This window comes from Bacteroides propionicifaciens DSM 19291 = JCM 14649, assembly GCF_000375405.1.
Classification (GTDB): Bacteria; Bacteroidota; Bacteroidia; order Bacteroidales; family Bacteroidaceae; genus Bacteroides_E; species Bacteroides_E propionicifaciens.
In genome coordinates, this window is record NZ_AQWS01000010.1 from 1 (window position 1) to 57,671 (window position 57,671).

Here is a 57,671-nt window from a genome sequence, read left to right on the forward strand (position 1 = left end):
CAATGCCTATCAGGGACTGGGGCATAATTTTAAATCAGTTCCTAATTATTTACAAAGAAAGGGTCAGGCTATAACAATAACCCAACCCAAGCTTAATTTACTTACACACTTCCTGAGACAGTGTCCATTTTTCGTTACTTCCCTTCCAAAAAAAACAGCTCCAACTCTGCATTAATCCAATTAATAACACAGAGTCGAAGCTGTTTCGTGGGTTATAGTTATTACATCTTTCTCTAATTCATTATTAATGATATTGTCGGGAGCCTATCCAAACAATTTCTCACTATCATTAAATTTAGCGGAAAGCCCCCTCATATCCTTGCTGATTTTCTCATTGGTGATACGAGCATATATCTGAGTTGTTTGAATATTGGTGTGTCCTAACATTTTACTAACTGTTTCAATTGGTATACCCTTTGATAATGTAACTGTAGTTGCAAAAGTATGTCTTGCAAGATGAAAAGTAAGATTCTTGGTAATACCGCATACATCACCAATTTCTTTCAGATAAGCATTCATTTTTTGATTGCTTAGAACTGGCAAAATTTTATCATCAGGAAGTTCACCTTCATATTTTTGCAATATTTTCTTAGGAATATCCATTAGAGGGACATTTACATTAACTTTGGTTTTGTGTCGTTTAGTCATAATCCAGATATTTCCATCGAAAGAGATTCTGATATGATTTTTAGTTAGTTCTTTCACATCAATGTATGCTAGTCCAGTAAAACATGAAAAAATAAATATATCTCTTACCTGTTCTAATCGTTTAGTCGGAAATTTTTTTTGGATGATTTTATTCATTTCCTGTTCTGTAAGGTATCCCCTGTCCACTTTCTTCAGTTGAATTTTATAATTAGCAAATGGATCATGAACAATTAAACCATTGTTACGAGCTAAAATAATTATTCGTTTAAAGAATTGCATGAACTTCGCCATTGTATTATGGCTCACTCTTTCCTGAGTCAAAAGATAGACTTCAAAATCACGTAAAAACATATCATTAATTGACTTCACAGCCATGTCAGATACTCGGTACTTCTTTTTGATGAAGTTTGCCACATGTTTTCTTGTTACATTATATTTCTGTAATGTAGCTGCTGATTTCGAAATTCCAACCATTGATGCCACATCCTCGTTATGTTTATCGAACAACTTTAGAATTGTCTCTCCACTTTCATCAAGGCCCAAAAACTCACCTTTGATTTTCTCTGGAGTTACAATATCAAACCGTTGTAAATCATGATAAATTCTATGCAATGATGCTTTAATATCATCCAACCTTGCATTCAGATTTCGGCTTTCAGGATTAATACCTGAAACTTTGTTTGCATTCACATCCCATTTAGATAATTGAACATGAAGTTTCGTATTAAAACGAGTATCGATACCGTCAATGGTTATTCGACACATTACCGGACATGTTCCGTCCCTCTTTTTCCTGTCTCTTCTGAGATAAAAAATCACACTAAATGTACTTTTCATAAACTCAATTTTTAAATTATAAATGTATTATATCTTTTTAAATTGAGCTAAATGCAGACTAGCCAAAACTGGACAACAAACTTCCAATGTTGGACAATTCGTCTACCAAATTGTCCAATTAAGCTATGGTAGACGAATTGGGAAATGCAAAGGGGCTTTATTTGTCTATTCCTTGTCATTCTCCCCAGCCACAAACACACAAAAAAACCGTCCAAATCTCTCAATTTGAACGGTTTGTCTATACTTTGTCGCCCTTTGTCTTGGGCTCTCAGCGGAGAGAGAGGGATTCGAACCCCCGGAGCCTCGCAGCTCAACGGTTTTCAAGACCGCCGCAATCGACCACTCTGCCATCTCTCCTGGTCAGCACTTCACTTAGCGCCTTACTTCCTTTCGAAAGCGTTGCAAAGGTACTAATCTTTTTTTTATCTCCAAACTTATGATTAGAAATTATTCAATTAATTGTAATTTTGTACCAGAAAACAGAAAGACTAGAAATGATATATCCACACAACTTCGAACAGAAAATAGGTTTTGACCAAATCAGAGAGATTCTTAAGTCAAAGTGTCTAAGCACTTTGGGAAAAGACCGCATCGATGAGATGGACTTTATGACCGATTTTGATGAGATTTCGGAACAACTTTTTCAGACCGAAGAATTTCTTCGAATTATTCGCGAGAAAGCTAATTTCCCCGATCAATACTTCTTTGACGTACGCCAATCACTCAAACGTGTACGCATTGAGGGGATGTATCTCGATGAATCGGAGATATTCGATCTTCGCCGATCACTCGATACCATTAACCAAATTGTAAACTTCCTTAAAGCCATTCCTGAAGATTGTCAGGAAGAAAAACCTGCCTATCCTCACCTCAACAAGCTTGCTGGGGATGTGTTTGTTTTTCCATCACTCGTTAAAGCCATTGATGTAATTATAGACAAGTATGGCAAAATGAAAGATAATGCTTCTCCCGAACTTATGCGCATCCGTAAAGAGTTGCTCAGCACAACCTCAGGAATATCTCGCTCCCTGAATCGAATTCTACGAGCAGCACAGTCGGAAGGAGTTGTCGATAAAGATGCTGCCCCTACTCTTCGAGACGGTAGATTGGTAATCCCCGTTGCTCCCTCTTTGAAGCGCCGAATTAAAGGGATTGTTCACGACGAGTCTGCAAGTGGTAAAACTGTATTTATTGAACCAGCCGAAGTGGTAGAAGCCAATAACCGAATCCGTGAACTTGAGGGCGAAGAACGAAAAGAGATTATTCGTATCCTAACGGAGTTTTCGACCAAACTAAGACCGTATATTGAGGAGATACTTAGCTCGTACGTGTTCCTTGCCGAAATAGATTATATACGTTCGAAAGCGCATTTAGCCAACGATATGGATGCCATTAAGCCGAGTTTAATCAACGAACCTATTATCAGCTGGGGAGCTGCAATCCACCCACTCTTAGCCAAAGCCCTTCAGAAACAAGGAAAAAAAGCTGTCCCACTCGACATCGAACTCAATGCAAAACAACGAATATTGCTAATCTCAGGACCAAATGCTGGAGGTAAATCGGTTTGTCTTAAAACAGTCGGACTGCTACAGTATATGCTACAATCGGGTATGCTTATCGCTCTACATGAAAGCAGTAAAACTGGTATATTCAAGAGTATCCTTATGGACATTGGCGATGAACAATCACTCGAAGACGATCTGAGTACCTACTCTTCTCACCTAACCAACATGAAAGCGATGGTCAAGAATGGTGATAAAGAGAGTCTACTGCTTATTGATGAGTTTGGTAGTGGAACAGAGCCCCAAATCGGAGGTGCAATAGCCGAAGCTTTACTCAAGCAATTTAACCTACTGGGTACCTATGGTGTGATTACAACCCACTACCAGAATCTGAAACACTTTGCCGAAGACCACGAAGGGATTGTCAATGGAGCGATGCTCTACGACCGTCACCACATGCAAGCCCTGTTCCGACTCGAAATCGGTAACCCCGGTAGCTCATTTGCGGTAGAGATTGCCCGTAAGATTGGTCTACCCGAAAACATCATAGCCGATGCTTCGGACCTTGTAGGAGCTGAATATATCAATGCGGATAAATACCTTCTAGATATTGTGCGAGACAAACAATATTGGGAACGCAAACGTCGAAATATTCGTCAGCAGGAGAAACAGATGGAAGATGCTCTCGAAAAGTATACTGCGGACATTGCCAAGCTTCAAAAAGAGAAAAAAGAGATTATCCGTCAATCAAAACAAGAGGCTGAAAGCCTACTAAGCGAAACCAATGCGCGAATTGAGAACACCATTCGTACAATAAAAGAGGCCCAAGCCGAAAAAGGTAAAACAAAAATAGTTCGCCAAGAGCTAGATGAATTTAGAGCACGTATTGCCCAGATGGAGGCCGACGAGAAGCAAGATAAGATTTCTCGAAAGATGCAGCAGCTCATCGAAAAACAAGAGCGAAAGAAAAATAAACCCGATAAAGCAACTACCAATCAACCCGTGGTAATTGCTAAAAAGGAAGAACCTATTAAGGTAGGAAGCAGAGTACGCATGAAAGGACAACGCACAACTGGCGAGGTACTAGAGATTAATAACAAGAACGCAACCGTGCTCTTTGGCTCAATAAAAACAACCACTAAGCTCAATAGGCTCGAAAACAGTGATTCCATTGAAACACCACAAGCCTCGACCACCTATATTAGTAGCGATACCAACGAGAACATCAGAGAGAAGAAGCTAAACTTTAAGCAAGATATCGATTTGCGTGGAATGCGTGGAGACGAAGCTTTGCAAGCCGTAACTTATTTCATTGATGACGCTATTTTGGTTGGTGTCAACCGCGTTAGCATTCTGCACGGCACTGGTACTGGCGCATTACGTTCACTCATCAGAGACTACCTTTCGGGGATAAATGCGGTCAAATCTTATCGTGACGAACACGTTCAACTCGGTGGCTCAGGAATTACGGTAGTAGAGTTTTAATCAAGAAAACAAATCGTAATTCATTGAAGGACTCCTATATTGATTATCTTTGCTTATATCAGCAATATCAATATAGGAGTTATGAAAAACAATTTATTAAACGAAACATTCAGTTATAACGGAGAGGTCACCACACCCACCTCCATACAGCTTATATCCTACTCGTCCAAAGGCATTAATACCAAAACCCTTGACAATTGGGATGAAGAACATGTTTTCAGTTCGAATGAAACCTATTGGATACGTGTTGATGGGCTTAGCGAAGTGAGTGTCATCGAGAAAATAGCTAAGCATGTAGAGCTCGACTTTCTGCTTACTCAAGATATTCTCAATGTAAATCACCCTAGTAAAATCGAAGAGTACGAGACTTTCGTACTGGCTGTCTTAAAGTATTTTGAACTCGACCAGGATAATAACTACATACCCCTGCAGATATCTATAGTCTTGGGTAGTAACTACATCATAACCTTTTGCGAACGTACACCCCCATTTCTGGATGAGGTAATGGCCGCCATCAACGATGACGTTCTTCACCTACGAAAAAGAGGTTCCGACTACCTTATGAGTGTAATTATTCACAGTATAATCGGCAATTACACTGCTGCACTGATGGAACTCAACGACTCTCTTGAAGATTTAGAAGACCAACTACTCACGGTCAATACACCACGAAATATGGGGGTAACTATACAATCAAAACGACGAGATTACATCAAGTTTAAGAAGGCTATTTTACCTCTTAAAGATCAGTATGCTCGACTTCTACGCACAAATAACCGAATTATATCCCCCAAGAATAAAGCATTTTTCAATGACGTAAACGACCACTTACAATTCGTGCTACAAAACATCGAGATGGGACGTGAACTACTAACTACCCTAGTCGATTTATATATGTCGAATAACGATTTAAAAATGAACGATATAATGAAACGATTGACAATTGTTTCTACTATCTTTATACCACTGACATTTTTGGTTGGGGTATGGGGAATGAATTTCATCGAAATGCCCGAACTTAAATGGGAGTTTGGATATTTAATGGCATGGGCCATCATGTTCATTGTAGGTTTAATTATTTTCTTTTATTTTAAGATTAAGAAATGGTACTAAAAAATTGTAGCTCTTGCGGAAATAATTTGAGTAATAATAATCTGAAATCGAATAAGCCGATAATGATGAAGTCTATCAAAGAACTTTATCGCATTGGTACAGGACCTTCGAGCAGTCATACTATGGGACCAAGAAAAGCTTCTGAGCTCTTTCTCGAAAAACATCCTTCGGCCAAACGTTTCAAAGTAATTCTATATGGTAGCCTTGCGGCAACAGGCAAAGGACACATGACCGATGTTGCCATCATCGATACCTTAGAACCACACGCTCCGATAGAGATTGAGTGGAAACCCGAAATATTTTTACCCTTCCACCCCAACGGAATGACATTCAAAGCCTTCGATGCCAACAACAAAGAAATGGACGAATGGACAATTTATAGTGTTGGAGGTGGTGCACTGGCCGAAGAGGGAGACCAATCGCACGTTCAAACCAGGGATGTTTATTCCATGAGTAGCATGACTCAAATCATGGAATGGTGTCAACGCACAGGCAAGACCTATTGGGAATACGTAAAAGAGTGCGAAGATTCTGATATCTGGGACTACCTTGCCGAGGTTTGGAAGACCATGAAAGACTCAATCCAACGTGGTCTGAACGCCGAAGGTGTTTTGCCTGGTCCACTCTGCATTCGCAGAAAAGCTGCTGCATACAACATCAAAGCGTCTGGTTACACACGCTCTCTTCAATCTCGTGGATTAATTTTCTCCTATGCACTTGCTGTTAGTGAAGAAAATGCTTCGGGAGGAGAGATCGTAACCGCACCAACTTGTGGTTCTTGTGGAGTAATGCCTGCTGTGCTGTACCACCTCGAACAAAGTAGAGAGTTTAGCGAATTAAGAATTTTAAGAGCCTTAGCTACTGGCGGGCTTATAGGAAATATAGTTAAACACAATGCTTCTATTTCTGGAGCAGAAGTGGGTTGTCAAGGTGAAATTGGTGTAGCTTGTTCAATGGCTGCTGGAGCTGCAAACCAACTTTTTGGTGGTAGCCCTGCACAGATAGAGTACGCTGCCGAAATGGCTTTAGAACATCACTTAGGAATGACTTGCGACCCCGTATGTGGACTTGTACAGATTCCTTGTATCGAAAGAAATGCATTTGCTGCGGCTCGTGCTTTAGATGCTAATATATTCTCAACCTTCTCGGACGGAATACACCGCATCTCTTTTGACCAAGTAGTTCAGGTAATGAAACAAACAGGTCACGACCTACCTTCACTATACAAAGAGACAAGCCAGGGTGGTTTAGCGCTCAACTATACCCCTATGTAAGTTTCACTTACGGGTAAATCAGACTAAAAACGAGTAAGTCATTTAGTAGTAACGAGCCACTGGCTCCAAGTAAACCACCTACCCGTAAGGATAGCCTATCCTAGAGTAGAAATAGCAATAAAAACAAATAAGCTCGGAGTTGAATAAATTATTCACTCCGAGCTTATTGTTTTATTACCCAACGTATTTAAACGTTTAAACTTAAAACCTTACTTTTCCTTTTTTATCAAATCGGATAGCTAAATCGCTTTCGAGTTCTACCTCATAACCGCTTTTTTCCACTTCTATCTGTGTGATATGATCGCCAGGAAAGTTCTCAACGATATACTTGGTGATTTCTGCAGGGATAAGCAACGTAGGTACTGGATCTTTAATACAGTCTACCAAAAACCAATTTCCCTTATGGTCAAAAAGTATAGTATAATCACCCTCAAATCGAACATCAAAAACCTTAGATTCAAAAGTCTCTTCTTCGAGAACAATCTTAACAATATTCGACTTTGGAAAATGGGTCTTAATCATCTTCTGAGCATTTGCTGGCAATTGCTCTATATCACTTGGCAACGTTTTACCTGCAAACAAACCAATTGAACATAACAGAAAGGTAAATAACAGCGTTATCTTTTTCATAAAAAATTTAGTTTGGTTTATATTTATAAGGTAAAGTTAATTATTATTTCGAAAGTTGGGCAACACCCTCACGCAATCTTTTCTCATAGGCCTTAAATTGAGAAGAAGTCATAATCTTCTTTAACTCACCCTTGTACTGATCAACCTGAGATGATAGCTCCTGAATCCTGGCCTCACGATGTAAGGTGGGATTTGCAAGGTATAGGCTATCCACTCCACGAGATCTCCCTCTGTAATCAGCACGTTTATTACGCACATTTTTTTTATTAGTTCCAGAATTTGTATTATTACTCAACCATTTTTTATTGAGTTCGAGCAATGATTTTTGCTGTGTCTCGTTCAACTTATAAGTCGAGATCATTACACCTGTTAGCTTTTCGGCACGCATATCGAGCCTTTCGGTCTGCGTCAATCGGGTTCTATGAGGTCTTTTACGATTCTGAGCCTCTATATTTACGGTAGTTAGCAGTAACACTGCTAAAATTAAAATAGTCTTTCTCATCATTATTGTCTTTAATTAATAATCTAATAAAATACTGTTGCAACTATTAATTAGACGCAAAATAGATGATAAGGTTTAATGGAGTGACTTAGTTTTAACATAAACGATAAGACTTAAGGATACAAAAAAAGCAAGCACTTGAGTAAAGTACTTGCTTTTTTAGCTCTCGGTAATAAGTTATTACTCAGCTGATTCTTCAGCTTCAGCAACCTCTTCTTCTTTAGCTGCAAAATCACTGATACCGTTTTCGATAAGCAGATTATACCAGCTAATTAATTTTTTGATGTCACTTGCATATACACGGTCTTCGTCGAAATCAGGAAGAACTTCTTGCAAATAAGCTTTCAACTCATTAGAAGATGCTTTTTTACCATTAATTGAAGTTACTTTACCTTCTTCTTTAGCTTTCATAGCTTCAAGAACTTCAGCTAAAGGCACTTCAGAATCGTGTGTATACATAGCGATATCGCCCAATGAAATTATTTTATCGGCAGAGTAAGCCGGCATACGTTTCTTGTCAGCACTAATAGTTTCTACGATAAGCATATTCTTACCTTGTGAAACTAACTTATATAAGCCGGGTTTTCCAGCAATTGATAAAATTGTCTTTAACATGTTCTCTAAATTAAATTCTTTATATCTTACAAAAATAGCACACCAATGTGAGACAAGCAACGATATATTCAAGAGATTCTTGAATTATAATCATTATTCTATTTTTTGAGGAGATCGCCAACCATCTGCAATACTTGTGGAAGCAATGGATCTTGGTGATCGTTACGAATAACATAATCGACTTGCTCCATTTTCCACTCATCAGAAGCTTGTGCCAAAATGCGTTTTTTTATCAGTTCATGTGTAGAGTTATCGCGTGCCACAGCCCGATTAATACGCATAGTTTCGGGTGCATAAACCAATACGGAGTAGTCAACTGCATCCAAGAAATTGGCTTCAAAAAGGATCGCCGACTCAAAACTCAAGATTTCTGCCTGATTATGAAATGCACACCAACGCTCAAAATCAACTCGTACACGTGGGTGTACAATCTGATTAATTCGAGCTGTATTACCAGGATTGTCAAAAAGATAAGCTGCAATGCATTGCTTATTTAGCTTACCATCAATATAAGATTGCTCACCCAATAGTTTTTTTATGTCGTTGATAATCCTATCATCACTCACCATTAGGCTTTTAGCCCTATCATCAGCAATATATACAGGATATCCTAAAGCCTTTAGGATGCGCGATAAAACACTTTTACCACTCCCTATGCCACCAGTAATTCCAAGTTTAATCATACGAATTAGTTGTTTTTTGTTCGATAAGAAAATCAACTTTACGAGGTGATACGCGTAGGCGTTGAACCCCCTGAGGGAACTTAGTTATCCGTAGTGTATAAGTCTCGGTAGTGAGATCTAATAGCTCTTGATAATCAATATCTACCATAAAATCGGCTGCTGAATAACGGTTAAAAGAACGCGTACCCACTTGAAATATTATATCAACAGCTGAAGGAAAAGTACGAAGTATCTTATCAGATGGAAAATTGGTTCCATGAAGTGGAACTCGAACCGTTTTTTCGGTAAGTATATCAATGGGAAGTTCCACCTGAATCTCTTCGGGTAGGTATTTTACACCTTTAATATACGCTAAGGGGACTTTAAGACTCGTAGAATCTGTTAAGTTGAGCTGCTCAATATCAGAAGTGTAAGCCACATTAATCTGCGATAATAGATCTGCAGGTGCATAGATCGAAACAGAGTCAGGTCGGATTATAGTATCTGTAATGATATATTGAGAATTAGCTTCAATCTTACCTTTTAGGCCTACAGGCACACGCTTAGCTACACCTCTAGCAAAGATAAATTCGAGTGAATCGGGCTCTATAGCCAATAATTTGGTAGAGGCACTAAACTTAGAAGCAATTCTTTTCTCTAAGATTGTTGTAGCCAACTTAACCTCATTCATATTCCTTTTAGAAAAGGCTGTAAAATCAATCTCGACTGGTGATAAATTACCACCTACAATATAATTTAATAAGACTGTTCCCTTATCTCTAACTTTAATATCAAGAGCCTCTACTCTATTGCTAGTTAAGACTAGGTTGTCGGGGACATGTATAAGCTTAACAGGGACTCTAAAGTCTCTATCATACTCATCATTTAGAGTTTGCAACAGCCAAAAAACAGACGCAATAGCAAAAAACAATAAAAAAATAAAGAACTCTCTACTCTTTGGTCTGAGCAGAAAGTTCTTTACCTTATTAAATATCCTTTGAAAGGCTGTATTTATGTTCTGAATGTTGAACATAGTTTATTCTCCTTTCAACTATTTCTTTTTTTCTTGAACTGTTGGCTTTGCAAAAATAGAGCTAACGTCAATCATAATCTTAACGTTATTAGCTATTTGAAGCTCAACCATTGTACCATCGATGTTTTTGATTACACCATGAATACCACCAGCGGTGATAACTTCTTGATTAACTTCTAGGGTTTTACGGAAGTTAGCAATCTCTTTTTGTTTTTTATTCTGTGGACGAATCATAAAAAAGTAGATAATCAGGAACATAGCACCTAACATAATCCACATAGGAATACTACTTTGTTGCCCTGCTGCTTGTAATAAAATGTTCATAAAGTTCATATTTCTTTTTTTAAATTATAGCTATAACTTTGAGTATATAACAAAGTTATTAGTTTTTAATTAATTTGTCTTCTTTTTTGAGTTCATTTACTATAGAATCTAACGTTCCATTAATAAAAGAGCCACTTTTTTGCGTACTATACAGTTTAGCTAAATCAAGATACTCGTTAAATGTTACATTTAAAGGTATGTTTGGAAAGTGATTAACTTCGGCAAGAGCACATTGCATTAATACAACATCCATAAGGGCAACACGATCAAGATCCCAGTTTTTGGTATTTTTACCAATCAAGCTACGATATTCATCGCCATTCTCAATGGTGTAACGAAACAGATTCACTGCAAACTCACGATCTTCATCATCTTTGTATTCACCTAAGAGAGGTTGATCTGCACCATTTTTATCTTCAAAACGTTTGATTGTTTTAAGAACAAAAGTATCAACAATCTCCTTATCGTCATTCCAATAAAGACTCATGTCTTCTAATGTTTCATCTAGAGATTCGCTAGGACAAATGTAGTTTTTGTAAAGTTTTCTCCACAATTCCTTGTCATCTTCGTAAGTAGAAGTAGCAGATGCCATGTACTTTTTGTAGGTTGTAGAGTTCGTGATAAGCTCATAAAACTCTTTAACGGTGTTAAGATCGTCGCCCCAAGTACGTTTTTGGACCTCTTTATATTCCAATAAATCCTTGTTAGCAGCAAGCTGAGCAATGAACTTATTTTGAATAAACTTTAAATTGGGATTTAAATCTTCAGGAGTAGGAACTAATTTAGATTTCGACTTTTCGATACGGTTTTCAGCAAACTCTGTAATGGCTACCATTAAAAGTAGAAGATAATTATACAAATCGTGCGCTTTAGAAAGGCTAAAAAGCAGCTCTTTCTCAGCAGCTTTGATCGTTTTATCACCATTTTGATAGTATGCATAAACTATCTGTATCAATTTCAGACGAATAAGAACTCTGTTAATCATAATTTAATACAATATATAATGCGGTTATTAACAAGAAGCAAAAGTAGTTATTTTAGAGCATTAAACGCATAAAAAACATTTTTTTTATGTCTTATTTTATTCTTATCGCATTTTCTTTTGAGAGTATCAAAAAATTATCGAATTTTGACACCGATTTATAAACTGATCTATATATAAAGAGAATGGAAGACTTAAAGATGAATAACGACGCAGTTTTTAATGATAAAGAAATAATCTTTTCAAAAGCTATTAAAGCAGGTAAACGAATCTATTATCTTGATGTAAAAAGGAATAGAAAAGACGAACTTTTTTTAGCTATAACAGAGAGTAAGAAAACAGTTACTGGCGAAGGCGAAAACGCTAGAGTGAGCTTTGAAAAACATAAGATTTTTCTTTATAAAGAAGATTTCGAAAAGTTTTCACAAGGCTTCCAAGAAGCACTTAGCTACATTGAAGAAAAGCAAGGAAAGCATGATCCATTAAGCATGAACTATAATTCTGAATCAACCGATGAATCAGAAAAACTCATGGTAGAATCAGAACTTGGTAACAATGAGATAAAAATAGATATAGACTTTGAGTAAAAAAGTTTGAATATTGAGATTTTATCACTATTTTTGCACCGCTTTTTACAGCATACTATGTGAGTAGTCACATCGTGTAATGGTAAATTAAGCAATTTAGAACTTAATTTTAGAGTAACACAAAAAAAGATTTAAAATGAAATCAATCGCAATTAACGGCTCATCAAGAGTTATTGCTGAGCGTTCATCAGAACAAGCTAGAGCAATCAAAGAAATCCGTGCAAACGGTGGTATCCCATGTGTATTATATGGTGGTGAAACAAACGTTCACTTTGTTGTAGAAGCAAGCAATGTTCGTCATTTAGTTTATACTCCTGACATTTTTGTTATCGATCTTGAGATTGATGGTAAAACTACTAAGGCGATCCTTAAAGATATCCAATTTCACCCAGTTACAGATGCTATCCTTCACATTGACTTCTATGAAGTAAGTGAAAATGAGCCAATCGTAATGGAAGTACCTATTAGACTTACAGGTCTTGCTAAAGGTGTTAAAGCTGGGGGTAAACTTCAACCACAAACTAGAAAACTGAAAGTTAAAGCTCTATACAATCACATCCCTGAAAGATTGATGATTGATGTATCTAACCTTGACCTTGGTAAAACTATCAAAGTAGGTGAAGTATCTTTCGAAAACCTTGAAATTTTAAATGCAAAAGCTGCTGTAATCTGTGCCGTAAGATTGACACGTGCTGCAAGAGGTCTTGCAGGTGCTGCAGAGAAATAATGAAATATTTAATTGTTGGATTGGGTAATATTGGTCCTGAGTACCACGAGACCCGACACAATATAGGATTTATGATATTGGACGCTTTTGCTAAAGCGTCCAATGTTGTTTTTAGTGACAACAGATATGGAGCAGTCGGCACAACCTCCATCAAAGGACGTCAACTCATATTATTGAAGCCTTCAACTTATATGAACCTAAGCGGGAATGCTGTTCGTTACTGGATGCAAAAAGAGAAAATTCCGTTAGAAAACGTCTTAATCTTAGTAGATGATTTAGCACTACCCTACGGTACACTTAGGCTAAAAAGCAAGGGAAGCGATGCAGGTCACAACGGCCTAAAACACATTGCACAAATCTTGGGAACACAAAACTATGCTCGTTTACGATTTGGAATCGGCAGTGAGTTTAGTCGTGGACACCAAATAGATTACGTACTTAACCCATTCTCTAGCGAAGAGCTATCAGAAATGGATGAGCATATAAAAGTAGCACAAGACATTATTAAAAGTTTTTGCTTAGCTGGGATAGACATTACAATGAACCAGTTTAACAAAAGAAAATAATAAATTAAAATACAATATTATGGCTGAAGCACGATTGGATAAATGGTTATGGGCAGTCCGAATATTTAAGACACGCTCAATAGCAGCTGATGCTTGCAAAAAAAACCGAATCTCGGTAAATAATGCACCAGCAAAACCCTCGAAAGTAATTAAAGAGGGAGACATCGTTAGTGTTAGGAAGCCTCCTATAACCTATTCCTTTGAAGTTTTAAAAACTATCGACAAACGCGTAGGCGCAAAACTAGTCGATGAGATGAGAAAAAATGTTACCCCAGCCTCAGAGTACGAATTACTCGAAAGCGCTCGAATCGGTGGTTTTATTGATCGAGCCAAAGGGACTGGACGACCAACCAAAAAAGACAGAAGACAGATTGAAGATTTTTCTGAACTTACCTTCTTTGGTGATTTTGATGAAGATTGGGACGAGGAGTAATCCTAACACCTTTATATACAGATATAAAAACTCCTGATTGAACTATAGTGTTTAATCAGGAGTTTTTGGTTTGTTTCTATATCTGTTATTTATTTGCGGAAAGGGGGCTTACTAATCTTAGCCTTAAGGCTTCTATTTCTTACCTGAATAAAGATTTCCGTACCCTCAGTGGCATGTTCTGTCTTAACATACCCCATACCGATTCCGATTTTAAGTGAAGGCGACATCGTCCCAGATGTTACCTCACCAATAACTTCACCATCAGCATCAACGATAGGATACCCTTGACGAGGCACACCCTTATCTTCGAGTACAAAAGCGATAAGTTTGCGCTTTACACCGTCAGCTTTTTGTTTCTCTAAAATCTCACGTCCAATAAAGTTTTTGCCTTCAACGAACTTAGTAATCCAACCCAATCCTGCCTCAAGCGGTGTAGTTGTGTCGGACATATCATTGCCATAAAGGTTAAAACCCATTTCTAAACGTAGTGTATCGCGAGCACCAAGACCAATAGGCTGAATTCCGAACTCCTCACCAGCATCAAAAATAGCATCCCAAATCTGCATCGCATGCTCTGGGTAAAAATAAAGCTCAAAACCTCCAGCACCAGTATAACCAGTATTAGAGATGATAACATCCGACACACCAGCTAACTCATCAACAACAAAGCTATAATAAGGAATATCCTTGAGATCAACCTTAGTCAGCTTCTGAAGTGTATCAATAGCTTTAGGTCCTTGAACAGCTAGTTGAGCCATCCATGAAGAGGCATTGTCAAGCTCAGCACCAACTGTATTTTGAGCTACACACCATTTCCAATCTTTCTCGGTATTCGAGGCATTAACAACCAAGAGGTATTTCTCTTCGTCATATTTATAAACCAAAAAGTCGTCAATTATACCACCATTCTCGTTTACGAAACAAGAATACTGGATCTTACCAACCTTAAGTTTGTTTACATCGTTTGAGGTAACACGTTGCAAAAAGTCAAGGGCTTTACTTCCCTTTACCCAAATTTCGCCCATATGCGAAACATCAAACACTCCTACTCCCGAGCATACGGTTAGGTGTTCATCTATTATACCTTGATATTGGATGGGCATGTCAAAGCCTGCAAATTCATGCATTTTTGCTCCCAACTCAATATGTTTCTGTGTAAATGGTGTGGTCTTCATGTTATTTTTTTTTATAGTTAAAAGTCAGATTAATATTATTGATTAGACCTTCGCTATTCGTTGAACTAGTTCTACGATAACTTTGGTGGCTTTTTCCATATTTTGAATAGGCACAAACTCATATCTCCCGTGAAAGTTTAAGCCTCCGGCAAAGATATTAGGACAAGGTAAACCCTTGAATGAAAGTTGAGCACCATCAGTACCTCCACGAATCGCTTTAATATTGGGTTCTACACCAACAGTTTTCATAGCTTCGGCAGCCAAGTCAATAATATGCATCATAGGTTCAATCTTTTCACGCATATTGTAATATTGGTCTTTCAATTCCAAATCAACCGTACCTGAACCCAATTCGGCATTCAATCTCTTGACAAACTCAGTCACTTTTTGCTTACGCTCTTCGAATATTTTACGATCGTGATCACGTATAATATAAGTCAGGGTTGTTTTATCAACTCCTCCTTCAATACCTACAAGGTGATAAAAACCTTCGTATTTATCAGTGTGTTCAGGTGTTTCGTGACGTGGAAACATCGAAATTAGCTGATTAGCGATTGTAATTGAGTTAATCATCTTATTTTTAGCATACCCTGGATGCACATTACGGCCTTGTATTGTAATAACAGCCGAAGCAGCATTGAAGTTTTCAAACTCCAGCTCTCCTAGCTCACCGCCATCCATTGTGTAAGCCCATTCACAGCCAAATTTCTCAACGTCAAACTTGTGAGCACCGAGACCTATTTCCTCATCTGGATTAAAACCAACTCGGATTTTACCGTGTTTAATCTCTGGGTTATTAATAAGGTACTCCATAGCAGTAACAATTTCAGCAATTCCAGCCTTATCATCAGCTCCTAGAAGCGTGTGACCATTGGTCACAATTAAGTCTTCACCTTTATGATTCAAAAGCTCAGGAAACTGTTTGGGTGAAAGTATGATGTTTTCTTTATTGCATAGAATGATATCACTCCCATCATATTTTTCTACAATTCTGGGAGAAACATCTTTGCCCGTCATATCAGGACTCGTGTCTAAATGAGCAATAAAGCCAACAGTAGGTACATCCTTATCTATATTAGATGGCAAAGTAGCAAACAGATAGCCATTCTCATCAAGAGTAACTTCACTAAGCCCTAGTGCGATTAGCTCTTCTTTAAGGTATTTGGCAAATACCATTTGACCAGGAGTACTTGGTGTTATATTAGTGGTGTCATCAGACATCGTATCAAAGCTAACATACTTCAAAAAACGTTCTGTTATTGTCATATTATATTATTTTAATTTTAAACTTATCTATTTGTAAAAATAGACAATGGCACCTTATAAAACAAATTGATATCTGCATTTGATTGGCGAATTTGCTCATTTAAGCCTATCAAATGAATATTTCTTGCTTTTAGCTCAATTCAGAAGCACCTTGCCACCTCAAAACTACCCTGAGAGCTCCCTCTTATAAAGATATAGGCCACCTATAAATAATATTCTTTATTTATTACGCTTGTCAGCAAAAAATTGACTATTTTTACGGACAATAATTAATAGGTTATTAACTGTTTTAATTAAAACTAATAATGAGAATAGAAAAAATAGTAGGTAGAGAGATTCTTGATTCAAGAGGTAACCCTACAGTAGAAGTTGACGTACATTTAGAGTGTGGAATCATGGGACGTGCATCTGTTCCATCAGGTGCATCAACTGGTGAGCATGAAGCTTTAGAACTTCGCGATGGTGACAAAAACCGTTACTGCGCAAAAGGTGTACTTAAAGCTGTTGCTAATATCAATGATATTATCGCTCCTGAGTTAATCGGTGCTTCAGTTATTGAACAAAGAGCTATCGACCACAAAATGCTAGAACTAGATGGTACTAAAACTAAGTCAAAACTTGGTGCTAACGCTATCCTAGGTGTTTCTCTTGCAGTTGCTAAAGCTGCTGCAGCTTATTTAAAAATACCATTATACCGTTACATTGGTGGTACTAACACTTATGTTATGCCAGTTCCAATGATGAACATCATCAATGGTGGTTCTCACAGTGATGCTCCTATCGCTTTCCAAGAATTCATGATTCGCCCAGTTGGTGCTAAATCATTCAAGGAAGCTTTACGTATGGGTGCTGAAATTTTCCACGCACTTAAGAAAATTCTTAAAGACAGAGGTTTAAGTACAGCTGTTGGTGACGAAGGTGGTTTTGCTCCTGAAGTAGAAGGTACTGAAGATGCTCTTAACTCTATCATCGCTGCTATCAAAGCTGCAGGATACGAGCCTAAGAAAGATGTTACTATCGCTCTTGACTGTGCTGCTTCTGAATTCTTCAAAAATGGTGTTTACGACTACTCACTTTTCGAAGGCGAGCACGGTAAAAAACGTTCTTCAGAAGAACAAGCTGCTTACCTAGAAGAATTGATGACAAACTTCCCTATCGATTCTATCGAAGATGGAATGGACGAAAACGACTGGGACGGATGGAAAAAACTTACTGAAAAAATTGGTGACAAATGTCAACTAGTAGGTGATGACTTATTCGTAACTAACGTTGACTTCTTGTCAAAAGGTATCGAGCAAGGTTGTGCTAACTCAATCTTGATCAAAGTTAACCAAATTGGTACACTTTCTGAGACACTTGATACTATCGATATGGCTCACCGTCACGGTTACACTTCTGTAACTTCACACAGATCTGGTGAAACAGAAGATGCTACAATCGCTGACATCGCAGTTGCTACAAACAGCGGTCAAATCAAGACTGGTTCATTGAGTCGTTCAGACCGTATGGCTAAATACAACCAACTACTTCGTATCGAAGAAGAACTTGGCGATCTAGCTGTTTATGGTTTCAAAAAACTTCGTTAATCTATCTGATTAATAAATAGCATATTTTACCCCCTTAAAGTTTCATCTTAAAACTTTAAGGGGGTATTTTATATTTTCTCAAATTTATACTATTCCCTAATAATTGTATTATCTTTGTGAGTATTGAGCGTGTTGCTCTTCGCAACTGGCTCGCAGCAGGGCTAAAACCTGCATTAACGCGAGAAAGTTTAGTTTCTTAATCTTAATCGTTAATTTTAGAACTACATGATCCTTTTTTTTAAAACGACCAACGAGACCCTTATTGCGGTAAACTGCAATCAAGACTTACCTCCTGCAGACAAAGAGAAATTAGCCTGGTTATTTAGCGAGGCAATCCCATTAGAAGAAGAAACCATATCGGGTTATCTTGTGGGACCCAGACCTGAAATGATCACTCCTTGGAGTACAAACGCCGTAGAAATAACCCAAAACATGGGGATACAAGGAATAGAACGAATTGAAGAATTCTATCCTGTAGAAAACGAACGCGCTGATTACGACCCTATGCTACAGCATTTATACGAAGGTCTTAATCAGCGCATTTTTATTTCTCAGAGAATTCCTGAACCCATTAAGACTATCGAGGATATTACTCTGTACAACGAACAAGAAGGCTTAGCGATGTCAATTGAAGAGATCGATTATCTAAAACAATTAGAAACTGACCTTGGACGCAAACTGACAGACTCTGAAGTTTTCGGATTCGCACAAATCAACTCAGAACACTGCCGCCATAAGATATTTGGTGGAACCTTTATTATCGACGGACAAGAAAGAGAATCATCGCTCTTTGATATGATTAAAAAAACAACTCGGGAGAATCCCAACGCAGTTGTATCGGCATACAAAGATAACGTAGCTTTCTCGAGAGGACCAAAGGTAGAACTCTTCGCACCTACCCAACACAGCACTTCAGACTATTTCACCACACGAGAGATTGAGAGCGTAATCTCACTCAAAGCCGAAACTCATAACTTCCCAACAACCGTAGAGCCCTTCAACGGTGCATCAACTGGTACAGGCGGTGAAATTAGAGACCGTATGGCTGGCGGAAAAGGATCATGGCCCATTGCAGGTACAGCAGTATATATGACTTCTTATACAAGAGTAGAAGATGATCGCAAATGGGAACATATACTACCCGTTCGTAATTGGTTATACCAAACTCCTATCGAAATCTTAATTAAAGCATCTAATGGTGCTTCTGATTTTGGTAATAAGTTTGGACAACCCCTAATCTGTGGTTCGGTTCTTACTTTTGAGCACACCGAAAACAACGAGGTTTACGGATACGATAAAGTGATTATGCTTGCTGGCGGTGTAGGTTACGGCCGCAAAGAAGACAGCATAAAAGGTAAACCCGAAAAAGGAAATAAAATAGTAGTGCTCGGTGGTGACAACTACCGCATCGGACTTGGTGGTGGTTCTGTATCATCTGTTGATACCGGACGATACAATAGCGGTATTGAGCTCAATGCTGTCCAACGTGCCAATGCTGAGATGCAAAAAAGAGCAAACAACGTTATACGTGCGCTTACTGAACAAGAGCACAACCCCATTATTTCAATTCATGACCACGGATCAGCAGGACATGTTAACTGCTTATCAGAGCTTGTTGAAGGCTGTGGTGGTGAGATTGATATGACTAAGCTTCCAATTGGTGATAAAACATTATCTGCCAAAGAGATTATAGCTAACGAGTCGCAAGAACGTATGGGCTTACTAATTGAAAAAAAGGCTATTGAGCAGGTTCAAAAAATAGCTGAACGTGAAAGAGCACCCATGTATATAGTTGGTGAAACTACAGGTGACGACCGCTTTAGCTTTGTGCAAGGCGATGGTGTACGCCCATTTGATCTAAGTATGGAACAAATGTTTGGTTCATCACCCAAAACCATCATGGACGATAAAACGGTTGAACGCAACTACGAAATGCCAACCTATGAAATAAGCAAGCTCAACGAATATCTTGACGATGTATTACAACTTGAAGCTGTTGCTTGTAAAGATTGGCTTACTAATAAGGTAGACCGTTCGGTAACAGGTAAAGTAGCGCGTCAACAATGTCAAGGTGAAATTCAACTTCCACTTAGCGACTGTGGTGTTGTAGCTTTAGACTATAAAGGCAAAAAAGGTATTGCAACCTCTATAGGACATGCCCCACAAGCCGGCCTAGCAAACCCTGCACATGGATCAGTCTTAGCAGTAAGTGAAGCATTAACTAATCTTATATTCGCTCCCCTAACCGATGGCTTAGATACTGTATCACTATCGGCGAACTGGATGTGGCCTTGTCGTTCTCAACAAGGAGAAGACGCTCGTCTATATACAGCAGTAGAAGCTTTGAGCAACTTCTGTTGTGACTTAGGCATTAATGTACCTACAGGTAAGGACTCCCTTTCGATGACACAGAAATATCCTAATGGAGATCGTGTTATTGCACCTGGAACAGTTATAGTTTCGGCAATGGGCGAAGTATCTGATGTTAAGAAAGTGGTTTCTCCAGTAATGGTAAATAAACCTAAGACATCATTCTACCATATTGACTTCAGCTTCGATGAACTCAAACTTGGAGGTTCTGCATTTGCTCAAACTCTAGGCAAGGTGGGACAAGACGCACCGACAGTTCAAAACACTGAGTATTTTAAAGATGTTTTCAATGCTGTACAAGGCTTAATAAACAAAGGCCATATCTTATCAGGTCACGATATATCTGCTGGAGGTTTAATCACAGCACTACTCGAAATGTGCTTTGCAAATACCGACGGTGGTATGGAAATCAACTTGGATGTATTCGCCGAAGAAGACTTAATTAAGATTCTTTTTGCTGAAAACCCAGGAATCATCGTTCAGATTGAAGATAAGAAAGCTGATAGCCTACTCGATCTTTTAGAAGAAGAAGGAGTTGGTATTGTTCGCATCGGGCGTCCTACAGACGAAAGACATATCCTTGTGAGCAAAAACAAAGCAACCTACCAGTTTGGCATCGATTATTTACGAGACGTATGGTATTCTAGCTCATACATCATGGATAAACACCAATCTCAAAATGGCATGGCCAAAGAGCGTTTTACAAACTATAAAGAACAACCATTAGAATTTGCTTATCCACCTCATTTTAGTGGTAAACTAGCTCAATATAAGCTGAATGCTAACCGTACTAAACTCTCGGGTGTAAAGGCGGCTATTATCCGTGAAAAAGGTACAAATGGTGAGCGAGAAATGGCTTATGCAATGTACTTGGCTGGTTTTGATGTTAAAGACGTTATGATGACCGACCTTACAAGTGGCAGAGAAACCTTAGATGATATAAACTTTATTGTCTTCTGTGGTGGCTTCTCAAACTCAGACGTTCTGGGTTCAGCCAAAGGTTGGGCTGGAGGTTTCTTATTCAATGAAACAGCCAAAGCAACACTTAAACGCTTTTACCAACGTGAGAATACACTTTCTCTTGGTATTTGTAATGGTTGTCAGCTTATGATGGAGCTTAACCTGATTTATCCTGACCACACAGAGAAACCTAAAATGCTACACAATGCTTCTCATAAGTTTGAGTCGACTTTTGTTGGTGTAACTATACCAACAAACAGAACAGTGATGTTCGGTTCTCTAAGTGGTTATAAACTGGGGATTTGGGTAGCGCACGGTGAAGGTAAATTCAGTTTGCCATGCCAGGAAGACCAATATAATATCGTTGCTAAATATAGCTATGATACTTATCCTGGTAACCCTAATGGCTCTGACTATTCTGCTGCAGCTGTGGCAAGTCATGATGGACGTCATATTGCTATGATGCCTCATCTTGAGCGAGCTATTTTCCCTTGGCAAAATGCGAACTATCCAGCAGAGCGTCTAAATGATGAAGTCACTCCTTGGATTGAGGCTTTTGTTAATGCACGTCTTTGGATTGAAAAGAACAAATAAGATACCTAGACCCATAATATTTCTTTATTAAACAAACGTTGAAGGAGAACATGTCAAGCACATGTTCTCCTTTTTATTATCTAAACACAGATATAATATGTAGTACTTACAATTTATTTCATTTGAAGCTAACTTTTATATTTCTAACATAAATAAATAGGAAAAGGTAAATTCATAAAGCATCCAGCCAATTTAGAAACACTTATTATCCTATTTATCAATACATTAATACTCACTCAATCAAAGTATATTTGACAAATCAGCAGTTTTAATCTATAATTGTTATATCTTTATAAAGCATTAGAATAGTTTTCATGACATAAAAAATTACTATAATGAAGAGACTCACATACATTCTATGTCTCCTTTGCTTCTCTTTTATAAGCCAAGCTCAGACTTATACCTACCTTAACATCAAAGATGGTTTAAGCCACCGCCACGTTTATAGTATATCTAAGGACAACAAAGGATATATGTGGTTTTTAACCCAAAAAGGAGCCGATAGATATAACGGATCAGCTTTTAAACACTACAACTTCACGGTCGATCACAAGATTTTAAACACCTCTGCTCATTTAAAATCTCTATACTTCACAGCCGACAGCCTACTTTTTCAGGTAGGGTCAGATGGTAAAGTTTTTCGATTTAATGAGCAATCAGACCAGTTTGATTATATATATAGCTACCCTAACGAAACCAACGAAATACTTTTACTAAGCTTCAATTATATTGATAGTGATAATAAAATATGGATGGGAAGCAAAGGTAATTTGCATATCTACGATTCTAAAAAAGATAAAGAAGTTACTATTACCCAACATCCACTATATGCTGCTACAGCAATTACGGAGATGAGGCCAAACACATTTGCAATAGGTACTACCAACGGCATTTATGGAGCGACTATTACGGGAGATACTTTACGACTCAATAATACTACCCCTTTACTTAATAACTTAGAAAAGCAGATTGAAAAATTATATTATCATGAAGCTACACACTCACTAATTATATCAACTTTAAGGAAAGGACTCTACATCTATAAAATTGACGAGGGGAAACTATCCGAACCATTTGATCTAAAAACTGCAAGTGTTAACGAAATTACAACATTCTCTGACTCAGAAGTTCTTGTTGCCACCAATGGTGCTGGAGTCTTTAAGATAGATTTAGAGAATAACACTTGGGAGCCTTTTATTGTAGCGAACTACGACGAAGTAGGTGAAATGAATGGAAATAATATAAAAGATATTCTTATAGACGACGAAAATAGAATTTGGATGGCTAACTACCCTAATGGAGTAACCATACGAACCGACCGTAATAATCTCGACTTTGACGTTATTCAACATATCCCCAAAAAGAATACAGGACTCATACATAATCAAGTTAATGATTTCGTCGAAGACAAAGATGGAGATATTTGGTTTGCTACCAATAACGGGATCAGTGTCTATTTTCCTAAACAAGACCGATGGGAGTCGTATCTATCCTCGTATGATAATGATAAAGACATTAACAACCATATGTTCCTAACCATCAATGAAGTTAGACCAGGTATCGTTTGGGCAGGTGGCTACAGCTCTGGATTATACGAAATCAATAAATCAACCAAACGTCATAAGCTTTTACTATCTAATGAAAAAGAGCAGATTAGTGAGCCTGATAAATGCATTCGAGCAATCCTCAAAGGTACGAATCAATCAATTTGGGTAGGTGGCTACTATAACCTAAGACAGATTGATCCTGAAAAAATGCAGATAAGATATTTTAATAATATATCTGCTATAACAAGCTTGGAAGAGATGAATGAGTCTAATCTATGGATTGGAACATCCAAAGGCTTATTCTTATTGGATAAAACTAATGGTAATAGTCGCCATATCAATCTGCCTACTAGCAACCCTTCGGTTAATGTACTTTATCAAAACAAAGATGGAGTGCTTTACATAGGCACAAATGATGGGTTATTCCTCTTTAATAGTGTAACAAACACATTCAAGCACTTTCACACTCAAAACTCCTCACTCCTGTCCAACTCCATACAGTCGATTGTTCCTGATAAAGACCAACCTCGTGTTTATCTAGCAACAGATTCAGAGCTATCCCTTTACGAAGAGGATACTGAACGGATTTACAATTGGACCAAGGATCAAGGCATGCTTGATACGTTCTTTAATACCAACTCAGGGATACAACTTAGCAACGGAGAAATTCTATTTGGAAGTGCTGATGGAGTGATCTTATTTGATCAAGAATGCATATTCCCAACAGAGTATAAATCAAAGCTAGTATTTGAAGAACTAGAAGTAAATCAACGATCAGTTTACCCTTCGCAAAAACAAAGTATACTGACGCAGCTTATAGATAAAACAAATAAAATCACCCTAGGATTTAGAGATAATAATATCGCACTCGAAATTGGGTCAATCAACTTTGACAATCCTTCGAATATTTTATATTCTTGGCAGATGGAAGGTTTAAACGATGAGTGGAGTGAGCCAAGCCCAAATACCAGATTGGTCTTTTCAAACCTATCACCAGGCACATATTTTCTTAAAGTTAGAACCATACTTAGTGGCTCATTAAATCAAACGCTCGAGGAAAGAACGCTTCAAATCAATGTAAAACAACCATTCTGGTGGAGTGCAGCCGCAAAGGTAATCTATGTTGTAGGCTTTATTATCTTACTACTTCTTTTGATTCGATACCTCATAAAGAGAAGCGAACGCAAATTAGTAGATCATACCAAGCAGTTCTACTATAACACAGCTCATGATATTCGAGTGCCCCTACAGCTAATCCAAGAACCCTTAATGGAGCTTAAGGAGAAAGAAGACCTGACGACTGAAGGAATGAGTAATATCAGAATTGTCCTTAGAAATCTAAATATCCTACTGACTCAAAACGATACAACCATCAATTTTGAGCGAATGGAGAAAAATAAGAATAGACTGTACTTATCAGAACATAACCTGCCTAGTTTTATAGAGAACATTGTAAAGCTGACCATTCCTGTTGCCGAAATTAAGCAAATTGACATAAACTTCAATAACACGATTACGGGGCAATTTAAGATTTGGATGGACAATGAGAAGATTAGAACAATCTTGAGTAACCTGCTCAACCAAATAATAGAGTGTTCCGACGACTTTAAGTCGATTAATATTATTATTGGCGTGATTCAAAACGAATGGTTCTTAGAGATTACCTATGAAGGTAAACCTCTACCTATAGAAACTATTCAAGACTCAACCAATGGCAAGTTTATCGACGATGCAATTCAAAAGAATACAACCATAACTGACAACTTAGGCTTGCAGCTCATCGGACAATTACTCAAACTCTATCAAGGAAGTATCCAATTTAAGAATGTGGATAAGAAATCTTATTACATACGACTAAACTTACCAATTTATCATCAAGCTATTACGGATGCTGAATTAGTTAGCCAATTTCATAAGAAAGAAACCTCGACTCCTGATACCAACAAAACTAGCCCACTGAATGTAAATCCATCACTAAACTCAATATCAACGGTTAATGGTACGGGCACCGATAAACTATTGATACTTTTGGTTGAAAGTGACCCAGACATCATTGAACAAATGAATAATAATTTCTCTGACACATATGAGATTATAAATACCCCTAAAGGTCAAGAGGCTATAAGTATTGCCAAACGACTTAGGCCCTCAATCATAATTTCAAGAATGAATTTAGAGGATATCAAGGGGACAGAACTCTCGGCAACATTGAAGTCAGAATTTGAAACCTCGCATATACCTATCATTCTTATGACTGATAGCAATGAAGAGAAGCATATTATTAAAGGACTCCAAAATGGAGCGGATGAGTTTATTCTAAAACCTTTTAATTATAGAATTCTTAAAGCCTCTATAGCTAACCTACTATCGAACAGGGCACTACTTAGAGATAGGTATGCGAGCTTAGAGATTCAAGAATCTATAGACTGTGAACATTGTACAACAAACTTGGAATGGAAATTCATTGCAACAATTAAGGAAAGTGTCGAAAAACATATGTCTGAACCCGACTTTACGGTCGATAAACTTTGTGCAATATTAAATATGAGTCGTACAAGTTTTTATAATAAACTCAAAGACTTAACGAACAAAACACCCTCTGACTACATTAGAATTATTAAACTGAATTATGCAGCAAAGCTCTTACTTGAAAAAGAGTTTACCATATCCGAGATTGCTGACAAAACAGGTTTCAACGATGCCAAGTATTTTAGAGAAGTCTTCAAAAAGCACTATAATATGACACCATCGAAGTATGCAAAGGAAAAACAAAGATGAAACAATACTTTCAACTCTTCAGAATATTTTTTAAAATTGGGGCATTCACTATTGGTGGCGGCTATGCTATGGTCCCAATCATTGAGAATGAGATAGTAACCAAAAGACAATGGATTAGCAAACAGGATTTTGTCGATCTACTGGCTATCGCTCAATCGGCTCCAGGAATCTTAGCCGTTAACATATCTATATTCATTGGCTATAAACTAAAAGGAGTAAAAGGAGCAATCGTCTCAACTTTAGGAACGGTACTCCCCTCTTTCATTATTATTTTGATGATTGCCATGTTCTTTCAGTCATTCAAGAATAATATTTATGTAGAAAAGATGTTTAAGGCTATTCGTCCTGCTGTAGTAGCTCTGATTGCAGCACCTACATTTTCAATGGCTAAGACTGCACGCATATCAAAATATACTATCTGGATACCTGTAGTATCAGCCTTACTGATCTGGCTTATGGACGTATCTCCCGTTTGGATTATTGCTGTAGCAGGTGTTGGGGGTTTTGTTTGGGGACGACTTAAAAACAATAAAGCATGATAATACTCTATCTACAATTATTCTACACCTTCTTTAAGATTGGCTTATTTGGCTTTGGTGGTGGATATGCGATGCTCTCAATGATACAGGGAGAAGTTGTAACGAACTATAAGTGGCTATCACTGCAAGAGTTTACAGATATTGTGGCTATCAGTCAGATGACTCCTGGCCCTATCGGTATTAATGCCGCAACTTATGTGGGATATACAGCAACAAATGGTAGCGTTTGGGGTTCAATCACGGCGACCTTTGCAGTAGTACTGCCTTCGTTTATCTTAATGCTACTGATTAGTAAGTTCTTTTTGAGATATAGTTCTCACCCCATGGTCGAGGCTGTATTTAGTGGTTTAAGGCCAGCTGTAGTTGGTCTTCTAGCTGCTGCTGCTTTAGTATTAATGAATCAGGAGAATTTCTCTGCCCCATCAACCGATATGTATTCGTTTGTAATCAGCGTAGCTATATTTGGACTAGCTTTCTTTTTTTCTAGATCGAAGTATAAGATAAACCCAATATTACTCATCATCCTCTGCGGACTTGCTGGACTGATCATCTATTAAACATGATATAAAGAAAAAAGGGTTAATACATCAAACTGCATTAACCCTTTTGCTATTTTTAGAAGGTAAGGCTCTTAGAGTTTTACCTTTTTTGTTTTATACTTCGATTCATTATGCAAACGATCCAAGGCCGTTACAACATAAGTGTATTTGCTCTTACCATTTTCATAGGGAAGCTTAAAAAACGTATTCGGTGTAATCGCTACGATATGCGAAGGATCTTCTAAGTCAATACGCTCACCTCTGTTGAATTGATAAACCACATAGCGTGCAGCCTCATTCATTATACTCTTAGATTTAGGAGCTGTCCAGAACATCATATAGCCATCAGAAGTCCAAGTAGTTTTTATCTTACGTACGGCTTTAGGGGCTTCGCCATCCATAAAGTCAAATACAGGAACTAAAGAGGGGTATTTGTGATAAGTTGACATTAATGATTCAAGATAACGTCCTTCGTTCTCAACAACAGAAGTGGCTGGCCACTGACTACTTCCACCAATTGATTGGTAAGAACGTTGCAACTTCATCTTAATAGGAAGCTGATTGATCATCGGGTTGAGAGGGTCTTCATTCTGAATGGTATTGGGCACAGATTGACCAATAAAGAGTGGTCGGTTATTGCTATGCTTTGCCCACCAATCAACAAGTACATGGTAATCAGCAACAGGATGACCTACATGCCAATATATCTGTGGAATATTATAATCCACCCAACCTTTATTTACCCATAGAAGCACATCAGCATAAAGGTCGTCGTAGTTTTGAAGACCATTAGTTTTACTGCCATAGGGGTAAGACATTTCATTACGATAAATACCAAATGGACTCACACCAAACTTTACCCAAGGCTTGATCTCACGAACAGTTTCGTGGATTTGTTTGATAAGTAAGTTAACATTATCTCTTCTCCAATCGCCACGAGATGCATACGAGCTTCCACCCAAACGTTCAAAGCTTAAGTCATCTTCAAACTCCATTCCATCTTTGGGGTATGGATAGAAGTAATCATCCATATGGATTGCATCGACGTCGTATCTGTTAAGAATATCAGCAACTATCGTGCTAATATAATTTCGGTTTTCAGACAGTGCAGGATCAAAGAATACTTGATTACCATAAGTAATGAAGCGTTCTGGATATTTGATGTAAGGATGCGATACCGCGATTTCTTTATTGATGTTTGTCATCGCTCGGTAAGGATTAATCCAAGCATGAAGTTCCATGCCTCGTTTATGACACTCCTCAATCATAAAGGCAAGGGGATCCCAATATGGATTGGGTGCTTTACCCTGTTGTCCTGTAAGGAAACGACTCCATGGCTCCAAATTAGAAGCATAGAAAGCATCAGCTTCACCTCTAACCTGAAAAATAACAGCATTCATATTGGCTGCTTTTAGAGCATCAAGATGATCGATTAAGCGGCCCTGTGCTTCAGCTGTAGATAACCCTTGAAACTGACCGTTGATAATTTGAATCCAAGCAGCTCTAAACTCTCTTTTAGGCTGATCTTGAGCATTAACCCCCTGTAGAGAAGTCAGACCCAAGGATATAAGCAAGGCAAATAAATATAGATAACCCTTCATTCTTTTTAATAAATTAGTTTTGCAAAGCAAATATAAACTTTTAAAACCGCTAAGCATTATATATAGATGGAAAAGTAGTTCACAGCCGTTTAAATAGAATACAGCTTATTAACTAAAACTCTCTGGCTGTTAAGAAGTATTATACCTCAACTCTTTTAGTATTAATAAGAAATGAGAGACAAATTCATTAACTTTGCAAATCAATCAAAAAGAACGATTTAGAATGACCAAACAAAATAATATATCAATAAAAGGTGCTCGCGTCAACAATTTAAAAAGCATTGACATTGAGATTCCTAGAAATAAATTGGTAGTAATTACTGGCCTATCGGGCTCAGGGAAATCTTCACTTGCTTTTGATACACTTTATGCGGAAGGTCAACGCAGATATGTTGAAAGTCTTTCAAGCTATGCTCGCCAATTTTTGGGCAGAATGAGCAAGCCCGAATGTGATTTTATAAAGGGTATTCCTCCAGCCATTGCAATTGAGCAAAAAGTAATCAGCCGAAATCCTCGATCGACCGTAGGAACATCTACAGAGATTTACGAATACTTACGCCTACTCTATGCAAGAGTCGGAAGAACTTTCAGTCCCATCAGCGGACAGGAGGTAAAAAAGCATAGCATGAACGACATCGTTAAAGAAATGTTGTCGTATGCTGAAGGGACACGCTTTACAGTACTTACCCCCTTTAGAGTACCCGAAGATAGAACCTTAGAGCAACAACTTGAAATGGATCTCAAGCAAGGCTTTAATCGTATTGAGGTCAATGGTGAGATTATTCGTATTGATGACTACACGCCCAAGGCTAAAGATCAGATTTATCTGCTCATCGACCGTATAAAAGTGGAGGATTCTAAAGATGTTATTAGTAGACTAACCGATTCGGTAGAAACTGCGATGTATGAAGGCGGTGGAACCTGTATGCTTCGTTTTTATCCTAAAGCAGAAGAGTCGGAGCTTATTGAATTTAGCAATAAATTCGAAGCTGACGGAATAGTATTTGAAGAGCCAACCGATCAGATGTTCTCTTTCAACTCTCCGATTGGTGCTTGCCCTGAATGCGAAGGATTCGGAAAAGTAATGGGAATTGATGAACACCTAGTTATCCCAAACCGATCTTTATCTGTGTACGAAAATGCGGTGTTCTGTTGGAGAGGCGAAAAGATGAGTGCATGGAAAGACAAGCTTATAACCAATGCGGATAAGTTTGGATTCCCTATTTTCACTTCGTACTACGACCTTTCAGAAGAACAAAAGCAAATCTTATGGGAGGGCAATCAATATTTTGAGGGAATCAATGATTTCTTCAAAATGCTCAAAGAGAATCAGTACAAAAAGCAATATCGCATCATGCTTGCTAGATACCGAGGAAAAACAACTTGCCCCATGTGCAAGGGAACTCGTTTGAAACCCGAAGCTAGCTACGTAAAAGTTGGAGGATGTGGGATAACTGAGTTGGTAAATAAACCCATTAGAGAACTTCAAGAGTTCTTTGATCAACTGGTACTCAATGCTCACGAACAACAGATTGCTAAACGTGTTTTGTTGGAGATAAATAGCCGAATCCGTTTTCTTATGGATGTTGGTCTTAGCTACCTAACGCTCAACCGACTCAGTAACAGCTTATCCGGTGGAGAAAGTCAACGTATTAACTTGGCAACCTCACTAGGTAGTAGCTTAGTGGGGAGCTTATATATCCTTGATGAGCCAAGCATTGGTTTGCACAGTAGAGATACAGACAAATTAATCCACGTCCTAAAACAACTACGAGATTTGGGTAACACCGTAATCGTGGTTGAGCACGACGAAGATATTATTCGCCAAGCCGACTATATCATAGACATAGGCCCTAATGCAGGACGACTTGGAGGTGAAGTAGTTTATCAGGGCGACATGAACGACTTGCAAGCAGGCAGTAATAGTCATACTGTGCGATACCTACTTGGAGAAGAAAGAATAGAGGTCCCTACCCTACGCAGACCCTGGAACAATTATATAGAAGTCATCGGAGCTAGAGAAAACAACCTCAAAAACATCAATGTGAAGTTCCCACTCAATATTATGACCGTAGTAACGGGAGTATCGGGTTCGGGAAAGAGTACACTAGTACAAAACATATTCTATCGTGCGCTCAAAAGAGAACTCGATGAAATAACAGAACGCCCAGGCGAATTCACCGAACTAACTGGGGACATTAAGTTGCTCAACAATATTGAGTTTGTAGACCAAAACCCTATTGGCCGCTCCTCACGATCAAATGCAGCTACCTACCTCAAAGCCTACGACGAAATTCGTAAACTGTGGGCCAATCAACCTTTGGCTAAACAGATGGGCTACAAACCAGGCTTCTTTAGCTTTAACAGCGAAGGAGGACGTTGCGAAGAGTGTAAGGGTGACGGAACAATTACCGTTGAGATGCAATTTATGGCCGACTTGGTACTTGAATGCGAATCTTGTCACGGCAAACGATTCAAGCAAGAAACCCTAGAGGTACTATTTCATGGGATTAACATCTACGATGTTCTTCAAATGACTGTAAACGAAGCTATAGAGTTTTTTGAGCAGCATAAAGAGACCAAAATAGTAAAGAGACTAAAACCACTACAAGATGTAGGACTTGGTTATATCAAGCTAGGACAGTCTTCGTCAACACTCTCTGGTGGAGAAAATCAGCGTGTTAAGCTAGCCTTCTATTTGGCGCAAGAAAAAGCCAACCCAACCCTATTTATATTCGATGAGCCCACAACAGGACTTCACTTTCATGACATCAAAAAATTGCTTGAAGCGTTCGATGCTCTAATTCAAAGAGGACATACGGTGCTAATTATTGAGCACAATATGGATGTAATTAAATGTGCAGATTATATCATCGACTTAGGCCCTGATGGAGGAGATAAAGGCGGATATTTAGTAGCTACAGGAACTCCCGAAGAAATTATTAAACACAAGGATAGCTATACAGGACAATTCTTAAAAGATAAACTAGAAGAGTAATTCGCTACTCTCAAACCAAAGGTTGGTTTATACCAAACGACTTACTCGGTAGGTCAAAATGACCCTTTGGTTTTAATAAGTTTTTATGGAAATATTAGATACAGAAAAGGTGAGCTCAGATTTTGGACTCACCTTTTACTATATATTTAAAAACAGTTTAGCATACACTTAGTTATTTCTCAGGGGAATATCCAGATTATTATCACTTGGCCACACATCGTAAGTCATATCGTCAACAAGTGGATAGAGTGAAGTTAAGCCTAGTCTATTAAAAATATCTTTAACATAATCCATTGTCTTTATTTTCAAACCTGTTGAGCTGTCTATATTTTGAGTTTTAACTCCTTCTTCATCACCAGCAGCCAGATTAGTATAAATTTCAGTAATAAGTGGCTGCAACAAGGGTCTATTTATATCTCGAATAAACTTGACTACACTCACTATAGCATTCCTTAATTGGCTACTGTTATTACTGCCCTCAAGGATAGAATCAATCGAATCGAAAATACTCAAATACACATCATCATAAGCATACGCTCTTAACTCTTTATTAGCAGTAGTTTTGCTGTTTAACAAAATATCATGACTACGAATGCTGAATTTATCGTCCGTAAGGGTCACTGTCCTATAAGGGCAAGGATAAGTTATAGATGAGCCTGTCTGAATATCATAGATTTCGTTATTCTGAATGGTTCGCATCGAAACATCTTGTGCGTGAGCATGCCCAGTAAAGACAAATTGCAACCCAGCTCTAGCGAAAGCCTCAGTAATATTCATATTATCGTCTACAAGATAGTCTTTAGCCAGAACAGCTTGGTGCTTGAAGTGATCAATAATGCCGTGATGCATCATAGCTATCATCTTCTTTCCTTTGGATTTACCCTCTTTTATTTTTCTTAAAACCCAATCGAGAGTCTCTTTGTCGAGTGCGCCACCCGTACGTGGAAACTTCTCAGCAATATTATTTTCATAAATATTGGAGTCAATGCTGATAAGCCACAAACCATCTACAGGTTCAGCTACATAGCTAAGCCTAGGTCCAGCCTCAACTTGCTCAGACTCATCGTATCCAAAGTCTTTATAGACAACCTTAAACTCGTCAGGATTGACATGTGCTACAGCTCTACGTTTATTTCCATCAAATTCGAATGCATGCGGATTGTTCAAATCGTGATTACCAGGAATCACAAAAACAGGTACTCCAGCATCTTCAACAAGCTTTAGTTTCTTTGCAAAATTAACATGACTAATCATTTCACCATCTTTGGTCAAGTCACCAGGTATCATCAAGAACTGTGGATTTTGAGCAATAATTTGTTCAAACATATTATCAAGAATTTCACCACTCTCCAACAATAGCTTTCGGTCAAACCTTAATAGGTCTTTAAAAGCTGATCCATTTTTAATCAGTAGTGATTGATCAAAGTAATGTGTGTCGGAAGCCACTGCTATTTTATAGTTACCAACTAATTCTTGGTTATCATCGTCATCAGTTTGTTCCTTTACAACAGCATTATCATCATCGTTACACCCCGATAATACAAAGGCACTAAGACATAGTACTGTAAACATTTTTAGTAATTTCGTCATCATCCTATTTCAATTATTTATGTTATTAATACCTCATTACAAAATAGTTATAAAATAACTACAAGTAAAAGAGAGCCGCTAACTTATATATTATAGCCATAGATTATAGCTTTTAAGAGCATGAAAAACACTAAATCAGGGGTAATACTTAATATATGTATCAGATTTGTGACAAATGTAAAGTTATATGAAGAACCAAGTGTTATAAAATAGAAAAGAGGATGTGCCAATTTGACACATCCTCTTTTCTATTAAAAATGTACTCTAAATCCAGATAATGTGTTCAAAATGGGTTTATGTACTATAAACCATTTATTATCAAGATTAGATGTGACCCAAATGGGATTCAAACCCATGACCTTCAGAACCGGAATCTGATGCTCTATTCAGCTAAGCTATTGGGCCAGTTGCAATACAAAAGTAAAGAAATAAAACAGATCATCCTAGTGTTTTTATATCATAATTATTACAGTTTTCACTATCTTTTAGAAACCTACAGCACATAACAGGTTTCATTTAGTCATAAATAGAAAGATTCAATATACATATGGTTTTATAACAAGTAGAAATTAGTATCTTTGTAACACAAAAAGAGACTTAATATGAGCTATTTAATAAAACCCGATAACTATAAACCGATACTAGATCTTAAGCAGACAGAGCTAGGGATTAAACAAATAAAAGATTTCTTTCAAATCAATTTGTCGTCAGAGTTAAGATTAAGGAGAGTTACTGCTCCTTTATTTGTTCTTAAAGGTCTAGGTATAAATGACGACCTCAATGGTATAGAACGTCCTGTATCTTTCCCAATTAAAGACTTGGGTGATGTAAAAGCTGAGGTGGTTCAGTCGCTCGCCAAATGGAAGAGAATTACCTTAGCGGAATACAATATAGACCCAGGTTATGGAATCTATACCGACATGAATGCTATTCGTTCTGACGAAGAGTTGGGCAATTTACACTCGCTCTATGTTGACCAATGGGATTGGGAAAGAGTTATAATTGAGGAAGAGCGCAATGTTGACTTTCTAATTCAGGTTGTAAAGAAAATATACGCAGCCATGGTCAGAACTGAGTACATGGTTTACGAAAGTTACCCTCAAATAAAGCCGTATTTACCAGAAGAACTACACTTTATTCACTCAGAAGAGTTACGTGCACTATATCCTGATTTAACTCCGAAAGAACGAGAAAATGCGATAAGTCATAAGTATGGAGCAGTATTTATCATCGGAATTGGTGGTCTACTCAGTGATGGAACAAAGCATGACGGAAGAGCACCCGACTACGACGACTACTCTACCATTGGACTCAATAATTTACCTGGATTGAATGGAGATTTACTTCTCTGGGACAGAGTGCTGGGTAGAGCTGTTGAATTTTCATCTATGGGGATTCGTGTAAACAAAGAGGTTCTACTCAAACAACTCAAAGAGGCTGGTGCTGAAGATAAACTTGAACTCTATTTTCATAAAAGACTAATAGAGGGCTCTTTGCCTCTCTGTATAGGAGGTGGAATTGGTCAATCGAGACTCTGTATGTTCTACCTTCGTAAAGCACATATTGGAGAAATCCAAGCTAGCATATGGCCCAAAGAAATGCGCGACGATTGCAAACAACACAATATAAATCTCATTTAGATAAAAGACTTAAGTTAGATATGGAAGTAAAAATTGAAGATGGTTGGAAAAAAGCACTTAGCCCTGAATTTTCAAAGCCCTATTTCAGCATGCTCACAGACTTTGTTAAGAAGGAATATCTCAATAATGGTCCGATATATCCTCCCGCTTCACAAATATTCAACGCCTTTGATCTCTGTCCTTTCGATAAAACTAAGGTTGTCATTATAGGTCAAGATCCGTACCATGGAGAGGGGCAAGCTAACGGGCTTTGCTTTTCTGTACACCCAGATATAGCGATTCCACCATCACTCAGAAATATCTATAAAGAAATCGAAGGTGATTTAGGTACTAAGCCTCCAACTACTGGAGATTTGAGTCATTGGGCCGAGCAAGGTGTACTGATGCTCAATGCAACACTAACAGTACGAGCCCATCAAGCAGGATCACACCAAAATAGAGGTTGGGAAGACTTTACTGATGCTGCCATCGCAGCTTTGGCTCAAGAGAAAGACAACTTGGTTTTTATCCTTTGGGGTGCCTATGCTCAACGTAAGGGTGAATTTATCAAACGTAGCAAGAAGCATTTGGTGCTGACATCTCCACATCCCTCACCCCTTGCTGCTCATAGAGGATTCTTTGGCAATCACCACTTCAGTAAGACCAACGAATATCTTATAAAGCATGGCAAGACTCCTATAGAATGGTGATTTAACGATATTGTTTATCCACAAAAAAGAGCGTCAAACTGATTAGTTTGACGCTCTTTTTGATATATAATTTGTTTACAGCTTAGTTTGAAACTCTTTCAAGCCATTTAAGCATGAATAGCATTGTAAACATTGAGATTAAACATGCTACTACAAAGATTGACCATGTAGCCCAAATTGGAATACTGTTGTAGAAAATAACACCGATAAATAGTAATTGATTTCCTAGGGCAGTAGCTCCTAACCAAGCACCTTGCATGATACCTTGTAAGTGAGGAGGTGCAACTTTAGAAACGAATGCAATACCCAATGGCGAGATAAATAACTCTGCAATAGTCAGAATCAAGTAAGTACCAATTAGTAATAGCGGAGTTACACGTTGAGCATCTGTTAAACCACCCATTGCAAGTCTTTCTGAATCAGAAGGTAAATCTAGTGATCCAACAGACATTACAGCAAATGCTAGTGCAGCAATACCCATACCAATGGCAATTTTCTTAGGAGTTGACATCTCAAAGCCTTTAGCCTTCATCCAACCAAACAAACCGATAATCACGGGAGTAAGGAATACTACGAAGAAAGGATTAAATGTTTGGAATACCTCAGCACCTTCTAAGGAGGTAAATCCTAAGTTAATCTTAATCAGTTGAGTATAATCATTCGCAAATAACGTTAGGGTTTGACCATTTTGGTGGAATGAGAACCAGAAGAAAATTACAACAGCAAATACAGCAAATAGAGCGTATAGACGTTGTTTAACCTCTTCTTTGTCCATTTCTGGAACTTTAACTACAGTCTCACCATCAGCCACAACAACCTTAACACCTGGGTCTGGTAGGTTTTTCTTATTAATAATAAATACCACTACAGAAATCAACATAGCTACAATCGCTAATCCAAATGAGAAGTGATAACCTGTAACAAAGACATTCAAGTAGTTATTAGCAAACTCAGTTAGATTGGCAGGATCACCACCAACAGTGCTAGCCAACTCGACAAAACGATCTTTGGCAATTGGAGTGATAGTACCGTCCAAAAACTGATTACATAGAGCAGGCAAATCCGAGTTAAAGGCATAACCGTTACTCTGAACCCACCAGTTTCTTAATCCTACAGCCATCAATGGAGCAAACATAGCACCTACATTGATAAACATATAAAATATTTGGAAACCTGTCTCACGCTTACTTTCGTATTTTGGGTTATCATAAAGCTGACCTACAACAGCTTGTAAGTTACCTTTAAACAAACCATTACCAAAAGCAATAGCAAATAGCCCGAAGATTGTAAAAGCAAGAACTGCAGAATAATTGTCTACGGGGGTTTTGGTTGGATATGCAAGAACCACATAACCAGCAGTCATCAAAAGAAGACCTACTAAAATTGTTCCTTTATATTTCTTTGTTTTATCAGCAATAAGACCCCCGACTAATGCGAGCAGGTAAATTAGAGCATAAAACACAGAGTAAATAATAGCGCCTGTTGAGCCTTCAAAAGCAAATTTAAAGTTTAAGAACAACAGAAGAATTGCCATCATGACATAGAAGCCAAAACGCTCTCCCATGTTGGCCAAGGCCGCGGCAAGTAATCCTTTAGGATGATTTTTGAACATAGATTTGTCTTTTTATAGATTAGTATTTGTTGTATCGTCTATCTTTTTGATGAAAATAACTGCAAATATACAGCTAAATATCTATTTAGGTATTAAAAAGAGAGCAAACTTTCGCATTTGTTATCTTTATTAAATCCTTCGGAGCTATTTTAATCTGGAGCCCTCTTTTTCCTGCGCTAACAAAAACACAATCGAATTTATAACAATGCTCATCAATATAGGTTGGAAATTGTTTTTTCATTCCTAGGGGTGAGCATGCTCCACGAATATATCCCGTTGTGGTTAACAAGTCTTTCATTGGAATCATTTCGCATTTTTTATTGCCCGATATCTTAGCAGCCATTTTTAAGTCGACCTCTTCAATGCCAGGAATAATACATACAAATTCTTTTGTCTTATCGCCATGCAAGACTAAAGTCTTAAATATTTGATGCGGATCTTGACCTAAGCCTTCAGCAACATGCGTAGCACTCAGATCAGATTCATCTACTTCATAAGGAACAAGTTCATAAGCAATCTTCTCTTTGTCTAATAAACGTGCAATATTAGTTTTGTTAATTTTCATAAAATAAAAAGTTTGGAAGCGAGACTAGGAAGGTCTCTTTGGCTAATTTCAGCATTTTATGGCTAATTATAGCTATAAATAACATTTATTTTTAACCAAAACTAAGTTTATTGCTTGTTTACAGGCTATTAATATATTTTACTCTTGGTAGTCAATAATTTTGTAGAATCATTCTGTTTCTCGTAAATTAGCAGTTCACGGATGTTGGTCAATAAAACATCTATAAACTACTCTTATATGAAATTCAAATACAATTTGGACGATAAACTCGCCCCTTTCCCATTGATGATGTACGGCCTTCAGTGGTTTTTAGTATCCATCCCTATGGTGCTTATTATCGGAGCTGTTGTATCTCACATACAAGGTTTTAATGCAGCAGATCAAACCCTATACACACAAAAGCTAATGGCAGTTATGGGTATTGGGCTTACAGCTCAAGTCCTTTGGGGACATAAGCTACCTGTAGTGATCGGACCTGCATCGGTTCTACTGATTGGAATTCTCGCTTCGGGCACAGACAGTATAACAGAAATATACACCTCCATTATTATCGGAGGTATTTTTCTATTAGTACTTTACCTGAGCAAACTATTGTCCAAACTTCAGTTTATCTTTACTACGCGTATTATTGTTGTTATAATGGCTTTGATAGCCTTTACGTTAGCTCCAGTAATTCTTGATTTAATATTTTCCAATGGTGACGGTGTGTTTTCACTACTTTTTGCCGTGAGTGCAGTCTTTTTGATGACTCTTGCTAACAAACTGCTCAAAGGTGTATGGAACTCTACAGTAGTCTTATTGGCTTTACTAATTGGTACAGGAGTATATTTCATATTCTATGGACTTCCTCCCGCTACCGATGCTCTAGTTGTTGAAGCGGTAAACCCAGTTTTCGTACTTCCATTTAAGTTTAACGGAGCAATCATTCTCTCATTCTTGTTTTGCTACGTAGCACTACTTGTCAATGAACTAGGCTCTATCCAATCGGTAGGTCAAGCATTAAAAGCAGACCATATGGATAAAAGAAGCCAGCGTGGTGTCGGAATCACTGGAGCTCTAAATATTTTCTCAGGTTCAATTGGAGTAATCGGTGCTGTCGACTATTCGATGAGCCTCGGACTAATCAACGCTACGGGGTGTGCTTCACGACGTGCGTTGATTCCTGCAGGGATTGCTTTGTTTGCTTGTGCTTTTCTTCCCGACGCTCTTGCACTCTTTACTTATATTCCTGAGGTAGTTATGGGAAGTATCATGATCTATCTTATGGCTTCACAACTCTCAGCTTCATGCCAGATGGTTGCAACTAACGATATAGTTAAGAACTTTAACCACGGAGTTATTATTGGCTTACCACTAATGATCGCCTTGCTAATAGCATTTATGCCTGACGAAATGTCTGCTCAGATTCCTTCACTCGTACGTCCTATACTAGGTAATGGGTTTGTCATGGGTGTTATTTGTGTGTTGGTTTTGGAGCACGGTATATTTAGAGAAAGTTCAAATAAACAGCAAAAATCATAACATATTAGGATTGACTGGCTGTTAAATATAAAGTTACTTTGTACACATATAATTTTATAGTATGACACAAAGTAACAAAATATGCTTAGCTCTACTGGTTTGCCTGATTTCGGCACCCAGTTGGGCTGGCCAAAATACACCCGACGAAGCTCCTCGAGATAGTCTTAAGACCTACAACCTCGAAGAAGATGTAGTAATCATTGCTTCTCCTAAAGAGAATAAAACCTTAAGAGAACTACCCAGCTCGGTAACGCAACTCAATAAGAGAATCATACAAGCCTATCAAGTACGATCGATTAAAGACCTAACAGGAGTAGTTCCCAATATTTTCATTCCCGACTACGGATCAAAACTATCCTCTGCCATATATATTCGTGGAATAGGCTCGAGAATAAATACACCACCGGTTGGGCTCTACGTTGACGATGTTCCTTTTATAGATAAATCTGCTTTCGACTTCGACTTCTCGGACGTTGAGCGAGTAGATATTCTGCGAGGTCCTCAAAGTACGCTTTATGGACGTAATACTATGGGAGGCTTAATTAAGATTTATAGCAAATCTCCTTTCGACTACCAAGGAACAGACTTCAAGGTAGGTGCAGCAACCTATGGCGACTACAATGCCAGCCTCTCACACTACCATAGAGCTAGCAATAATTTTGCTTTCTCAACTACAGGTTTCTTTAAACGTAAAGGTGGATATTTCAAGAATAGCTACCTAGACGACAAAGTTATCGACCGTGGATTATCTGGAGGTGGAAGATTTAGAGGAATTTTGATTCCCTCATCCAACCTTAAACTCGATTTAAACCTCAACTACGAATACACCGACGAAGGAGGATTCCCATACGGAAGATATGATGATAAGAGTGGTGAGTATTTTAATCCAGCTACGAACCGTGAAGGAACTTACCGAAGAGGTTTATTCAATGCGGGATTAAACCTAAACTACCAAGCCTGTAATTTTGACTTATCGGCTATTACAGGATATCAGAACCTGAATGACCGAATGTTTATTGACCAAGACTTCTCTCCAAAAGACATCTTTACAATTGCTCAAAAGCAAAAGTTAAACACTCTATCTGAGGAGGTTATATTTAAGTCAAAACCAGGACGACGCTGGGAATGGACCTCGGGTATCTTTGGCTTCTATCAGAACCTACGCACACATGGCCCAGTTTGGTTTCATGAAGATGGAATTAATAGCTTGATTAAGAAAGGAGTCGATACGGGCCTTGCCCATGGTATCGGGATGATAAACGGTATGATTCCTCAGGTCCAACCCGAAGGCATGCCTTTCCCTATGCAACCTTCAGTCTCTGCCGACTTTTACATTAAAGACAAAGACCTACTTGTCGATGGATTATTTAAAACACCCATATATAACGCGTCGGTATATCATCAATCCACAATAAACGATGTTTTTGTCAAAGGATTATCTCTGACAGCTGGACTGCGTATCAACTACGAACACAACCGATTGGATTATAAATCAGGGAGCAATATCAATTATGGACTCGATATAGCGGGTAAAGCGACCACTCCAGTGTTTGAGAAGGTATATGGTCCCTATAATGTTCCCCTGAGCAGTAACCCTACGCTCAACGGAAAGCTCTCTAAAAACCACTTAGATTTTCTTCCTCGATTTGCACTACAATACGATTTCGATAGAGATAATTCGGTATATGCAACCATTAGCCGAGGTTATCGCTCGGGAGGCTATAATGTACAGATGTTTTCGGACCTTATTCAGTCGCAAATGCAAACAACCATGCGAGACGACATGATGCAAGGAGTTATGAAAGCTGGTATGGAGAAATATGCTTCGCTTGATGCTCCAACCAAAGCAATGGTCGATAAGATGATTGATAAGGTGCCAGAACATATCAAAGAGATGCTAACAGGTGGCATGCCAGAATCTGAACCGATGGACATTGAGAAGTCAACGGTTTTCAAACCCGAATACACTTGGAACTATGAGATAGGGACTCACCTAACATTTTTGGACGGTAGATTTAAGGCCGATTATGCGGTATTCTTATTAAATACAAAGAACCAACAAATTGCAAAGTTTGCCGAAAGTGGTTTGGGTAGAATCACAGTCAACGCTGGTAAAAGTCGAAGTTACGGCGCTGAAGCAAATATGCGTTACCGCATCAACGACATTTTAACCCTTCATGCTGCCTATGGGTATACGCATGCAAAATTCACGGAATACAAAACCAACGAACGCATCAATGGCAAACTAGAAACTATTGACTACGCAGGCAAACGAGTTCCATTTACACCCAAACATACGCTAAACACAGGATTTGATTTAAACTTCAAACTTAAGAATCAAGCGTGGCTAGATCGTATTTTGTTTAACACAACCTACTCAGGAGTGGGAAGAATATATTGGACAGAGTCGAATAATGTTAGTCAAAAATTCTATGGAACCGTCAATTCAAGAATTAGTTTCATCAAAGGAAAAGCCTTTATGGATCTTTGGGGTCGTAACCTAATCAATAAAGATTACGCGACTTTCTATTTTGAATCAATGGGGACTGGCTTTATGCAAAAAGGTGCACCAGCTCAGTTTGGAATCAGCCTAGGCTGTCAGTTCTAGTTCAACTATCTAAATACTGATGCTTTACTCCTTTTACAAACGAGTAAGTCGCATGAGGTAAACCACTAGGTCGGTCAAAGTGACTACCCTACTCACTCAAAACTTAGAAGCTAGAGCCATAAATGCTCCTCATGTATAGAGTAAAAAAGAAGCCTGTTTGAAATTAATCAAACAGGCTTTACTTTATATATTCAAACAAGGTGAATTTATCGTCTTAGGCTAATATCTTTAAAGGCTGAATGAATAGAATTGGCCCAGAAATTACGTAATCCAAAGCCACGAGATTTACCCGATATTTTGGCATGAGTGATAATCTGCTTATTAGCCAAGTCAAAGAATACTAGTTCGTAAATTCCTCTATTTCTTGGCTTATTCAGCTCCTCAGCAATTAGAATTACGCCGTAACCCTCATCCTTTTTAAAATCTATACTATTAATGATATCTTGAAGCTCTGTTTCTTCAAAAGGAGTTACTATGCTTGGCCTATCGAGACTTTCAGTAGTTATACCACTATTTAGTTGATTGACAGGCCCTAGATCCACGCTGACTATATCAACTTTGGTTTTTTTGGCCAGCTTCTTAATATACTTAGAGTACTCTCTCTGAATCAGAGAGTTTATCTCATCAAATGTAAAAATAAACTTCGACGACGATTCAGCAGCACCAACAATTCCTACATGAGAATAATCAACGCCATAAAAGGTTGCTTCTTTAACATCCTTAAGAGCTTCCTTGCTTTGACCAAAGACCATTGAGCTCACAAATAAAAAGGCAGACAATAATATCTTTTTCATAATTATAAAATTTTGTACTAAACACAGTTTTTATCTTAAGTCTATAAACTTGACTAACTTACGACTAGTTGGTGGTTGTTGAACCTTAGAGATATATTCGGCTGATTCAAAACGAATAGTGGGTGCAACCCGCACTTTAGAACGAAACAAATCTTTTACACTCTTCTCAAACTCTTTAGTTTGAAGAGAACTACTCAGGCGAACTAAAATTTCATCCGTACCTAAGTCATTGGTGTAAACCTCAACAACATAGTTGTGAATATCTTGAATATTATCCAATATATCAAACAAAGCAGGAGGATATAAAGTTGTCCCTTTAAACTTTATCATTTGTCCTTTACGACCTAGAATAGAGCTCAACCGAGTTGTATTTCTACCACATTTACACGAGTCTGTATAATGATAGCAGACATCTCCAGTCTTGAAACGTAGAAGAGGCATTCCTGTAACACCTAGATTGGTTATAGTTACTTCACCAGGTTCACCTTCAGGGACAGGCTGATTATTGTCGTCTAAAAACTCTACAATTATCAATTCGGGCTGAAGATGGCCACCACAAAAATGTTCACAATCGGTAAAAGAAGATTGCATTTCTGTTGAAGCATAAGTTGAATACAGCTTCATATTAGGCCATTTCTCGTGAATCTTCTTTCCTAGAGTATTGAGTTCGAAAGTATCGGGGGTTCTTAAAGCTTCACCGATACAAATGCACTTCTGTAAAGTAGAGTTATTATAATCTATACCGTTCTTTTCGGCAAAATCAATCAGCTTCATCAAGAAGGACGGTACTATCATTCCGCAATTCGAATTGATTCGGCCAATGGTATCCCACTGCAATTCAGGCATACCATTACCAACTCGTGCAACACCCATCCCCAACTCTCTAGCACCCATAAAATAGGCCAAGCCAGCCATAAATCGACGATCTATAGTGGTCATAAGTTGCAATACATCCTCACGAGTACAGCCCGTGGTCGAGAAAGAGAGAAACTCATTATAAGAAAGTCGATCTAGGTCTTTATCGGTTAAGACAAAAGTTACGGGTTCGCCAAGGGTTCCCGATGTAGTAACATAGTCGATGATTTCATCTTTGGGAACACAGATAAAATCAGCATTATAGAGTTGAAGATCCTGCTTCGTTGTTACAGGAATCTTCTGTAGGTCTAAGAGCGTATTTATTCCATTAATATCAATTCGATGTTCTACAAACATCTTTTGATAGAATTTAGAATTCTCAGACAGATATTTCAAGGCAATTTTCAGCTTTTCCTCTTGAAAAGACTTTATGGCCTCTTTACTTTCAAATTGGATTTCGGGGTATCGTGTCAAAACAAGTGTTATTTTATGATTTTCAGAGCAATCCTTTCTCGCTCATATTTCTTAGGGATGGGTTTTTCAAGCGCCATAGTCCAATACTGATTGGCTGTATGGGTATCAAAACTGCTGTAGTAATCGCCAACCCTTTCATAAACATAATAATAATCAGGATTAGATTTCACAAACAGGTCTATAGAATCATTTGAAATCGTACTATTCGTACTAATTTTATCATTAAGCACAGATAAAATCTCTTTGTAGGTTAATAATTGCTCGTATTCAGGACTAAAGAGAAACGGGTCTTTACCCACAGTAAGTTCGGGGATATTTATATCCGTAAAATAGTCTAAACTATCGGAGAACACCTCGTTTAAATGATAAGCAACATACTCACCACATTGCCAAGGTGAGGTTGAAACCCACAAGATGTTTTCATCGGGCTGCATAATAACACTATGGTGAGCAATCAGCTGATTCAAAGCGAGTTCATTAGTAAGCCCAAGCTTTTCATTTTCAATACCATCTCTATTCCTCAGGATATTTACAGCCTTCGAAGGGTCTATTGGAGACTCCTGAGCTAGTAGTTCTTGGAGTCGAGCATAACGATATGGACTATCAGAAGTTTCAATGTTTTCGATGTTTCGAGAGTCTTCCTTAAAAGCATCCGATTGGAAATGATTTGTGCAGATTATTTGCCCCTCAATTGGTGAGTAGAATATGCCAATATTCTTAGGCGATTTTTCTATTATAGCAGCTTTATTATCTTTCTTGGATGCAATCAGGATAGATTCAGAGACAAATGTTTTACGACTCTTGGCAATGGCGTAAGCCTCATCGATAGTTGAAGCATATTGCAAAATCTCTCTAACCAAAATCGATATTGGTGTAGCAGATGAAGTTGGCATATCAGACTTAGCTGCATTAATAGTTACAGCCAGCCCCGCTTCGTTCATTCCCGATAGAACACCAATCATACCTGCCCAACCCACCGAAGCAAAGCGATAACCCTTATCGGGCTCACAGAAAGTAACCAGTTTGTTTTTGGCGAAATCATCACCTACATAGAAGTCGAAGTTTCGGCCAAGAATCAGTTTGCCATCCGAAGAAAAAGAATCCCAAGAGACAAAGGAGCTGCATCCTACCATCATGTAGTCTTGCAAGGCATGACCCAAATCGTGAGCTGCATGATAATTTAATTGTCGCTCATAAGCATTGCCAATCATGTCATACTCGTTTGTACACGATTGAGCAATACCATAAATTTCGTTTCTATACTCTTGTGGAATATTTTCGCCTAAGTTACGATTGAATACTACGATAAAAGAACGTAAGAACTTCAGATAAGAGTCAGATGGAATAATCTGTCTAATCTGGTCTATAAAGACGGTCTCTTGGTAATAGAGTAAATCTTCGGTTAGCTTGCCAGCGGCATAACCTCGATCAAAATCAGACCCTGATATCTTCATTTCCCATAAGCCATACTTGTTTTGTCTCAGCCAATCGTCTCCATAAGTACGAATACTATCGTAATGAAATGATTGAACTTCTCTTGAATCAGCAAAGATATGTTGAGGTTCTTTCATGTCGGCCGAAAAATAAAGCCCAGCAACTAACATGACTATCAACATAAGAACAGCAAGATGAGCAACTACGGTATATTTTAAAATTCGTCTAAACATTTCCAATCTTTTTGGTGAGGTAATCTTGTCCTAGCAATTCAGCACAAGAAAACAGCGAGGTTATTGTAACGCCTAAAGCTCCATGTACATTTACATTCTGCCCTGTGAATAATAATCCTTTTAGTTTGGTCCTAGGCGATATCAGCGTAGCAAGCGGATTATTAAAGTCCTTCACAATACCAAAAGCTGAACCATCGACAGTTCCTGTATAATCTCTAAAACTCAAGGGTGTAGTGGTATGAATATCTTTTATATTAGCATCAAAATCATAACCGTAATCTTTGACCAGATCCAAGAGTTGGGCAGCTTTTTCAACCTTAAAGTCCAAGTAAGAAGCACCTCTTCGCTCAGGCAATGTATTGCTCCACTTCTCAACTTCACGCATATACATGGGAGCAAGGATTGATATTACGTTAGCATATTGAGGGTCTTGTGATGTTGCTTGCATAGAAACCAAGCAGTTGCGAAGCTCATGCGCATCTGTTCGCTTATCATACCAAACCTCTTTATCTCTATGAATATAGATGTTGCGATTCAGGTAATCGTAGCTCTTTTCCTTCATTAGGAGATGAACTGAAAAAATGCCATAACTGTTCTCGAGGTCATTGATACGAGAAGCATAGACTTTTCTGATTGAACGATTCTTATCTAATATCTTGAGTGTAGATTGAGGATGGATAGAGGAAATTACATAATCACAATCTATACGTTCATCACTTAGCAACTCCACACCAACAATAGCATCATTTTGGACTACAATGCGAGTAACCTCTGAATCGCTCAATACGACTCCTCCGTTTCGCTCTATTTGTCCAGCAAGAGCATCTGCAACTTGACCACTCCCATCAACAAATCGATAAGCACCTTCAAGATAAGATTGCATCACCATGCCATGCTCATAAAAAGAAGACTTCCCTTTCAGCCCATTATAAAGCAAGCTAGTACTGGCCAAAACATTTTGAAGTTTACTGTCCGTGGTACAATCTGCTATTAATCCTGCTGCGGAAGTAAAGAAATAGTCAAAACCTCCATCAGTCAGCTTACCCTGCTTGAGCGTGTCGATACTGACAGATTGTCCAACAGCTTCAAGCTTTTGGACATATCTAGCCAAGCCTTCACGTTCACTAGGGAAAGAAGTACTTAAAGTTTCGATGAAGTTTTCTTTACCCATTGCATAGTTGTAGGTAGATCCTGAATAATGAATTTGGTCAAAGCAGTCTTCGTCTAGTTTTTTTATGGACAGCTTATCCATAATTCCAAAATACTTGAAGGACTGATTAATGAACTGCCCCTCTTCTAAGCTTCCCACATAGTGGATTCCTGTATCAATCCCATAACCTTTGCGTTTATAGGTTTGGAGGCAACCTCCAATCAAACTATTTTTTTCCAATACACAGACATTGTAGCCCTCTTTACTCAAGATAGCACCACATTCGAGTCCGCCAAGACCACTTCCGATTATTACGACATCAAACTTATTCATCCTTTATGCTTTTCTAAAATATAGATTGTATTGGAGGTATACTTATCATTGGGCAAAGCTTCAACACTCATACCACAAGAAATCGCCATATCCCTAATCTGTTGCTCGGATGTAAAACTAAGATTACCATCAGTCTGATTAAAGCAAAAGACTTTGGTAGAAAGAAATTCAGTAATCTTGGTTAGCTTATGCTTTTTATGGTTTGACGAATCTCCATCACGTATAATTATTTGCCCCCCTGGGTTCAGCTTATTGGAACATCGACTCACTAGCAAAGCCTGCTCTGTTGGAGCCATATAGTGAAGCATATCATTGAGAATAAACACATCACTATATGGTAAATCATAATCTAAGGCATTGGCATATACAAAATCTAGCTGAGGAGTCTTCAACCAACCGCGTTTAGCAATAGCGATTTTTCCCGAATCATAATCAAGTCCTAGAATCTGTCGTTTATCAGACAACATGGACAACAAATAACATAATGGACCGAGACCACATCCAATATCAGTAATAATTGCATCGCGAGGAATTATTCGATCAAAGCGGTCATAACATTTCTCCATCTTTACCTTAACCCGAATATACCACTCTACTACAGGACCTTTATATATATAGTTTGAAACTAGCGCTTCATAAACCAGTGGATTGGAAGCCGAAGCTTCTTGTTTTTCGATTCTAGCATATTCTTGTCGAAAGAATCGACAGAAATTCTTAGACGTTTCTTGATAAGTATCACCCCACGCAGGGTCATCATAAGAGACACGTTCGAATATACGGCAAGCCAGTTTTCCTTTATAAACATAGAATGGCTGAGACTTAGCGATAATCAGGTTATTGCCATGAAACAGAACTGGCAATATATCTAGATGTAGAGACTTAGCCAAAGCAAAAGCACCCTTACGGAAGCGCTTAATAGACCCGTCCAACGAACGAGTACCCTCAGGGAACACTGCAATAGAATAACCCTCATTTATTTTATCCTGAAGCTTCTCCAGAGAGGTTTCATATCCTTGATCTACATTTTGAAAGCCTGCTGAACGAACAATATATCCAAATAAAGGTGAATTCCACACCCATTTATTGGTAATCAAGACAATCTTAGGAGAGAGTGCCAACAAGCCAATAATATCAATGAAGGATTGATGGTTGGCAATAAGTAGCATCGGAGTTTTGAATCGTTCGTTCCCAATATTCACCAAGTCTTTACGGACAAACCACGCACATTTTAATAGTAACCTACTAAAGAGGTGCATTAAGTAACAAATAGTGGCTTGCTTCATTCTTTTGGAGATAGGAATCAGGTAAGAGACTAGAATATAAATATTAATAACCAAACAACCGACAACGAACAATACAAACATAGCTAGCGTACGAACAATCCCATACAAGGTGTTTGGAGCAAGTCCTTTGCTAGTTGGCTTAGTTATTAGCAAATTAAAGATAACGGGTTGAATGGTATAAGAGACTAAAACAACTGTCGCAATCCCCAGAATAGAGATTAAGGCTATCGAGTATAAAGCTGGATGCTTAGCAACAATCAATACCCCCATACCCACTAATATCGTAAAAGCAGAAAAGAATATTGCTGTTTTATGTGAGTTAATAATCTCCTCCCCTTCGCTATACTTCTTAGTCAATCCATCCATAATAAAGATACTAAAATCGTCGCCTATACCAAAAATAAAGGTAGCGAGAATAATATTAATGATGTTGAACTCGATACCAAATATCCCCATCAAACCTACGATAATTACCCAGCTCAAGAACATGGGTAAAAAGCTAAGTATAGCAAGTTCGATTCGACCATAAGAAATCCACAAAGCTACAAATACTAGAATTGAAGATATTAATAGCACTAAGTTAAAGTCAGCATTTAGACTTGAAACCCATTGATTCGTAAAATAAGCACGGTCGAAGATAACCAAATCCAAATCATCACTAAAAGAACTATAGACCAACTCTTTATAATCAGCATTTAACTTCACCTGAGTGATGAGCATAACCTTACCATCAGCCAGAGTAATCCAATCTTCCAAAACCCCGTTATCGGCTTGAGAAGTAAACTTATCAGATAAGCTTGTATATGAACGATCAATTAAATGCTTGAAATTGGCAAAAGCATCTCTCTTAAAGCCCAAAGACTCACCCGAACTTGAGACATTATCATAAACCCGAGCTTTGTTTGCTTCTTGCCAATAAGTATTCCATTGGTCTAATCTGTCTTGTTGCTGAGCCTCAGACAAAACAAAATCAGATATAGATGCATAATCTTCTACTAAGCCTTGAGCTTGCAAGCTATCAAGTTTTTGGTTGGTTTTAGCATACTCCTGAGCTGCCTTATCAAAGCTAGTACCTACACTAACAAAGAATACATTTTGCTTATCCTGTTGAAACATACTACTCAGCTCCATTTCAGCTTCCTCAAGATGCTTGGGCCAGTAGTTTATTTTCATCATATCGTCGTTAAACCGTACATACTGAGAGGCGTAAAGCCCTATTATAGTCAGTACACAAATCAGACCTATCAGCCATCTATTCTTTTCGAATTTATAAGAGTTGATTCGATCTATAATAGACAATACAAAACCCTTAGCATCGTTAGACTGCGGAGAGAGAAATTGAGGGAGAAATAGCAAGCAAAACAGTGTTGTTCCAACCAATACCAGAGAGGTGAATAGACCAAAATCTTGCAATATCTTAGAGGATGTAAAAAGTAAGCCAAGGAATGCACCAATAGTAGTAAAACTACCAATAGTGAGTGGCGAAGCTATCTCCCTGATGAGTTGTTCAACACTGCTACTATGATTCTGATGAGACAACATATGAATGGAATAGCTTAGCGCTATACCGATAACAGCAGAGCCTGCTCCCATGGCTATAATAGAGATAGAGCCTTTAATGAAAAATATAAAGCAGAGTGAAAACAGCACACCAAAAGCAACTGGAGCAAAGACTAAAATTAAAGCTCTCTTCTTGCGAAACACCAATAGCAAAAACACTGTAATAACAACAAGTGCAAATAAAGAGGTATATAAGACATCCTGCTTAATTTGGCGAGCATTATAAACACTTACCGAAGGCCCACCAAAGTATTTTACAACAACCGTAGGGTTTTCTCGATTCAGCTGGTCAATTTGCTTCTCAAGCACATCGATTAGTTGTTCGTTAAGTCCTGTTTCAGACAAGCCATAGACTGGAGTAATAAACATCAGAAGGTGCTTTCCGTCTTCAGAGTACACATGACCATCTGAAACGGTATAGTTGCCTTCCATACGGAAGTTTTCTAAATTCTTTAAGGCTTCATTACCGATACCTAGCGGGTCACGAGCAACAAAGTTTTTCAAGGTATAACCTGCTGGTGTTAGCAAACGACTATACGCCTTATATAATTCATTATCAAGCGCACTATTATTTGTCACTAGGCTATCAATGCGTTGGTAATCGCTACTATCCAGAAATAGTGGAAGATTGTCGTAAATCAGGTTGCTGGTCTTTTCAATTAGATTTTGATCAACTTCTAGAAATACATCCTTCACCAATGTAGGCTTTAGCTTATGCTCTATACTATCACGTAGCTCATTAGCTATTATCGAAACGTCTTCGTTGTCAACAGCATTAATAGAATCGGTTGAGCTTAAGAAAACAATAACCTTATCTTTAATCTTAAGGTTGCTAAATACAAATTCTGCATTTTCGGCTTGACGAGTGCTAGGGAAAAAGCTTGATATGTTTTCATCGAACCGTACTTGGCGAGCATAAAACCCCAAAACGAGTACACTAGCAAGCAGAATCGAATAAAACACAATCTTATGCGCTCTAAAGTATCTATATATACCGATTAATAAAGATATCATTCAACAATGTTCTTTCGGGTTAGACGTAGAATAACAAATGAGATTGCTCCTATAAGAAGACTACAAAACACTGAAAACAGAAGGCTCCCAACTAAGTATTGGCCCAAGACAGTCTTTATTGCATCAAATGAAAAATCATTCAACTTCAGTGATGGAGATTGATCTAAGGCCAAAGCCCCCGTCAGATAACTTCCATAAAGCACCAAGGGCGTCAACGGAGGAATACTGATATTGGCAGCAATCAATGTTATTACCTTGTTTAACTTCAGGAACTGAGCCAATAAAACAGCAACAATCATCTGATAACCCCAAATGGGAAGTATACCCAGTAAAACACCAAGCATAATTGACTTTGTTATTGTGATGTTACTATCCTTAGTTTTCAATAAATGCTTATCAAAAAAGGCCTTTATGTTGGTCCAACTGAGTTTACGGAAGAAGTTACGAGGGTGAATCAATAGTAGGGCAATAATCACCAAGAATGTATTTAATATTGAAATCCTCGTAAAGTCGGCTAGTGGCCTAAAATGAGATATCCGTTCGCCCTTGGGAGGGTAATATACATTGATAGGAACATTAACCACCGCAATACCCTTCCAATTTGCAAATACTATTATTTCGAGTTCATATTCGTACTTAGCCGTGTACCACCACTTGTCTAAGCTTAGCTTTTCAAGAGGATATAAACGGAAACCTGACTGAGTATCTGCAAGTTTTACTCCAGTTTCGACATAGTACCAGAAGTTGGAAAACCTATTAGCAAAAGTGTTTTTGCCTGGCATATTCTCTTCTGCAATATTTCGAGATCCTACAATGAGGCTATCGGGATGTTGCTCGATATAATCTATAAAGTGTGGAATATCACTTGCAAAATGCTGACCATCCGAATCAATCGTAATAGCATATCTAAAACCCATCTCTTTGGCTCGAATAAAACCAAGCTTAAGAGCGACACCTTTTCCTCTATTAGCAGAATATGTTATCAGATGAATATCACTAGTCTTAGCAAGAATTTCGGATGTCGAATCAGTTGAGCCATCATTTACAATAATGATACTTGAGCTATACGATTTAACATCAGATATAACGGCAGACAGGGTTTGGTCATTATTATAGGTTGGAATAATAACAACTACGCCTAGCTCTTTGAGCCGATCAATCCAATAAGAGTCCTTTATATTTTTCATTAATCAACTGCTATTTGTCCTTTAAGCTTGATAAACACTTCCGAATTGGCCGTACCAATAACTTGAAGTTTAATTGTACTGTCCACTAGCTGCCCCATCTCTATATTAAAACTCAATTCAGTATCTTGTCTTGGGTCAAGCATCTTCAAAAACTTAGTCGAACCAATTTTAGTGAATCGAATTGACGTTCCAAGATACTGTTGCAATAACTGCTTAATCATGTAAATCGAACATACTCCAGGCACCACAGGTTGATTGGGGAAATGCCCTTCGTAAATGTCGTGTTGAGGATTAAGCCCTACAACAGCCGATAGATGCTGATTAAGATATTCAAGCTCTTTAACGGCGAAAAAATCATTCATGGTTGTCATAATCTTCTTTAATTATCCAATAAGGGGTGGAGTACTATATACAATTTAATCAAAGGGTGTCTTAATTCAATTTTCGAAGAGGTCTCTTGGCCCTGCTCAAACACACAGATATCTGTCTTACCAAAGCCACTACCTTTCCGAAACTTCTTAAAGAAACGTGTATCGGTTAATAGTCGACGATCTTGATTGGGCAGAAGCAATAATTTAAAGTCTCTCTCCAAGAGTTGAAGTAGCTTTTTATGCTCAAGAGGCTCTATACATTTATTTACATGGAAATCGTGTTGCTTATCTATTGAGAAATCAAATAAGCTAAGTCCAAAATAAGTCGTTCCGATAATGCGTATATCACCATTCTTCATTTCACGCATAATCAGCATTCCACTAAAGTGATGTTTGCCAATATTCAAACTCAGGTCGAATTTGTTTGAAACCTCAGTATTAATTTGAATCAAAGGCTCACTACAGGAAGATTGTGCAAGCTGGCTAGTTCCACAACCACATAATACGACAAATAAGAGTAAGCAAAGACTAGTTGACCGTGAAAATATTTTCATCTATTGGCTGATTTAACTTCTTATGCAGAAAGAAATACTCGGTATAATTTGATTCTGTTTCTGATATTTTAAGACGATCTACCGACATATCCGCCTTTAGAATAACCATCTCTATGCGATATAAATAAGCTTTTACGGCATTGCTTTTGGGAGTTAATTGAAGCAAATAGCTTTTAGCATCTTCAAGGTAGTCTACAGTATAGTTTTTAGTCAATCCCGATAGATTTCCAATCATGCACCCCGCAATCATCTCCTGCACTTGCTGCATCATCTTATTTTTACCTAAATCAGTTGTCGCCACTTTCCCGTCAGAACGGATTTTCAATGTAGGTCCGTTGATTACAATTAAATAATCTAGAGGCTTATCATACTGCATTCTGATTTTATTGAGTTGTTTATAATAGAACTTTCCACTTGACTTAATCTCTTCATCAAAGACATCTAAATACTTTACCTGCTTAAAATCACTTTCTATTGTTTTAAGATTTCCTGAAGTTTCTTTTAGATGTGATTCAAAATCGGTTAGGCTTTTTATTGGTGTATAATGTTGGGCTTGCACGCTCAGCACACCAAGAATATATAATAATAAGGTGAACGATATTTTCTTCATACTCTGCTCTCTTTTATAAATTCAAAGTTAACAAATATTTAATCACGAAAAGCTGATTCAGGAAGATTGTCGAATCTATAGCCTTGTTCTTGCAGAAAGTCTAGAGTTTTGAGAAGTATCTGATCGGAATTATCCAAGCGATCGTGAAGTAAGATGACAGAACCAGGCTGAATACGCTTCTTTATTCTTTTCAGAATCCGACTTATATCCCCACCCTGCGTATCAAGTGTTCGAATATTCCAACCAATAACTTGATAACCTCGATCTCGTGCAATACGAGCTATGGTGGGATTAGTTACACCAAATGGAGGTCTAAACAAGTAGATAGGCTTCTCGATAACCCGACTTAGCAACTCATCGCAACAATTCAAATCAGTATTCATCTTTGATTTGGAGTAAAGAGGGAACAGACCTGAATGCGTAAAAGAATGGTTGCCTATCAAATGACCCTCATCATAGATTCTTTTTAATAGCGCTTCATTGCCTACAACTTTAGAGCCAATACAGAAAAAACAGGCTTTAGCATTATAAGCTTTTAGTATAGATAAAATCTTAGGTGTTTGAATGGGATGTGGTCCATCATCAAAGGTTAGATACACAACTCGTTGTGTAGTTTTTATACGACAGATTGCTTTTAGGTAAACTCCAGCCTGTATGCTATAAGAAGCATAGAACAGAAAGAGTGAAACCAGCAAAAGCAAAGTGCATAGTAACCAAACCATAGTTAATGTTGAATTAAAATCAGTGAAGAGCCAAAAGCCTCATCGATATTCAATAGTAGGGCATAACTTCCAACCTCAGAGTTTGAAGAGAGCTGCTCAACAGTTTTAACCAATCCAAAGGCCATTGCTGTTGGGTATTCACCACATGTCTGTTTAAACAAGAGTACAGAAGCATCTTTGAGTGCTAATATAGAAATAACTTCATCATAGATACGATCTGAGGCGAGTTTTCCATTCTTTCCTAAAGCAATAAGGCTTAAGTCGGATGGATGTAACCCATAGACTGAAAGAAAGCGAATGACTGACTCACTAACACTATCCGAGTTAGTCCCAGTAGGCAAGGTAGTAAGTCCTTTTATTTGAGCAAGGGTTGTATCTGTTTTGTCGGTACCCAAAAGAAAGAAGTTAACCCCCTCACCCGCTAAACAATTCCGATAAATTCCTAAGCGTCTAAGTGTAGTAAAACTAGAGGAAGTAAGTTCGTCAAAAGCACCAACTAAAACATTTTGCTTACCCTCGTTTAAAAGAAGCATAGCATCAGTTAAAGCACTTTCCAAACTTAAGCTACGATGCACATAAGTCATATTATAGGCTTTAGCACTCAGCAGTAAAGCAATCTGGGCTCCAATTGTATTGAAAGTCGATTGAATGAATGTTGTTGGGTTGAGTGACCCTTCGTCATACTTTATCATATCATTCAAAAACTTCTCAGTATCTTCTAAACATCCCCAACCCGTAGCTGTAATTATGCCATCCAAAGCAATATCAGCCTGATTACCTAAGCAAATTAAAGCGGAAGACACCCCCATTTTTATAACTCTACTCATACGTCTTCGCATATTGGCATTGGATATGATAGATTTGTAATCAGGGTCAGCAATTTTAGCGCATGGAATACCCGTGTACTCACCTACGGTATAATCGAAAGAAGATATTTTATTAATATATATGGGCTTCATACTTTATTTTATTGCTGAAAATACCAGTGAAGAGTTATTGCCACCAAATCCAAACGAGTTAGATAGCACATGCTTAATGCGAGCATTTTCCTCCCACTTTGTTGCAGGATATAAATTTAACCCCACCATAGAATCTTCGAAGTTTAAGTTTGGATAAATATACCCCTTAGCTACTGACAAAACAGAGTAAACTGCCTCAATACCTTCAGAGGCTCCTAAAGTATGTCCGATGTAAGACTTCACGGAGCTAAAAGCAGGAACTTGATTTCCAAAAAGTCTCTTCAGGGCATTACCCTCAGAGGAATCATTGGTTGGAGTACCTGTTCCGTGTACATTGACATAATCGATTTCAGAAGGTTGAAGACCGGCAACCCTCAAAGCTTCTGTCATAGCGGCAAATGCACCATCACCTTCTGCTGTACTACCCGCTTGATGATAGGCTTCGTTTACATTAGAGTATCCCGTTAATTCACAATAAGGAGTGCGGCTCAGACAGCTCTCGTCCTGCAAAACAAGAAAACCTGCGCCCTCACCCAAGTTTAATCCCTTACGATTTTGATCAAACGGCCTACAAACCTCTTCATCTAATAATTTCAAAGAATTGAAACCGTTAAGAGTAAATCGGCATAAAGCATCTGTCCCACCAACTAATACCGTATCGAGCATGCCTGCTTTTATCATTCTAGCACCTAGCATAATAGCATTTGAAGCCGAAGAACAAGCAGTACTAATTGTAGAAGTAAAACCTTCGATCCCCAGATGCTGAGCAATAGCAAGAGTACTGGCAGAACAATCGTGCATTAAGACCTCTTCAAGATTCCCACCAGAATTTGGATCTTCACGAAATGACTTATAAAAGTTCTCACTTAAATCAATTCCACCAACCGAAGTAGCAGAGATCAAACCAATCTTTTGAGTTTTAAACTCCAGATTAGCATCAATAATAGCTTCTTTAGCTGCCAGCATTCCCAAAAGAGCCGTACGCGAGATGATACAATCGGTATTAAGCCCTAATAGTGACTTTAGCTCCTCGTTAGAGTATTTAACCTGCCCTACAGGAACTTGAAGTTTAGTTGACAGATACTTATCGACACCAATTCCTGTTTTCTCCAAACGCAAGGCTTGCATATTCTCATCCAAACAAGTTCCGATTGCCGAAATCACCCCAACTCCAGTGACAAAAACCTTTATCATTTACGATTCTTGTCAATAAAATCAGCGAGTGTTTGTACAGAATAAAACACCTCTTTAGCATTTTCAAGATTATCAATCTTGATGCCATACTCTCTCTCGAGAATCAATATAATTTCAAGTGCATCTATCGAGTCTAAACCCAGTCCATCCCCAAATAATGGAGCACTAGTTTCGATATCTTCGGGGGTAATGTCTTCGAGATTTAAAGCTTCAATAAGTTGCTCTTTAAGTGTTTGTATCAATTGATTCATGTTATATTTTCTTCAGTAGTTTAAATTCTGCTTTATAATTGTCTTCGAATAATTCGCACCAACCCATGATGCAATAATCTAGGTTGTCACTACGCATTACCGAAGTACTGTAATCTATCAAATCAGCTTCTTCATAGCTATTTGTTATGAAGAATGTATTTTCTCCTTTAATCTTATGTCGTATGCAAAGCTCACCAAGTACAACATTGGCCAGGGTATAAACAAATACAGTCGGGCTCACTCCAGACTCTCCTTCTTTAAAAAGAAGCTTTGCATGTTTATGATCTGTATCCAACGATGAACTTTTATTAGATAAAATAATCCCCGTCTTTTCGGAATCAAAGTCAATCCCTTCCAGGAGATAAGATGAGGCAATATATCCCAATTTGCAAAGATCATCCATCTTATAGAACTTCTGATTAACAAATCCGAAATTCTTATTTGCCTGACGAATGAACGTAGGAAAGTCTTTTTCTGCTGACTCAAAGACTAACCCGCTATCGACAAATATTTTACTATCCTCTACAAGTACCGACCTTAGCCGACTAACTGTAATGGGCTCAGAACTCTCAGAAGGTTTCTGAAACTCAGGTAG

Annotated in this window: 45 protein-coding genes and 2 tRNA genes (1 of these 47 running past the window's edge); 17 read left to right on the plus strand and 30 right to left on the minus strand. The window is 38.1% G+C overall.

Annotation, left to right across the window (positions count from 1 at the left end):
• Positions 1 to 264: 264 nt before the first annotated feature.
• Positions 265 to 1,485 (minus strand): site-specific integrase, encoded by a 1,221-nt coding sequence (locus B091_RS0104165; RefSeq protein WP_018108752.1) that lies wholly within the window; start codon positions 1,483 to 1,485, stop codon positions 265 to 267.
• Between the two features lie 272 nt (positions 1,486 to 1,757).
• Positions 1,758 to 1,842, minus strand: a tRNA-Ser gene (locus B091_RS0104170).
• 137 nt (positions 1,843 to 1,979) lie between these two features.
• Between B091_RS0104170 and B091_RS0104175 the strand changes: the two genes are divergently transcribed.
• The 3 genes from B091_RS0104175 (at position 1,980) to B091_RS0104185 (ending at position 6,859) form a co-directional block, all read left to right on the plus strand.
• Positions 1,980 to 4,472 (plus strand): endonuclease MutS2, encoded by a 2,493-nt coding sequence (locus B091_RS0104175; protein ID WP_018108753.1) that lies wholly within the window; start codon positions 1,980 to 1,982, stop codon positions 4,470 to 4,472.
• Between the two features lie 81 nt (positions 4,473 to 4,553).
• Positions 4,554 to 5,585 carry a magnesium/cobalt transporter CorA gene (gene corA, locus B091_RS0104180; protein WP_018108754.1) on the plus strand — a complete coding sequence of 344 codons (1,032 nt, stop codon included), beginning with the start codon at positions 4,554 to 4,556 and terminating at the stop codon, positions 5,583 to 5,585.
• Positions 5,586 to 5,650: 65 nt separating this feature from the next.
• Positions 5,651 to 6,859 (plus strand): L-serine ammonia-lyase, encoded by a 1,209-nt coding sequence (locus tag B091_RS0104185; RefSeq protein WP_025069464.1) that lies wholly within the window; start codon positions 5,651 to 5,653, stop codon positions 6,857 to 6,859.
• Between the two features lie 201 nt (positions 6,860 to 7,060).
• On the opposite strand, the gene B091_RS0104190 is transcribed toward B091_RS0104185, so the two are convergent.
• The 7 genes from B091_RS0104190 to nusB form a co-directional block, all read right to left on the minus strand.
• A complete protein-coding gene (locus B091_RS0104190; RefSeq protein ID WP_018108756.1) occupies positions 7,061 to 7,489 on the minus strand; it encodes a PepSY-like domain-containing protein in 429 nt (142 codons plus the stop codon).
• A 43-nt stretch (positions 7,490 to 7,532) separates the two neighbouring features.
• Positions 7,533 to 7,994 carry a DUF4890 domain-containing protein gene (locus tag B091_RS0104195; protein WP_018108757.1) on the minus strand — a complete coding sequence of 154 codons (462 nt, stop codon included), beginning with the start codon at positions 7,992 to 7,994 and terminating at the stop codon, positions 7,533 to 7,535.
• A 177-nt stretch (positions 7,995 to 8,171) separates the two neighbouring features.
• On the minus strand, positions 8,172 to 8,606 hold the full coding sequence (locus B091_RS0104200; RefSeq protein WP_018108758.1) for a DUF5606 family protein: 435 nt from the start codon (positions 8,604 to 8,606) through the stop codon (positions 8,172 to 8,174).
• 98 nt (positions 8,607 to 8,704) lie between these two features.
• Positions 8,705 to 9,289: a dephospho-CoA kinase gene (coaE, locus tag B091_RS0104205; RefSeq protein ID WP_018108759.1), complete on the minus strand. Its 585-nt coding sequence runs from the start codon at positions 9,287 to 9,289 to the stop codon at positions 8,705 to 8,707.
• Positions 9,282 to 10,301, minus strand: coding sequence for a CdaR family protein (locus B091_RS0104210; protein WP_018108760.1), 1,020 nt, complete (start codon positions 10,299 to 10,301; stop codon positions 9,282 to 9,284). Before B091_RS0104210 ends, coaE begins: the two co-directional genes overlap by 8 nt.
• A gap of 18 nt (positions 10,302 to 10,319) precedes the next feature.
• Positions 10,320 to 10,634 (minus strand): preprotein translocase subunit YajC, encoded by a 315-nt coding sequence (yajC, locus tag B091_RS0104215; RefSeq protein ID WP_018108761.1) that lies wholly within the window; start codon positions 10,632 to 10,634, stop codon positions 10,320 to 10,322.
• Positions 10,635 to 10,683: 49 nt separating this feature from the next.
• Positions 10,684 to 11,610, minus strand: a complete 927-nt coding sequence (gene nusB, locus B091_RS0104220) for a transcription antitermination factor NusB (RefSeq protein ID WP_018108762.1) — start codon at positions 11,608 to 11,610, stop codon at positions 10,684 to 10,686.
• A 182-nt stretch (positions 11,611 to 11,792) separates the two neighbouring features.
• Between nusB and B091_RS0104225 the strand changes: the two genes are divergently transcribed.
• From B091_RS0104225 to B091_RS0104240, 4 genes are all read left to right on the plus strand, one after another.
• Positions 11,793 to 12,194 (plus strand): DUF3276 family protein, encoded by a 402-nt coding sequence (locus tag B091_RS0104225; protein ID WP_018108763.1) that lies wholly within the window; start codon positions 11,793 to 11,795, stop codon positions 12,192 to 12,194.
• Positions 12,195 to 12,330: 136 nt separating this feature from the next.
• Positions 12,331 to 12,921 carry a 50S ribosomal protein L25/general stress protein Ctc gene (locus B091_RS0104230; RefSeq protein ID WP_018108764.1) on the plus strand — a complete coding sequence of 197 codons (591 nt, stop codon included), beginning with the start codon at positions 12,331 to 12,333 and terminating at the stop codon, positions 12,919 to 12,921.
• Positions 12,921 to 13,487 carry an aminoacyl-tRNA hydrolase gene (gene pth, locus B091_RS0104235; protein ID WP_018108765.1) on the plus strand — a complete coding sequence of 189 codons (567 nt, stop codon included), beginning with the start codon at positions 12,921 to 12,923 and terminating at the stop codon, positions 13,485 to 13,487. The genes B091_RS0104230 and pth overlap by 1 nt, the downstream gene beginning before the upstream one ends.
• Before the next feature lie 19 nt (positions 13,488 to 13,506).
• Positions 13,507 to 13,920 (plus strand): RNA-binding S4 domain-containing protein, encoded by a 414-nt coding sequence (locus B091_RS0104240; protein WP_018108766.1) that lies wholly within the window; start codon positions 13,507 to 13,509, stop codon positions 13,918 to 13,920.
• 89 nt (positions 13,921 to 14,009) lie between these two features.
• Here the strand turns inward: B091_RS0104240 and gcvT are convergent, their stop codons facing one another.
• Both gcvT and pepT read right to left on the minus strand, forming a co-directional pair.
• Positions 14,010 to 15,095: a glycine cleavage system aminomethyltransferase GcvT gene (gcvT, locus tag B091_RS0104245; protein ID WP_018108767.1), complete on the minus strand. Its 1,086-nt coding sequence runs from the start codon at positions 15,093 to 15,095 to the stop codon at positions 14,010 to 14,012.
• Between the two features lie 42 nt (positions 15,096 to 15,137).
• Positions 15,138 to 16,361 (minus strand): peptidase T, encoded by a 1,224-nt coding sequence (gene pepT / locus B091_RS0104250; RefSeq protein ID WP_018108768.1) that lies wholly within the window; start codon positions 16,359 to 16,361, stop codon positions 15,138 to 15,140.
• 305 nt (positions 16,362 to 16,666) lie between these two features.
• Here pepT and eno point away from each other — a divergent pair, with 305 nt between their 5' ends.
• From eno to B091_RS0104275, 5 genes are all read left to right on the plus strand, one after another.
• A complete protein-coding gene (eno, locus tag B091_RS0104255) occupies positions 16,667 to 17,947 on the plus strand; it encodes a phosphopyruvate hydratase (protein WP_018108769.1) in 1,281 nt (426 codons plus the stop codon).
• Between the two features lie 225 nt (positions 17,948 to 18,172).
• Positions 18,173 to 21,871, plus strand: coding sequence for a phosphoribosylformylglycinamidine synthase (purL, locus tag B091_RS0104260; protein WP_018108770.1), 3,699 nt, complete (start codon positions 18,173 to 18,175; stop codon positions 21,869 to 21,871).
• Positions 21,872 to 22,206: 335 nt separating this feature from the next.
• Positions 22,207 to 26,196 carry a two-component regulator propeller domain-containing protein gene (locus B091_RS0104265; RefSeq protein ID WP_025069462.1) on the plus strand — a complete coding sequence of 1,330 codons (3,990 nt, stop codon included), beginning with the start codon at positions 22,207 to 22,209 and terminating at the stop codon, positions 26,194 to 26,196.
• Positions 26,193 to 26,735 carry a chromate transporter gene (locus B091_RS0104270; protein WP_018108772.1) on the plus strand — a complete coding sequence of 181 codons (543 nt, stop codon included), beginning with the start codon at positions 26,193 to 26,195 and terminating at the stop codon, positions 26,733 to 26,735. The genes B091_RS0104265 and B091_RS0104270 overlap by 4 nt, the downstream gene beginning before the upstream one ends.
• A 2-nt stretch (positions 26,736 to 26,737) precedes the next feature.
• A complete protein-coding gene (locus B091_RS0104275; RefSeq protein ID WP_025069461.1) occupies positions 26,738 to 27,292 on the plus strand; it encodes a chromate transporter in 555 nt (184 codons plus the stop codon).
• 74 nt (positions 27,293 to 27,366) lie between these two features.
• On the opposite strand, the gene B091_RS0104280 is transcribed toward B091_RS0104275, so the two are convergent.
• The gene (locus B091_RS0104280) at positions 27,367 to 28,875 is read right to left on the minus strand and encodes a glycoside hydrolase family 10-like protein (RefSeq protein ID WP_018108774.1); all 1,509 of its coding nucleotides are present in this window, start codon (positions 28,873 to 28,875) and stop codon (positions 27,367 to 27,369) included.
• Positions 28,876 to 29,098: 223 nt separating this feature from the next.
• On the opposite strand from B091_RS0104280, the gene uvrA reads away from it, so the two are divergent.
• Positions 29,099 to 31,873: an excinuclease ABC subunit UvrA gene (uvrA, locus tag B091_RS0104285; RefSeq protein ID WP_018108775.1), complete on the plus strand. Its 2,775-nt coding sequence runs from the start codon at positions 29,099 to 29,101 to the stop codon at positions 31,871 to 31,873.
• A gap of 168 nt (positions 31,874 to 32,041) precedes the next feature.
• Here uvrA and B091_RS12315 read toward each other — a convergent pair whose 3' ends face one another.
• Both B091_RS12315 and B091_RS0104295 read right to left on the minus strand, forming a co-directional pair.
• A complete protein-coding gene (locus tag B091_RS12315; RefSeq protein WP_018108776.1) occupies positions 32,042 to 33,466 on the minus strand; it encodes a metallophosphoesterase family protein in 1,425 nt (474 codons plus the stop codon).
• 328 nt (positions 33,467 to 33,794) lie between these two features.
• Positions 33,795 to 33,868, minus strand: a tRNA-Arg gene (locus tag B091_RS0104295).
• A gap of 197 nt (positions 33,869 to 34,065) precedes the next feature.
• On the opposite strand from B091_RS0104295, the gene asnA reads away from it, so the two are divergent.
• Positions 34,066 to 35,103 carry an aspartate--ammonia ligase gene (gene asnA / locus B091_RS0104300; protein WP_018108777.1) on the plus strand — a complete coding sequence of 346 codons (1,038 nt, stop codon included), beginning with the start codon at positions 34,066 to 34,068 and terminating at the stop codon, positions 35,101 to 35,103.
• 20 nt (positions 35,104 to 35,123) lie between these two features.
• On the plus strand, positions 35,124 to 35,792 hold the full coding sequence (gene ung / locus B091_RS0104305) for a uracil-DNA glycosylase (RefSeq protein ID WP_018108778.1): 669 nt from the start codon (positions 35,124 to 35,126) through the stop codon (positions 35,790 to 35,792).
• An 82-nt stretch (positions 35,793 to 35,874) separates the two neighbouring features.
• On the opposite strand, the gene B091_RS0104310 is transcribed toward ung, so the two are convergent.
• Together B091_RS0104310 and ybaK are read right to left on the minus strand one after the other, a co-directional pair.
• On the minus strand, positions 35,875 to 37,404 hold the full coding sequence (locus B091_RS0104310) for a peptide MFS transporter (RefSeq protein ID WP_018108779.1): 1,530 nt from the start codon (positions 37,402 to 37,404) through the stop codon (positions 35,875 to 35,877).
• 85 nt (positions 37,405 to 37,489) lie between these two features.
• Positions 37,490 to 37,969 carry a Cys-tRNA(Pro) deacylase gene (gene ybaK, locus B091_RS0104315; protein ID WP_018108780.1) on the minus strand — a complete coding sequence of 160 codons (480 nt, stop codon included), beginning with the start codon at positions 37,967 to 37,969 and terminating at the stop codon, positions 37,490 to 37,492.
• A gap of 237 nt (positions 37,970 to 38,206) precedes the next feature.
• Between ybaK and B091_RS0104320 the strand changes: the two genes are divergently transcribed.
• On the plus strand, positions 38,207 to 39,490 hold the full coding sequence (locus B091_RS0104320) for a uracil-xanthine permease family protein (protein ID WP_025069460.1): 1,284 nt from the start codon (positions 38,207 to 38,209) through the stop codon (positions 39,488 to 39,490).
• A 61-nt stretch (positions 39,491 to 39,551) separates the two neighbouring features.
• Positions 39,552 to 42,098, plus strand: coding sequence for a TonB-dependent receptor (locus B091_RS0104325; protein WP_018108782.1), 2,547 nt, complete (start codon positions 39,552 to 39,554; stop codon positions 42,096 to 42,098).
• A 206-nt stretch (positions 42,099 to 42,304) separates the two neighbouring features.
• On the opposite strand, the gene B091_RS0104330 is transcribed toward B091_RS0104325, so the two are convergent.
• The 14 genes in view from B091_RS0104330 to B091_RS0104395 are tightly spaced (at most 38 nt apart) and all read right to left on the minus strand, a layout consistent with a single transcriptional unit that may run on beyond the window.
• Positions 42,305 to 42,892, minus strand: coding sequence for an excisionase family protein (locus tag B091_RS0104330; protein ID WP_018108783.1), 588 nt, complete (start codon positions 42,890 to 42,892; stop codon positions 42,305 to 42,307).
• Between the two features lie 30 nt (positions 42,893 to 42,922).
• Positions 42,923 to 44,221 carry a flexirubin biosynthesis putative acyl-CoA ligase FlxY gene (gene flxY, locus B091_RS0104335; RefSeq protein WP_018108784.1) on the minus strand — a complete coding sequence of 433 codons (1,299 nt, stop codon included), beginning with the start codon at positions 44,219 to 44,221 and terminating at the stop codon, positions 42,923 to 42,925.
• A gap of 8 nt (positions 44,222 to 44,229) precedes the next feature.
• Positions 44,230 to 45,888, minus strand: coding sequence for a C45 family autoproteolytic acyltransferase/hydrolase (locus B091_RS0104340; RefSeq protein ID WP_018108785.1), 1,659 nt, complete (start codon positions 45,886 to 45,888; stop codon positions 44,230 to 44,232).
• Positions 45,881 to 47,371, minus strand: a complete 1,491-nt coding sequence (locus tag B091_RS0104345) for a phytoene desaturase family protein (protein WP_018108786.1) — start codon at positions 47,369 to 47,371, stop codon at positions 45,881 to 45,883. The genes B091_RS0104340 and B091_RS0104345 overlap by 8 nt, the downstream gene beginning before the upstream one ends.
• Positions 47,368 to 51,228 carry a trifunctional MMPL family transporter/lysophospholipid acyltransferase/class I SAM-dependent methyltransferase gene (locus B091_RS0104350; RefSeq protein ID WP_018108787.1) on the minus strand — a complete coding sequence of 1,287 codons (3,861 nt, stop codon included), beginning with the start codon at positions 51,226 to 51,228 and terminating at the stop codon, positions 47,368 to 47,370. Before B091_RS0104350 ends, B091_RS0104345 begins: the two co-directional genes overlap by 4 nt.
• Positions 51,225 to 52,415 (minus strand): DUF2062 domain-containing protein, encoded by a 1,191-nt coding sequence (locus B091_RS0104355; RefSeq protein WP_018108788.1) that lies wholly within the window; start codon positions 52,413 to 52,415, stop codon positions 51,225 to 51,227. The genes B091_RS0104350 and B091_RS0104355 overlap by 4 nt, the downstream gene beginning before the upstream one ends.
• Positions 52,415 to 52,786 (minus strand): ApeI family dehydratase, encoded by a 372-nt coding sequence (locus tag B091_RS11755; RefSeq protein ID WP_025069459.1) that lies wholly within the window; start codon positions 52,784 to 52,786, stop codon positions 52,415 to 52,417. The genes B091_RS0104355 and B091_RS11755 overlap by 1 nt, the downstream gene beginning before the upstream one ends.
• Before the next feature lie 8 nt (positions 52,787 to 52,794).
• Positions 52,795 to 53,340 carry a flexirubin biosynthesis protein LolB2 gene (gene lolB2, locus B091_RS0104365; RefSeq protein ID WP_025069458.1) on the minus strand — a complete coding sequence of 182 codons (546 nt, stop codon included), beginning with the start codon at positions 53,338 to 53,340 and terminating at the stop codon, positions 52,795 to 52,797.
• Positions 53,315 to 53,950: a flexirubin biosynthesis/transport protein LolA2 gene (lolA2, locus tag B091_RS0104370; protein WP_018108791.1), complete on the minus strand. Its 636-nt coding sequence runs from the start codon at positions 53,948 to 53,950 to the stop codon at positions 53,315 to 53,317. Before lolA2 ends, lolB2 begins: the two co-directional genes overlap by 26 nt.
• 38 nt (positions 53,951 to 53,988) lie before the next feature.
• Positions 53,989 to 54,672 carry a polysaccharide deacetylase family protein gene (locus tag B091_RS0104375; protein ID WP_018108792.1) on the minus strand — a complete coding sequence of 228 codons (684 nt, stop codon included), beginning with the start codon at positions 54,670 to 54,672 and terminating at the stop codon, positions 53,989 to 53,991.
• Between the two features lie 2 nt (positions 54,673 to 54,674).
• Positions 54,675 to 55,631: a beta-ketoacyl synthase chain length factor gene (locus B091_RS0104380; protein ID WP_018108793.1), complete on the minus strand. Its 957-nt coding sequence runs from the start codon at positions 55,629 to 55,631 to the stop codon at positions 54,675 to 54,677.
• Between the two features lie 3 nt (positions 55,632 to 55,634).
• Entirely contained in the window at positions 55,635 to 56,825 is a 1,191-nt protein-coding gene (locus B091_RS0104385) for a beta-ketoacyl-[acyl-carrier-protein] synthase family protein (protein ID WP_018108794.1), read from the minus strand.
• Positions 56,822 to 57,076: a phosphopantetheine-binding protein gene (locus B091_RS0104390; protein ID WP_018108795.1), complete on the minus strand. Its 255-nt coding sequence runs from the start codon at positions 57,074 to 57,076 to the stop codon at positions 56,822 to 56,824. Before B091_RS0104390 ends, B091_RS0104385 begins: the two co-directional genes overlap by 4 nt.
• A 1-nt stretch (position 57,077) precedes the next feature.
• Positions 57,078 to 57,671, minus strand: partial view of a beta-ketoacyl synthase N-terminal-like domain-containing protein gene (locus tag B091_RS0104395; RefSeq protein ID WP_018108796.1) — the end only. 1,140 nt of this gene lie beyond the right edge of the window; 594 of the gene's 1,734 nt are visible here — the last part of the coding sequence; its start codon lies off the right edge, out of view; the stop codon is at positions 57,078 to 57,080.

Bases quoted from the DNA above. Each gene is read 5' to 3' on its own strand.
- B091_RS0104165 (WP_018108752.1), bottom strand. From the start codon at position 1,485: ATGAAAAGTACATTTAGTGTGATTTTTTATCTCAGAAGAGACAGGAAA.
- B091_RS0104175 (WP_018108753.1), top strand. From the start codon at position 1,980: ATGATATATCCACACAACTTCGAACAGAAAATAGGTTTTGACCAAATC.
- corA (WP_018108754.1), top strand. From the start codon at position 4,554: ATGAAAAACAATTTATTAAACGAAACATTCAGTTATAACGGAGAGGTC.
- B091_RS0104185 (WP_025069464.1), top strand. From the start codon at position 5,651: ATGAAGTCTATCAAAGAACTTTATCGCATTGGTACAGGACCTTCGAGC.
- B091_RS0104190 (WP_018108756.1), bottom strand. From the start codon at position 7,489: ATGAAAAAGATAACGCTGTTATTTACCTTTCTGTTATGTTCAATTGGT.
- B091_RS0104195 (WP_018108757.1), bottom strand. From the start codon at position 7,994: ATGATGAGAAAGACTATTTTAATTTTAGCAGTGTTACTGCTAACTACC.
- B091_RS0104200 (WP_018108758.1), bottom strand. From the start codon at position 8,606: ATGTTAAAGACAATTTTATCAATTGCTGGAAAACCCGGCTTATATAAG.
- coaE (WP_018108759.1), bottom strand. From the start codon at position 9,289: ATGATTAAACTTGGAATTACTGGTGGCATAGGGAGTGGTAAAAGTGTT.
- B091_RS0104210 (WP_018108760.1), bottom strand. From the start codon at position 10,301: ATGTTCAACATTCAGAACATAAATACAGCCTTTCAAAGGATATTTAAT.
- yajC (WP_018108761.1), bottom strand. From the start codon at position 10,634: ATGAACTTTATGAACATTTTATTACAAGCAGCAGGGCAACAAAGTAGT.
- nusB (WP_018108762.1), bottom strand. From the start codon at position 11,610: ATGATTAACAGAGTTCTTATTCGTCTGAAATTGATACAGATAGTTTAT.
- B091_RS0104225 (WP_018108763.1), top strand. From the start codon at position 11,793: ATGGAAGACTTAAAGATGAATAACGACGCAGTTTTTAATGATAAAGAA.
- B091_RS0104230 (WP_018108764.1), top strand. From the start codon at position 12,331: ATGAAATCAATCGCAATTAACGGCTCATCAAGAGTTATTGCTGAGCGT.
- pth (WP_018108765.1), top strand. From the start codon at position 12,921: ATGAAATATTTAATTGTTGGATTGGGTAATATTGGTCCTGAGTACCAC.
- B091_RS0104240 (WP_018108766.1), top strand. From the start codon at position 13,507: ATGGCTGAAGCACGATTGGATAAATGGTTATGGGCAGTCCGAATATTT.
- gcvT (WP_018108767.1), bottom strand. From the start codon at position 15,095: ATGAAGACCACACCATTTACACAGAAACATATTGAGTTGGGAGCAAAA.
- pepT (WP_018108768.1), bottom strand. From the start codon at position 16,361: ATGACAATAACAGAACGTTTTTTGAAGTATGTTAGCTTTGATACGATG.
- eno (WP_018108769.1), top strand. From the start codon at position 16,667: ATGAGAATAGAAAAAATAGTAGGTAGAGAGATTCTTGATTCAAGAGGT.
- purL (WP_018108770.1), top strand. From the start codon at position 18,173: ATGATCCTTTTTTTTAAAACGACCAACGAGACCCTTATTGCGGTAAAC.
- B091_RS0104265 (WP_025069462.1), top strand. From the start codon at position 22,207: ATGAAGAGACTCACATACATTCTATGTCTCCTTTGCTTCTCTTTTATA.
- B091_RS0104270 (WP_018108772.1), top strand. From the start codon at position 26,193: ATGAAACAATACTTTCAACTCTTCAGAATATTTTTTAAAATTGGGGCA.
- B091_RS0104280 (WP_018108774.1), bottom strand. From the start codon at position 28,875: ATGAAGGGTTATCTATATTTATTTGCCTTGCTTATATCCTTGGGTCTG.
- uvrA (WP_018108775.1), top strand. From the start codon at position 29,099: ATGACCAAACAAAATAATATATCAATAAAAGGTGCTCGCGTCAACAAT.
- B091_RS12315 (WP_018108776.1), bottom strand. From the start codon at position 33,466: ATGATGACGAAATTACTAAAAATGTTTACAGTACTATGTCTTAGTGCC.
- asnA (WP_018108777.1), top strand. From the start codon at position 34,066: ATGAGCTATTTAATAAAACCCGATAACTATAAACCGATACTAGATCTT.
- ung (WP_018108778.1), top strand. From the start codon at position 35,124: ATGGAAGTAAAAATTGAAGATGGTTGGAAAAAAGCACTTAGCCCTGAA.
- B091_RS0104310 (WP_018108779.1), bottom strand. From the start codon at position 37,404: ATGTTCAAAAATCATCCTAAAGGATTACTTGCCGCGGCCTTGGCCAAC.
- ybaK (WP_018108780.1), bottom strand. From the start codon at position 37,969: ATGAAAATTAACAAAACTAATATTGCACGTTTATTAGACAAAGAGAAG.
- B091_RS0104320 (WP_025069460.1), top strand. From the start codon at position 38,207: ATGAAATTCAAATACAATTTGGACGATAAACTCGCCCCTTTCCCATTG.
- B091_RS0104325 (WP_018108782.1), top strand. From the start codon at position 39,552: ATGACACAAAGTAACAAAATATGCTTAGCTCTACTGGTTTGCCTGATT.
- B091_RS0104330 (WP_018108783.1), bottom strand. From the start codon at position 42,892: ATGAAAAAGATATTATTGTCTGCCTTTTTATTTGTGAGCTCAATGGTC.
- B091_RS0104340 (WP_018108785.1), bottom strand. From the start codon at position 45,888: ATGTTTAGACGAATTTTAAAATATACCGTAGTTGCTCATCTTGCTGTT.
- B091_RS0104345 (WP_018108786.1), bottom strand. From the start codon at position 47,371: ATGAATAAGTTTGATGTCGTAATAATCGGAAGTGGTCTTGGCGGACTC.
- B091_RS0104350 (WP_018108787.1), bottom strand. From the start codon at position 51,228: ATGATATCTTTATTAATCGGTATATATAGATACTTTAGAGCGCATAAG.
- B091_RS0104355 (WP_018108788.1), bottom strand. From the start codon at position 52,415: ATGAAAAATATAAAGGACTCTTATTGGATTGATCGGCTCAAAGAGCTA.
- B091_RS11755 (WP_025069459.1), bottom strand. From the start codon at position 52,786: ATGACAACCATGAATGATTTTTTCGCCGTTAAAGAGCTTGAATATCTT.
- lolB2 (WP_025069458.1), bottom strand. From the start codon at position 53,340: ATGAAAATATTTTCACGGTCAACTAGTCTTTGCTTACTCTTATTTGTC.
- lolA2 (WP_018108791.1), bottom strand. From the start codon at position 53,950: ATGAAGAAAATATCGTTCACCTTATTATTATATATTCTTGGTGTGCTG.
- B091_RS0104375 (WP_018108792.1), bottom strand. From the start codon at position 54,672: ATGGTTTGGTTACTATGCACTTTGCTTTTGCTGGTTTCACTCTTTCTG.
- B091_RS0104380 (WP_018108793.1), bottom strand. From the start codon at position 55,631: ATGAAGCCCATATATATTAATAAAATATCTTCTTTCGATTATACCGTA.
- B091_RS0104385 (WP_018108794.1), bottom strand. From the start codon at position 56,825: ATGATAAAGGTTTTTGTCACTGGAGTTGGGGTGATTTCGGCAATCGGA.
- B091_RS0104390 (WP_018108795.1), bottom strand. From the start codon at position 57,076: ATGAATCAATTGATACAAACACTTAAAGAGCAACTTATTGAAGCTTTA.